Here is a 45,794-nt window from a genome sequence, read left to right as displayed (position 1 = left end):
CGTGGCCGAGATGAAGTTCCTCTTCCAGATCGGCTGCTCGGTCGTCACCGGCAAGGAGATCGGCAAGGACGTGCCCGCCGCCGACCTGCTCAGCGACTTCGACGCCGTGTTCGTCGGCATCGGCCTCTCCGACACCCGCGCGCTCGGCATACCGGGCGAGGACCTGCCCGGCGTCGTCGACGCGCTCTCCTTCATCGAGCGGGTCAAGTCCAAAGGGGGCAAGGGCCTTCCCAAGAGCGCCTGCACCGTCGTCATCGGCGGCGGCAACACCGCCATCGACGGCGCGACCCAGTCGGTGCGCACCGGGGCCGCCAAGGTCGTCATGGCCTACCGCCGCGGCCCCGAGGACCTCTCGGCGTACGATTTCGAGCTCGAGCACGCCCGCAAGGACGGCGTGCAGATCGTCACCAACGCGGTGCCGGTCCGCATACTCGGCAAGAAGAAGGTGTCGGGCGTCGAGTTCAAGGACAAGACCCGCATCGCCTGCGACCGCGTGATCAAAGCCATCGGCCAGACCAAGCACTTCGCCCTCGCCAAGGCCTTCGGCCTCGCCCAGCACGAGGACGGCCGCCTCAAGGTCAACCCCGCCACGCTCGCCACCTCCAAGCACGTCGTCTTCGCGGGCGGCGACGCGATCAACGGCGGCAAGGAGGTCGTCAACGCCGCCGCCGACGGCAAGCGCGCCGCCTGGGGCATCCTGCGCGAGCTGTTCCCGAACACGCCCCCGCCCGCCGGCAACGATTACTGGATCTCCACCATCGACGGACGAAAGGTCGCCCCGATCACGCCCCGGAGCCACTCCTGATGAAGCCCCGACTCAAGCCCGACCTCTCTGTGAACTGCGCCGGCATCAAGTCCCCCAACCCGTTCTGGCTCGCCTCGGCCCCGCCCACGAACTCCGGCGCGCAGATCATGCGCGCCTTCGAGTACGGCTGGGGCGGCGCGGTGTGGAAGACGCTCGGACAGGACCCGCCCGTCGTCAACGTCTCCTCGCGCTACGGCTCCATGGACCTCGGCACACAGAAGCTCGCGGGATTCAACAACATCGAGCTGATCACCGACCGGCCTCTGGAGACCAACCTCAAGGAGATCTACGAGGTCAAGAAGCGCTTCGGAGACCGCGCCGTGATCGCCTCCCTCATGGTCCCCTGCGAGAAGCAGGCCTGGCACGAGATCACGAAGAAGGTCATCGACGCCGGCAGCGACGGCATCGAGCTCAACTTCGGCTGCCCGCACGGGATGTCCGAGCGCGGCATGGGCGCGGCCGTCGGGCAGGTGCCCGAGTACGTGAAGATGGTCACCGAGTTCGTCAAAGAGGTCTCCACCATCCCCGTCCTCGTCAAGCTCACCCCGAACGTCGCCGACGTGCGCTTCGCCGCGCGCGCGGCCAAGCAGGGGGGGGCCGACGGCGTGTCCCTCATCAACACGATCAACTCCATCATGGGCATCGACGTCGAGACCATGATCCCCAAGTTCTCCGTCGAGGGCAAGATTTCCCACGGCGGCTACTGCGGCCCCGCGGTCAAACCCATCGCCTTGAACATGGTCAGCCAGATAGCGACCGATCCTGAGACGGTAGGGCTTCCCATATCCGGCATCGGCGGGATTTCGATCTGGTCGGATGCCGTTGAATTCATGCTCTTAGGGTCTTCATCCCGTACAGCTTTGTACGGCAGTAATGCATCACGGCTACCGCATCGTCGAGGACCTGAACGCCGGCCTCGAGGGCTGGATGCGCCGGCAGAAGTTCGCCAAGACCGCCGACTTCATCGGCAAGACCGCCCCCAGGATCGTGGATTGCAAGAAGCTCAACCTCCACTACATGAGCGTAGCCTCCATCGACCCGGCAACGTGCATCTCCTGCGACGTCTGCTACGTCTCCTGCAACGACACCACGCATCAGTGCATCGACATCGACCGCCGCAAGGGCAACCGCAAGCCCCACGTCCTCCAGGACGACTGCGTCGGCTGCAACCTGTGCTCGCTCGTCTGCCCCGTCGACGGCTGCATCACGATGAAGCCGGTCGACACCGGACTCAAGCCGCTGACGTGGGAGGACTACACGAAGAACGGGATGAAGGGGTACGGCGAAGTCTACCGGCGCCATTAACATGCCTCCCGAAACCGACAACCTGAGACTCGACGAGCTGTTCGCGACCGACCAGAAGGACCGCGAGAAGGTGTACGGCACCGCCGCCGACGTCGACGCCCTCAAGCTCCGGGACGCCGAGCGCCGCCGCGAGCTCGTCTCCATGATCGGCCAGGGCGCGGTCAACACCTCCAACGACCTGTACCACGCCGCGGTCCTCTTCCTGCACGGCACCGAGCCCAAGGAGTTCCTCACGGCGCACCGCCTGGCGACGATCGCGTCGATCAACGGCCACCGCCCGTCGCGCTGGCTCGCCGCGGCGACCCTCGACCGCTTCCTCATGTCCATCGGCCTGCCGCAGACCTACGGCACCCAGTTCGAGCACAGCGAGGAGGACAACACCTACCAGCTGCGCCTACCCATCGACGACAGCACCGTCCTCCACTTCGAGAAGCGCTTCTTCGGCGTGCCGCCCGTCGTCGAGCGCCTCGCCCAGCTCAACCGCCGCATCTCCTCCTAAACGAAGGGCCGCGCCGCCCATTTTTGACGGCTGTGCCGCGGTCATTTTCTGTTAGAATTTCAGTCATCTAGACGTTTCCCGCGGAGGATCATCCCGATGGCTCGAATCGTGAAATGCGCTCTCATCCAGACGAAGTGCGACTGGCTCCCGCCGAAGTACTCCCTTCAGCAGATCAAGTCGAAGATGATCGACAAGCACGTGGCCATGATCGAGGCCGCCGCCAAGAAGGGCGTGCAGATGCTCAGCCTCCAGGAGATCTTCTACGGCCCGTACTTCTGCGCCGAGCAGGACGTCAAGTGGTACGACACCGCCGAGCCCATCACCGGCCCGACGACGAAGCTGATGCAGGACCTGGCCAAGAAGCACCAGATGGTCATCGTCTCCCCGATCTACGAGACCCCGTCGACCGGCACCTATTACAACACCGCGGCGGTCATCGACGCGGACGGCTCGCTCGCCGGCATCTATAGGAAGAACCACATCCCTCACTGCGCCCCCGGCTTCTGGGAGAAGTTCTACTTCAAGCCGGGCAACCTGGGTTATCCGGTGTTCCAGACCCGCTACGCCAAGGTCGGCGTGTACATCTGCTACGACCGGCACTTCCCGGACGGGGCGCGCATCCTCGGGCTGAACGGGGCCGAGATCGTATTCAACCCGTCGGCCACGGTGAAGGGCCTCTCCGAGTACCTCTGGAAGCTCGAGCAGCCCGCGCACGCGGTCGCCAACCAGTACTTCGTCGGCGCCAGCAACCGCGTCGGCAAGGAGGGCCCGTGGAACATCGGCGAGTTCTACGGCCAGTCCTACTTCTGCGACCCCCGCGGCCAGATGCTCAAGGTCGGCCCGCACGACAAGGACGCCACCGTCATCGCCGACCTCGACTTCGACCAGATCCTCGAGGTGCGCAAGGTGTGGCAGTTCTTCCGCGACCGGCGCCCGGAGACCTACGGACCCCTCACCCAGCTGCTGCCGTGAGGGATAAGATCTTCAGGGCGCTGATGGACAAGGAGATCCACGACCACTCCGAGCCCATCGAGAAGTCCCCGTACTGGAACAAGGACATCGCTCCCACGCGCAAGGCGGAGCGCACCTGGGGCACCAAGGACATCGCCGTCCTCTGGATCAGCATGAGCGCGTGCATACCGACGTACATGCTCGCCTCGTCGCTGATCTCGGAGGGGATGAACTGGTGGCAGGCCGTCCTGACCATCTTCCTCGGCAACTGCATCGTGCTGCTGCCGATGGTGCTCAACGCGCACGCGGGCACCAAGTACGGCATCCCGTACCCCGTGTACTGCCGCCCGGCGTTCGGCATACTCGGCGCCAACGTGCCGGCCGTGCTGCGCGCCCTCGTGGCCTGCGGCTGGTTCGGCATCCAGGCCTGGATCGGCGGGGCGGCGATCTACAAGCTCGTGGGCATCTGGCATCCCGCCATGCTGGCCGGCGAGCCGGTGTTACAGGGCTTGAACGTCGGCCAATGGGCCTGCTTCCTCTTCTTCTGGGCGATCAACATGCTCGTCATCTACAAGGGCGTGGAGTCCATCCGCATCCTCCTCAACGTCAAGGCTCCCCTGCTCATCGCCCTCGGCCTGGCGCTCCTCGGCTGGGCCTACGTCCAGGCGGGCGGCTTCGGCCACATGCTCTCCACCCCGTCCGCCTTCGCGCCCGGGCAGCCCAAGGAGGGCCGGTTCTGGCCGTTCTTCTTCCCGGCGCTGACCGCGATGATCGGCTTCTGGGCGACCTTGTCGCTCAACATCCCGGACTTCTCGCGCTACGCGAAGACCCAGAGGGACCAGATGCTGGGCCAGGCCCTGGGCCTGCCGACGACGATGGGCCTGTACTCCTTCATCGGCGTGGCGGTCACCTCGGCCACCGTCGTGATCTACGGCCAGTCCATCTGGGACCCCGTCGACCTCATCGCGAAGTTCCAGAACCCGTTCGTCCTCGCGGTCGCGCTGATCTCCCTGTGCATCGCGACCTTGGCCACCAACATCGCGGCCAACGTCGTCGGCCCCGCCAACGACTTCTCCCACATCTGGCCGGAGAAGATCGACTTCCGCATGGGCGGCTACATCACCGGCGTCATCGGCATCCTCATCCAGCCCTGGAAGCTGATCGCCGACCCGTCGGGCTACATCTTCACCTGGCTCGTCGCCTACTCCTCCCTGCTCGGGTCGATCGGCGGCATCCTCATCTGCGACTACTACGTCCTAAGAGGGGCGCACCTCGACGTGCGCGAGCTGTACGAGAAGCACGGCACCTACTGGTACGCCGGCGGCGTGAACGGCCGCGCGCTCGTGGCCCTCGTCCTGGCCTGCCTGCCGGTCCTGCCCGGCTTCCTCGGCACGGTCAAGCTCGCGACGGTGGCGCCGTTCTGGATCTCGCTGTACCACTACGCCTGGTTCATCAGCTTCGGCCTGTCGTTCGCCGTCTACTGGCTCCTCATGGTGACGGAGAAGGAGAAATCTTATGCCATATGATCTGATCGTCAAGGGCGGCACGCTCGTCTCCGCGTCCGACACCTACATCGCGGATATCGGCGTCGTCGGCGGCAAGGTCGTCTCCGTCGGCAAGATCGCCGAGCCCGCCAAGCGCATGATCGACGCCCGCGGCAAGGTCGTCATCCCCGGCGGCATCGACGCCCACACCCATTTCGACATGCCCTTCATGGGCGCCACCACGATCGACGACTTCACGACCGGCTCGACCTCGGCCGTCTTCGGCGGCACCACCTCCATCGTCGACTTCGCGATCCAGAAGAAGGGGGAGACCTTCCGCCACGCCCTCGACGACTGGCACAAGCGCGCCGACGGCAAGTCCGCCGTCGACTACGGCTTCCACATGATCGTGACGGATTTCCCCGAGAAGCAGCAGAAGGAGATGGACAAGCTCGTCGACGAGGGCGTGTCTTCCTTTAAACTGTTCATGGCGTATCCCGGCATCTTCATGTCGGACGACACCACGATCTTCCGCGCCCTCATGCGCACCCGCGACAACGGCGGGATGATCTGCATGCATGCCGAAAATGGTTCGGTCATCGACGTTCTCATCCAGAAGGCGATCGCCGAAGGTAAAACGGCCCCCGAGTGGCACGCGCTCACGCGCCCCATGACCGCCGAAGCCGAGGCCACCCACCGCGCCATCGCCTTGGCCGAGATGGCGGGCGTTCCGATCTACTTCGTCCATCTCTCCGCCGGCGACGCCATGGAGGAAGTCCGCGCCGCAAGAGCGAGAGGTTTGCCGGTCTACGCCGAGACGTGTCCTCAATACCTGTATCTGTCCGAGGACGACTACCGCCGTCCCGGCTTCGAGGGGGCGAAATTCGTGATGTCTCCGCCTTTGAGGCCCAGCGGAAATTCGGAGCGCTTGTGGAAAGGGCTCGTCCGCAATGATCTCCAAGTCGTTTCCACCGATCACTGCTCCTTCTGCATGAAGGCCAAGACCAATCAGCCCGGCAAGGAGCTCGGCAAGAAGAACTTCGCCAAAATCCCCAACGGCGCCCCCGGCGTCGAATACCGCATGCTCCTCCTGTGGGACGCCGTCCAAAAGGGGAAGATCACCGAGAACCGCTTCGTCGAGATCACCTCGCTCAACCCCTCGAAGCTGTTCGGACTGCACCCGCGCAAAGGCCACCTCAACCCGGGCGCCGACGCCGACATCGTCATCATCGACCCGAACAAGCCCTTCACCTTCTCGCAGAAGAGCCACCACAGCGCCGCCGACTACAACCCCTACGAGGGCGTCACGGTCAAGGGCAGCATCCGCGACGTGTTCTCCCGCGGCGAGGCGATGGTCCTCGACGGCAAGTGGGCAGGATCGACAAAGCACGGCCGCTTCCTGAAGAGGATGCCGCGCGCGTTCAACTGAGAATATGAACCGCTTGCTTGCAGCACTCGTTCTCGCGCTGCCCTTCGCTTCCGGCTGCATCAGCATCCACCAAGCCGGCTACGACGGCAAGAACCGGGACATCCAAGCCGTCCTGGACAAAGGCGTGCCCGTCGATAAACGGAATCTCATTGGGTCCACCGCTCTCATGTTCGCGGCCGAGCAGGGCCATCCGGACACTGTGCGCTTCCTGCTCGATCATGGAGCCGATCCTCGCCTCACGGACAATTCGGGCCGCACCGCTTTGGCGAGGGCTCAGGCGGCGAACCGCGACGCGGCGGTGATCGCGATGCTGGAACGGGCGCTGGGCAAGGCGCCATCGTCCCATGCCGAGGCCCCCGGCCCAGAGCGGCGGGCGCCGTCATCCGACGTGGATTCGCCTTCGCGCCACGGCGCCCCTCGTCCCGACGACTTCGCCCTCGTGATCGGCATAGAGGACTATCAGTCTTTGCCCAAAGCCGACTTCGGCGCGCGCGACGCCGCGACCGTGCGCAGGCACTTCGAGTCCATGGGCGTGCCCGCGCGCAACATCATCAGCCTCGAGGGCTCGCAGGCCACGGGCAGCAAGCTCAAGAACTATCTCCAGCAGTGGCTGCCGCGCAACGTCAAGCCCGAGTCGACGGTGTTCGTGTACTACTCCGGCCACGGCGCCCCCGACCCCGAGAACGGGGACGCCTACCTCGTGCCGTGGGACGCCGATCCCATGTTCCTGACGACCTCCGCCTACCCGCTGAAGCAGTTCTATGCGGAGCTGTCCAAGCTCAAGGCCAAGCGCGTGCTCGTGGCCCTCGACGCCTGCTTCTCCGGCTCCGGGGGCCGCTCGGTGCTGGCCAAGGGCGCCCGCCCGCTCGTCGCGAAGGTGGACGAGAGCGTGCCCGCCGCGGCCAACCTCACCGTGCTCGCCGCCGCCTCCGGCGCGGAGATCACCGGCTCCCTCGACGAGCAGGGCCACGGGATCTTCACCTACCACTTCCTTAAAGCCCTGCAGGGGGGAGCGGCGACGCCCCGCGGCTTGTATGATTACCTGAAGCCCCGCGTGCAGGACGACGCGCGCCGCCAGAACCGGGAGCAGTCCCCGACCTTGGCCGGAAGCGGGGCCGACGCGAAGTTCTAACGGAGATGCCATGAACCGAATCGCTCTGATCCTTCCTCTGGCGGCCTTCCTCGCGACGGGCTGCGCCGGCGACCGCGGGCTGCACCTGGCGGCCAGGACCAACGACGCCTCCGGGATCCGCGCCCTGCTGTCTCAGGGCGCCAAGGTCAACAGCACCGTCGGCCTCGGGAAGCTGACGCCCCTCCATTTCGCCGCGATGAACGGCGCCCAAGCCTCCGCCCAGGCCCTGATCGACGGGGGCGCGGACGTCTTCGCCTCCAGCATCTACGGCACGCCCCGCGAGGCGGCCCTGTCCCACCGGAACATCGGGGGCATCGCCAAGCTGCTCGAGAAGGCGGAGCGCAAGGCGCAGGGCCTGCCCGACGAGGTCCCGGAAGCCCGTCACGCCGCCGCGCCCGCCGCGCCGGCCCCCGAGCCCGCGCCCCGGAAGGCCGAGCCGACCTCCGACATCGACTCGCCCGCGCGCCGCGGCGCCGAGCGCCCGGACGACTTCGCGCTGGTGATCGGCATCGAGGAGTACCAGAGCCTGCCCAAGGCGGATTTCGGCGCGCGCGACGCGAGGACGATGCGCCGCCACCTCGAGGCGCTGGGCTTCCCGGCGCGCAACGTCATCTCGCTCGAAGGCTCCCAGGCGACGGGCAGCAAGCTCAGGAGCTATCTCGAGGAGTGGCTGCCGCTCAACGTGAAGGCGAGCTCGACTTTGTTCGTCTACTACTCCGGCCACGGCGCCCCCGACGCCAAGACGGGGGAGGCGTACCTCGTGCCGTGGGACGGCGACCCCAAGTTCCTGAAGTCCACAGCGCTGCCCTTGAAGACGCTCTACGCGAGCCTGGCGAAGACCAAGGCCAAGCGCGTCATCGTCGCCCTCGACGCCTGCTTCTCGGGGGCGGGGGAACGCTCCGTGCTCGCCCAGGGCGCGCGTCCGCTCGTCGCCAAGGCCGCGGAGCTCGCCCCGTCGGAAGGACGGCTGACCATACTCGCCGCCGCCTCCGGCGACGAGATCACGGGGACGCTCGCGGAGCAGAGCCACGGCCTGTTCACCTATCACCTGCTCAAGGGCCTGTCCGCCGACCCTAGGGCGAGCGCGAAGTCGCTGTTCGACTACCTGAGGCCTCGCGTGCAGGACGACGCGCGAAGGGAGAACCGGGAGCAGACGCCGGTGCTCGCGGGGACCGCGCTGGGCGAGCCGCTGCTCGCGCCGTAGCCCCTACTTCTTCTTGCCCTCGACGAGACGCTCGGCCAGGTCGCCCATGTCGATGCGCTCGGCGCCGGCGGCCTCGAAGACGTCCTCGTGCGACGGCTTGTCGCCGAGCGAGCGCTTCTTCGACTCGAACCGCGACTTGAACGCGTCGCAGGAGCCGTTGAATCTCCACACCTGGGGGCCCATCAGCACGGCCTTGCCGAGGATGTAGGTCTCGTCGCTGTAGACGAGATTGTCGGCGCTCTTGCGCGCCGCCGCGCACTTCTTGTCGGAGCCGCCCCAGCCCGGCCAGGAGTCGGTCAGGAAGGTGCGCTTGTTCTCGTCGGCGCCGTAGCGGTTCTCGTTGGCGGCGGCGTTGAAGACGAGGGCGTTCTCCATCGTGCAGGCCGGCCCCTTCAGGCGCCGGACGACGATCTCGGTGCGGCTGCCGTCGAAGGCGCAGAACTCGGCGGCGGCGGGCAGCGCGGCGAAGGACAGGAAAAGAGCGGCGAGGGGGGCAGTCTTATCCATGCCGCAGTTTAGCCCCGGTTTCCGACGGTTTCAAGGGGGGATTTTTTCGGCTTCCTCATTATTTTTCGCCTCATTCGCCGGGCGGCGGCGGCCGCCGCCCGGACGCCCAGGTCCTTTTTCGCGATGAGGAGACGCAGCGCGTCGCGGAAGATGCCCTCGAGGCTGCCGTCGGGATATTTGTGGCGCATCAGCTGCTGGGCATGCAGGACCAGGCGATGCAGGCCTTCGTCCGCGGTAAAGGCCACTCGCACGAGCCTCGCCCGAACGGGAACCTCCGCCGGCCGCAAAGGCGCGGCGCTCGGCGGGCACAGATCTTCGGGCGGACGGCTCGGCGGAGGATCGGATGCCGCCGGCAACTCGGCGTCCTCGATGGGCGGGGAAGGCGGCTCGGCCACCGCTGCCTGACGCGAGGGAGCGGCGTCCGGCGGATTCGGATGGTCCGGTGGGCGGCTGAGCGAAAGAGCGAGCGCCGGGGGCGGCTCCTCGATCCTGACCGGAGGCGGAGCGGCCCCGACGAACCGTATGGAGTCCCTGACCGGCGGATCGGGGCGCCGGTCGGCGACGAGACGCTCTATGTTCTTCGTGGTCATGCCCACCGCCTTGAGAAGGAGCGCCGGGAAATCGGCGTCCGGGAGGAAAGCGGAAAGGATCACGACCCCCTCGATATGAAGCCGTCCGTCATAGAGCATCTCAAGAATGGCGGGGTAGTCGAGCACGGCCCTCGCGGCTCGCGTTCGGCGGTATGCCGTCGCCTCGCTCCAGCGCAGCGACTGGACGCAATACTCGAACATCGAGCGCCATCCATGATCTTCATGGAGTTTTCGCCGTTGCGTCTCCGCCACGTAAGCCACGGCGTCCGCCGCGAGCACGCGCTCGCGAGCCGCGAGGGCCTTGAGACCGCGCCATAATTCTTCGTCGCTCAGCCGGAAGATATCCACTCTATTCACATTGTTCACTTTCGCCGAAAGTGACCGGCGAAGCCTCCCCTAAACATACGATCGAAGGTCCCAAAAAGTTCCATTTTCGGTCACAAAATGAAGGCGGCCGCTCGTCGAGGAATAGTTATAATACCGTCATGATCCCCACCGCGACCAAGACGACGCCCGAAGTCTCCGTTCTGAAGCAGTACATCGCCGGGAAATGGGTGGAGGGCTCGTCCTCCAAAGAGATCGTCTCGACGAACCCCGCCGACAACCGCCAGGTCCTGGCCAAGCTCAAGGGCGCCGACAAGACCGACGTCCTGCGCGCCATCGACGCGGCTCAGGCGGCGTTCCCGGCGTGGAAGGCGACGACCGCGCCCGCGCGCGGGCGCATCCTGATGAAGGCCGCCCTCATCCTGCGCGAGCGGAAGGAAGAGCTGGCCCGCCTGATGTCGCTCGAGCAGGGCAAGATCCTGCCCGAGGCGCTCGGCGAGATGGAGAAGGGCATCACCCTCATCGAATGGTTCGCCGGCGAGGGCCTGCGCATGGGCGGCGTCACGCAGCCCTCCGAGCTCGCCAAGAACCTCCTCTATACCACCCGCCACCCGCGCGGCGTCGTCTCCATCATCACGCCCTGGAACTTCCCGTTCGCGATCCCGGCGTGGAAGATCGCCCCGGCCCTGATCTCCGGCTGCACCGTCGTCTTCAAGCCCGCCTCGCTCGTGCCCGCGCTGGCCGTGGGCATCGTCAAGGCGTTCGAGGACGCCGGCCTGCCGCCGGGCGTGCTCAACCTCGTGATGGGCGCGGGCTCGGCCATGGGCGACGTCCTCGTCGAGGAGCCGCGCATCAAGGCCGTGTCGTTCACCGGCTCCAACGAGATCGGCAAGCGCGTCCACACGATCGCGGGCGCGCGCGGCATCCCCGTCGTCTGCGAGATGGGCGGCAAGAACCCGGCCGTCATCTGGGACGACGCCGACCTCGAGCTGGCGCTCGCGGGCGTCATGAAGGGCGCGTTCGGCTCCACCGGCCAGCGCTGCACGGCCACCTCGCGGCTGATCCTTCATACGAAGATCGCCGATCAGTTCCTGAAGATGCTGCTCGCCGAGGTGGCCAAGATCAAGGTCGGCCCCGGCCTCGACAAGACCAGCGGCATGGGCCCGGCCGTCGACGAGAGCCAGATGAAGACGGACCTGGAATACATCGAGATCGGCAAAAAAGAAGGGGCGACCCTGCTGTGCGGCGGGAACCGGATCACGACCGGCGACTTCGCCCACGGCTGGTTCGTCGAGCCCACCGTCTTCGACGGCGTGAGCCCGAAGTCGCGCCTGTGGCAGGAAGAGGTGTTCGGCCCGGTGCTGGCCGTCACGCGCACCGACGACTTCGACAAGGCCGTCGAGCTGGCCAACGACTGCCCGTTCGGCCTGACCTGCGCGTTCTACTCCCAGGATCTGACCCTCGCGATGCGTTTCACGGAAGAGATCGAGGCGGGGATGGTGCATCTCAACAGCCCCACCATCGGCGGCGAGGCCCAGGTGCCCTTCGGCGGCGTGAAGGGCTCCGGCGTCGGCGAGCGCGAGATGGCGAAGGAAGGCATGCACTTCTTCACCGAGCAGAAGACGGTGTTCCTCGATTACACCGGCGCCCGCCGCGCCTCGAACCTGTACTAAAAAGTGGAAACCGGGCTTCAGGACGTTCATTAGCATGACGCCCTTCTCGGCGTTGGTGGGGGGCGGCGCCGCCGGATTCCTCGGCGCGGCCCTCGCGCACGTCCTGAGCACGCTCGCCGACCGCGCCGGCGGAGAGGGCTTCCTGCGCGGGCCGTACGGGCCGCAGTTCTTCCTGATCGCCCTGTATACCGGGGTGTTCTACGCCGCCATCGGCGCCGCGGCGGGGCGGCGCGCCGCGACGGCGCTCGTCGGGCTGCTCGGCCCGATGCTCGGCATCGCCGCGGTCATGGCGGGGCTGACGCGCTACTCCGGCTGGGGCATGCCGCGCGGCCTGCCGGGGACCTTCCAGTGGCAGCTGGCCGTCGCCTCGGTCTACACCGTCGCGATCTGGGGCACGATCGCGGCCATGGGCGCGATGAGCGCCTCGACCGCGAAATGGCGCGGCGCTCTCGCGGCGACCCTCGGCTCCCTGAGCGCCTACGGCGTCCTCTCGTTCTTCCTGTGGGCCGTGCCCTCCTACGCCAAGCTGCGCTGGAGCCCGGTCTCCTTTCTCCCGTCGCCGGTGAATCTCATGGACGGCTTGCTGTCCGGGGCCGGCATCTGCCTGGCCCTGTCTCTCGACGCCAAAATCCGGAGGAATACCGCATGAGCCCCAAGACCGCCGCCCCCAAAGCCGCCAAGCCCGCCGCGTCGACAACCGACGTCGCCGCGCTGAGAGCCGCCCACCTCATGCCGCTCCCCGGGCCGATGTTCGCCAAGCCGGTGCAGATCATCTCCGGCAGGATGCAGTTCCTCTACGACGAGAACGGCAAGGAGTACCTCGACGGCTTCGCGGGCGTCGCCACCGTGTCGATCGGCCACTCGCACCCGCACTTCGTCTCCAAGCTCAAGGCCCAGATCGACGAGCTCCAGCACGAGCCGCCGCTGTACCTGCATCCCGCCGTCGGCGCGTTCGCCAAGCGCCTCGCCGACAAGGCCAAGACCGTCAACCCGGACATGGACGTGTGCTTCTTCACGAACTCCGGCTCCGAGGCCAACGAGATGGCCGCGTTCGTCGCGAAGACCTTCACCGGCCGCCACGAGTTCGTCGCGGTCCAGCGCTCGTATCACGGCCGCACCTTGCTGACGACGGCGCTGACCGGGCAGAACAACTGGCGCAACCAGGCGCCCTACCCCGCCGGCGTGGCCTTCGCCCCGACGGACTACGCGTACCGCTTCGACGGGACGCCGGAGCAGTCGACCGCGGCCGCGATCAAGGGCCTCGAGCAGACGCTCAAGACGTCCGCGTCGGGGGGGAAGATCGCCGCGCTGTACGCCGAGACGATCATGGGCGTCGGCGGCCTGATCACGCCCGGGCGCGAGTACTTCAAAGCCGCGGCCGACCTCGTGCACAAGGCCGGCGGCCTGTTCATCTGCGACGAGGTGCAGGCCGGCGTCGGCCGCACCGGCGAGCATTACTTCGGCATCAAGCACTGGGGCGCCAAGCCGGACATCATCGTCATGGCCAAGGGCCTCGGCAACGGCTACCCGATCGGCGCGATCGTCACGACCAAGGCCATCGCGGACTCCATGAAGGGCCTGCTCCACTACAACACGTTCGGCGGCGGCCCCATGGCGATCGCCGCGGCGGACGCGGTGATGGACGTCGTCGAGAAGGACGACCTCGCCGGAAACTCCAAGCTCGTCGGCGACCGCCTGATCGGAGGCTTGCGGAAGCTCCAGTTGCGCGACGAGCGGGTCGGCGACGTGCGCGGCATGGGCCTCATGGTCGGCGTCGAGCTCGTCAAGGACCGCAAGTCCAAGGAGTTCGCGCCCGACCTCACCATCCGCGTCGTCGAGTCCATGAAGGACCAGGGCGTGCTCGTCGGCAAGGGCGGCCTGGAGGGGAACACTCTGCGCATCCAGCCGCCCCTGTGCTGGACCGTCGCGGACGCCGACCGCACCGTGGCGGCGCTCGAGCAGGCCCTCAAGGATGCCTGAGCTAAATCCGCGCCGCGTCGCGCCGACCAAGGCCCGCTTCGCCCAGGTCGCCGCGGCCGTCCTGGCTGGGATGGCGGCCATGTTCTGCATCCAGAACGTGATCGAGTTCCGGCGCGAGGCGGCGCGGCCCGCGCCGATCGCCGCGGCGGCTCCGGACAAGCCGCAGCCCGTCCTCGACGTGCCCCTGCCGCAGGGCGTGCGCCGCCAGGCCGGTCCCGTGCCCTCGAGCATGATGCTCAAGCCCGAGCCGGGGCTCAGCAAGGCGGGCGTGGCCGTCGTCGGCGTCTCGGGCGAGGAGGCCCCGCCCAAGTACGAACCGCCGCCGCCGCCGCCCGAGCCGAAGGCGAGGAAGAAGGAGATGCCGCGCCTCCAGGACCGCACGATGGAGTCGCGCTTCGCCTCGAGCGCGGTGCGCAACGACGGGCGCTTCTCACGGATCAAGCGCCGCGAGGCGGCCGAGGAGGCCCCTCGGGCCGCCGCTCCGGCCCCGCAGCCAGCCGCGCCCGTCGCCGGCGCGTCGGGGATCGCCTTGATCGAGAGACCCGCGGCCGAGGCGGAGCACCTGAAGCCCGCCCCGATCGCCCAGATCACCGCCCCCGAGGTCGTGTTCTGGACCAAGGAGCGCAAGCTCCAGGTCGGCGCCGCCCTCGTCGTGATGGTCCTCGGGATCCTCTACCTGTTCTACGCCACCGGCATCAAGGACGCGCCCGTCCGGGCCGAGGGAGAGCTGTGAGCCCCGCGGAGCAGCGCAGCCGCTTAGGCCTCCTGTGCGCGGGCTTCGGCGTCCTCTCGCTGGCGCCCTTGGCGATGACCTGGCTCTCGGCCTACGGCCCCAACCCCGTCGCGCTCGGCGCCCCGGCCTGGAGCCGCCTCTACTACGCCCAGTTCGTGGCCCTCGTCGTCAGCGGCTACGGCTTCATCTTCTTCTCGACGGCGAAAGGCCGCGTGTTCCACGGCGGCCCGATGCTCGACTTCACCATCGGCCTGGGCCTGCTCGTCATCGCCTCGAGCCTCGGCCGGGCCTGGATCCCGGGCGCGTTCCTGATCGCCTTCGGCCTGCGCCTCGCCGGCGGCCGTCCCCTTCTCGCATGACCACCAAAACCGACGCCGTCATCGCGCTTGTCGACAAGTTCGGCGCGCACAACTACCATCCTCTTCCCGTCGCCATCGCGCGCGCCAAGGGGCCTTTCGTCTGGGACGTGGAGGGGAAGAAGTACTTCGATTTCCTGTCCGCCTACTCCGCCCTCAACCAGGGCCACAACCACCCGAAGATCGTCGCCGCGGCGAAGCGGCAGCTGGGGCTCGTGGCGCTGACCTCCCGCGCCTTCCACAACGAGCGCCTCGGGCCCTTCCTGGAGCTGCTGTGCCGGATCACGGGCAAGGACCGCGCCCTGCCGATGAACTCCGGTGCGGAGGCGGTCGAGACCGCGATCAAGGCGATGCGCCTGTGGGGCTACCGCCGCAAGGGCGTCGCCGAGGACAAGGCCGAGATCATCGTCTGCGCCGACAACTTCCACGGCCGCACGACGACCATCGTGGGCTTCTCGAGCGACGGCGGCTCGCGGGAGGGGTTCGGCCCCGCGACGCCGGGTTTCAAGATCATCCCCTACGGCGACGCCGCCGCCCTCGACCGCGCGATCACGCAGAACACCGTCGGCTTCCTCTTCGAGCCGATCCAGGGAGAGGCCGGCGTCATCATCCCGCCCGAGGGCTGGCTCGCGGCCGTGCGCGAGATCTGCTCCGAGCGCCGCGTGCTGATGTGCGCCGACGAGATCCAGACCGGCCTCGGCCGCACCGGGAAGATGTTCGCCTGCGAGCACGAGTCGGTGACGCCCGACCTCTACGTCCTGGGCAAGGCCTTGTCGGGCGGCCTCTATCCCGTCTCGGCCGTCTGCGCCGACGACGAGGTCCTGGGCCTGTTCACGCCCGGAACCCACGGCTCGACCTTCGGCGGCAGCCCGCTCGCCTGCGCCGTCGGCCTCGCGGCCGTGAAGGTCGTCCTCGACGAGCGCCTGCCGCAGAAGTCGGCCAAGACCGGCGCGCTGTTCAAGCGGATGCTCGAGACCCTCGAGCATCCGCACCTGAAGGACGTCCGCGGGCGGGGCCTGATGCTCGCCCTCGAGTTCAAGACCCGCGTGCGCCCCCTCGTCGAGAGCCTCGCCAAGCTCGGCCTGCTCGCCAAGGACACCCACGAGAACACCATCCGCTTCGCCCCGCCGCTGAACCTCACCGAGGCGCAGGCGAAGCAGTCCTTCGCGCTGATCAAGAAGGCCGTCGCGGCCTTCCCCGCGTAGTATAATCAATGACCGTGTCCGACGACGCCCTGCTGGAAGTCTCCTCGCTGAACAAGGCCTTCGGGACCTCGACCGTCCTGCACGACGTCTCCCTGACCGTGCGCAAGGGGGAGTTCATGACCTTGCTCGGCCCCTCCGGCTGCGGCAAGACCACGACCTTGCGCATCATCGCCGGCTTCGAGTCGCCTGACGGCGGCCGCGTGCGCCTGAGCGGCGCGGACGTCACCGACACGCCGGCCTACGACCGCGACGTCCACACCGTCTTCCAGCACTACGCGCTGTTCCCGCACCTCTCGGTGGCCGACAACATCGCCTTCGGCATGCGCATGGACAAGGTCGCCGAGGACGAGATCAAGAGGCGCGTGCCCGAGGCGCTGGCCATGGTCAAGCTCTCCGGCTTCGAGGCGCGCCGCATCCAATCGATGTCCGGCGGCCAGATGCAGCGCGTGGCGCTCGCCCGCGCCATCGCCGGGCGCCCCGCGGTGCTGCTGCTCGACGAGCCCCTCGGCGCCCTCGACCTCAAGCTGCGCAAGGAGATGCAGCTCGAGCTCAAGAACCTGCAGCGCAAGCTCGGCATCGCCTTCATCTACGTCACGCACGACCAGGAGGAGGCGATGACGATGTCCGACCGCATCGCCGTCTTCAATCACGGGCGCATCGAGCAAGTCGGCACGCCCGGGGAGATCTACGAGACGCCCAAGACCTCCTTCGTCGCCGACTTCATCGGCGGCGCCAACATCTTCTCCGCCAAGGTCCTGCGCGGGGAGCCCGGCCGCGCCCACCTGCTGCTCGAGGACGAGCACGAGCTCAACGTCCCCCTGGACGCCAACGAGTCCCTGCCGGGGATCGGCGCGCGCGTGAAGGTCGCCATCCGCCCGGAGCGCGTGAAGGTCTTCTACAAGGACGAGCTGCCCTTCGGCCTGCTCCGCTTCGACGCGATCCTCAAGGACACCGTGTTCCTGGGCGACGCCTGCCAGATCTACCTGCAGATGTTCAAGAAGAACCCCGAGCGCCTGACCATCGCCTGGGCCGGCGGCGACCGCTACGCCGTCCACGACGACATGGACGTGCCGGTCATCGCGGCCGTCGACCCCGAGGACGTGTACATCCTCGAGCGGGACAATGCCTGAGACCGTTTCCCGCCGCTCGTTCCTGAAGGCCGCCGTCCTGGCGCCCCTCATGCCGGCCCTGCTGGCCGCCTGCCGCCGCGCCGACGACAAGCGCGTCGTCAACTTCTTCAACTGGTCGAACTACATCGGCAAGGACACCTTGCCGGATTTCAGCAAGCGTACCGGTGTGGAAGTCCGCTATGACCTGTTCGCGGACGAAGACGAGATGTTCACCAAGCTGCGCGCCGGCGCCCGCGGCTACGACCTGATCGTCGTCGGCGACTACTTAATACCGCGCTTCAAGTCGATGAACCTCATCGAGCCCGTGCCCGCCGGCACGCTCAAGAACCTGGGCAACTTAGCGCCCCGCTTCCGCCGCCCGGTCTACGATCCCGACGAGACGACGGTCCCCTACCTGTGGGGCACGACCGGCATCGCCTACAACAAGAAGAAGATCAGGAAGGCGCCGACCTCCTGGTGGGACCTGTGGGACCCGCAGTACAAGGACCGGGTCTCCATGCTCGACAACGTGCGCGACTGCATCTCGGTGGCGATGCAACTTCTCGGGATCCCGCAAACGACCAGGGATCCCGAAGATTTCCGTAAAATACGCGAGCTGCTCGTCAAGCAGAAGCCCCTGGTCAAGCAGTACTCGAGCGCCTCCTACCTGAACTCCCTCGTGGCGGGGGAGATCGACCTGGCGATGACCTGGTCCGGCGACCTGTTCCAGACCGCGCGCGAGAACCCAGACCTCGACTACGTCATCCCCAAGGAAGGCACCTACATGTGGGTGGACTGCCTGGCGATGATGCGCGGCGCCCGCCACCGCGAGGACACCCTGCGCCTGATCGACTACCTGCTCGAGCCCGCCGTCGCGGCCGGCATCGCCAACTCGGTGCGCTACGCCACGCCCAACCTGGCCGCCCAGAAAGAGGTCGACAAGGTCCTCCTCAAGGACCCGCGCGTGTACCCCACGCCCGCCCTCATGAAGCAGCTCCAACTGCACCACGTCCTCGACAGCGAGCAGAGCGAGCTGTGGAGCCAGACCTGGGCCGACGTGAAGGTCGCATGAGCCCCGCGATCGGAGCCGCTTAAGTGGGCAAGGCTCTTTCCTGGCTCCTCGGCGGCCGCCGGCCTCTCGCCAGCCACCTCCTGCTCGCCCCGGCCTCGCTGTGGCTGATCTTCCTCCTGATCATCCCGGCGGGGGGCCTCATCCTCCTCTCCTTCGCCAAGAACGGGCCGTACGGCGCCATCGTCTGGGAGTTCGGCCTCCACAACTACGCCCGGGCCTTCGACCCCAAGTACCTGCCCGTCCTGTTCCGGACCTTCGCCTTCGCCGCGGCCACGACCATCGTCTGCCTCGTCCTGGGCTACCCGCTCGCCTACTACCTCACCTTCCGCGCCGGCCGCTGGCGCAACGCGCTGCTCGTCGGCCTGATGGTGCCGTTCTGGAGCTCCTGCCTCGTCGCCTACTACTCCTGGATGATCGTGCTGGGCAAGGAGGGCCTGCTCAACACCGCCCTGATCCGCTTCGGCTTCCTCTCCGAGCCCATCGGCTTCCTGTACACGCCCTTCGCCATCCTCCTCGGCCTGGTCTACTTCTACCTGCCGTTCACCGTGCTCCCGCTGTACGCCTCCCTGGACAAGGTGCCCCGCTCCGTCGTGGAGGCCGCCTACGACCTCGGCGCCGGGCGCTGGACGGCCTTCTGGAAGGTCACCTTCCCGCTCTCCCTGCCCGGCGTCGTCGCCGGCTGCGTGCTCACCTTCATCCCCTGCCTGGGCGACTTCCTGACCGTCGAGATCCTCGGCGGCCCGCGCTACTACCTGCTCGGCAACCTGATCTCCAACCAGTTCATGATGGCCCAGGACTGGCCTTTCGGCTCCGCCCTGACCTCCTTGCTGCTCGCCGGCCTCGTCGGCGGCCTGTGGCTGTATCAGGCGTGGGAGAAGGCGTGAGCAGGAAAAGCGGAGGGATGGCCGCCTACGTCGCCGCGCTGTTCGGCTTCCTCTACCTGCCGCTCGGCGTGATGTTCGTCTTCTCCTTCAACGACGCCCGGCGCAACGTCGTCTGGCGCGGCTTCACGCTCAAGTGGTACAAGGCCCTGTTCCACGACGCGGAACTGATGAGCGCGATGCTGACCTCGCTCGAGCTGGCGCTCGCCGCCGCCGGCATCGCCGCGGTCCTCGGAATGCTCGCCTCCTACGCGATGGTCAAGCACAAGGCCTTCCGCGGGCGGGGGGCCTACGACGCCTTGCTCAACGTCCCGCTGATGATGCCGGAGGTGGCCTTGGGCGTCGGCATCCTCACCTTCCTCGTCCGGGCGGGCTACGAGCTGGACTTCATGGCCCTGGCCAGCTCCCACGCCCTGATCTGCCTGCCCTACACGGTCGCGGCCGTGCGCGCCCGCCTGATTTCCTTGCAGGAATCATCTTTAGAGGACGCGGCCATGGACCTGGGCGCCACCGAGTGGCAGGCCTTCGTGAAGGTGACCTTGCCGCTGGCCATGCCCGCCATCATCTCCGGGGCTCTGCTCTCCTTCACGGTGAGCTTCCAGGACTTCGTGACCTCGTTCTTCGTCGCGGGCATCGGCATCGTCACGATGCCCATCAAGATCTACTCGATGATGAAGTTCGGCGTGACCCCGGAGATCAACGCGCTCTCGGTGTGCCTGCTGCTCGCCACCTTCCTGCTGATCGGCCTCAACGCCGCGTTCGCCGTGCGCCCCGACGAAGCCTCACGCCACTAGGGCTTCGGCCTCGAGGGTGATGGCGTCGAGCGAGCGCTTGAGCTCCGCCGCCTTGAGCTTCAGGTCGTCGAGCGGCCCGACGGAGATCGGCTCGCCGTAGACCACGACCGAGCGCCCGAACGGCATCGGGATCTGGAACTGGTCCCAGGTGCCCCTGAGGATCAGGCGGTTCGACTGGGCGTTGGTGATCGGCAGGATGGGTACGCCCAGCTTCTGGGCGAGGTACATGACGCCTTCCTTGATCTCCTCCTTGGGGCCTTTGGGGCCGTCGGGCGTGATGCCGATATCGAGGCCGGAGCGCAATGCCTTGATGAGCCCGCGCACGGCGTCGGACGCGCCGCGCGACGAGGAGCCGCGCACCGAGGACACGCCGCAGCAGCGCCGGATCGTCTCGGCGATCATCTCGCCGTCCACCGACTTGCTGATGAGCATGGACATCGCGTCGCCGCGGTGCGAGACGGTGAAGAACACCTGGCGCTGGTGCCAGAAGGCGTAGATGAAGCGCCGGTCGTCGGCGCGCAGCTTGTCGCGGATCGCGCCGCGGACGGTGGTCAGGCTCGTCGTGAGCTTGATGAAGGTCGAGAACAGATACCCGAGGTAGGGGACGAGGAAGCGGATCGCGGGCATCACTCAGTGTACCAGTTAACCGGACGCCGCCCCGGGCTCAACGGGCGATTTCGGGCGCTATTTTCTCGTCGCGTGGAGAGTAGCGAGGTTATAACCGGTCGAAACTGTCGTTGACAACAGTTTTTGCCGCCGCGTCGGTGAATCGCGGGGGTTACTTCGCGGGGACGGGCGCGGCCTTGGCGGCCTCGTCGGCGGCCTGGTGCGCGGCGGCGCGCTGGATGAAGCCGCAGCACGCGTCGGTCTTCACGACCGGGCAATTCAGGCGGTGCAGGCCGAAGCCGGCGGCGGCGAGAAGGGCGATGGCGCCGAGGCGCCCGAGGATGTTCCCGTCGCTGTTGAGCTGGCTCATGGTTTGATTGTACCGTAAGCGGCCTTGCGGTTCAAGGACGCCACGTCCTTGCGGATCTGATTCCTCAGGGCGTCCAACGAGGGGAAGCGGCGCTCGGAGCGGATCTTGGAGAGGAAGCGCAAGGTCAAGGTGCGGCCGTACAGGTTCCCGCGGAAGCCGGGGATATGCACCTCAACGACGAGGCGCAGCCCGCCGAGGGTGGGGCGGACGCCGACGTTGCAGGCGCCGAGACGCTCGCCGATCGTCGTGCCGCGAACCGAAACCCTCCAGACGCCGCGCGGTGGGCGGGCCGAGGCGGGGACCTTGACGTTGGCCGTCGGAAAGCCGAGCTTGCGGCCGACGCGCTCGCCGCGGACCACGCGGCCGCGAACGGTGGTCATGGCTTGTCTTTGAGGGCCTTCTCGAGGACCGGGAGCGACGCCGCCAGGCGCTGGGCGAGCTCGACGGCGGGCATGGCGCGGATCGCGTCGAGCGGCTGGGCGTCGGCGAGGAGGAACGGGCCCACGGACTCGCGGCGGAGCGTCGAGACGGTCCCGCCGCAGCCCAGTCTCGCCCCGAGGACTTCGGCGAGGGTCCTGACGTACGTCCCGCTCTCGCAGCTCAGGCGGTGGGTCAGCTCGGGGGCCTCCCAGGACAGGGCCTCCCAGGAATGCAGCACGGACTGGCGGGCCTTCACCGGGACCTCGAGGCCTTTGCGGGCGTACTCGTACAGCGGGCGCCCCTGGTGCTTGACCGCCGAGTAGGCGGGGGCGGGCGCGTCCACGGTGCCGATGAGCGCGGAGCACTCGGCCTTGAGCCGGGCGAGGTCCAGGGAAGGCAGCGGCTTCTCCTCGATGACCTTGCCGGTGACGTCTCCCGTCTCGGTCTTCACCCCGAGGCGGATCGTGCCCGAGTAGGTCTTGTCCATGCCCTGCAGGCGGGCCTGGAGCTTGGTGCACGGGCCGATCAGCGCCACCAGCAGGCCCGTGGCGAGGGGGTCGAGCGTGCCCGTGTGGCCGACCTTGGTGCCGCGGGGGAAGAGCTTGCGCAGGACGGCGACGCAGTCGTGCGAGGTCCACCCCGCGGGCTTGTCGATGAGGAGCATCCCCGCCGCAGGGAAGCCCGCGCCCGTCACTGGTTCTTTTCCTTCTCGAGCTTGTTGAGGAGCTCGTCGATGCGCGACGCCTTCTTCGGCGTGATGTCGTAGGTGAAGACCAGGTTCGGGATGGTCTTCACCGAGACCTTCTTCTTGATGAGCTCGCGCAGGTACGGGGCGGCCCGCTCCAGGGCGGCGGCGGCGCGCTCGCGCTCGGCGTCGGTGCCCAGGATCGAATAGAAGACCTTGAGCGTCTTGCGGTCGTGGGACAGGTCCACGTCGGTGACCGTGATGAAGCCGACGAGCCCGGGGTCCTTGACCTCGCGCAGGTGCGTGGAGACGAGCTCTTTATAAAGCTCGCGAAGCCGGTCGTTGCGCTCGAACATGATGCGTCTGTCCTCTACCGAGGCGACTGGGACAGACGCCGCGTGCGCGATTCCTTGACGAAGAACTCGAGCAGGTCGCCGACCGCGAAGTCGTTGAAGCCCTCGGTGCCGATGCCGCACTCCTGGCCCTTCTCGATCTCCTTGACGTCGTCCTTGAAGTGGCGCAGCGTGGTGACCTTGCCGGTGTGGAGCGTCTTGCCGTCGCGGAGCACGCGGATATGCCCGCCGCGGGTGGCCTTGCCGTCGCGGATCGCGGAGCCGGCGATGACGCCGGTCTTGACCTTGAACAGCGCCTTGACCTCGCCCTTGCCGACGACGACGTCGACGATCTCGGGCGCGAGCAGGCCCTCGAGGGCCGCCTTCACGTCCTCGATGAGGTCGTAGATGACCGCGTACTTGCGGACCTCGACGCCCTCGCGCTCGGCGAGCTCGGCCGCGCGCGGCTCGACCTCGGCGTTGAAGAGCAAGGTGACGGCGTCGGAGGCGGAGGCGAGCAGGATGTCGGACTCGTTGGCGTTGCCGATGGCGCCGTGGATGATGCGCACGCGGCACTCGGTCGTGGAGAGGCCCTCGAGCGAGTCGCGCAGCGCCTGCAGGGAGCCCTGCACGTCGGCCTTGAGGAGGATGTTGAGGTCCTTGGCCTTCGACGCGCCGGTGCTCATCGCGGAGCGCAGGCCCACGAGCGTCATGTGCTTCTGGTGGGCCATCGTCTGCTCGCGGTGGATCAGGCGGCGCTTCTCGGCGATGTCGCGCGCGGCCTTCTCGTTCTCGACGACGGTGAACGCGTCGCCGGCCTGCGGCGTGCCCATGATGCCGAGGATCTCGACGGGGGTCGCGGGGCCGGCGGACTCGATGCGCCTGCCGTTGTCGTCGACGAGGGCCTTGATCTTGCCGTGCGCCAGGCCCGCGACGAACGCGTCGCCGAGCTTGAGCGTGCCGGCCTGGACGAGCACGGTAGAGACGGCGCCGCGCTTCGGGTCCATCTTGGCCTCGAGGACCGTGCCGTAGGCGGGGCGGTCCGGGTTGGCCTTGAGCTCGAGGATTTCCGCTTGAAGAGCCAAGCTTTCCAACAACTTGTCGAGGTTGAGGCGCTTCTTCGCGGAGACGTCGACGAAGATGTTCTTGCCGCCCCACTCCTCGGGCTGCAGGCCGTGGCCGGAGAGGTCCTGGCGGATCTTCTGCGGGTTGGCGCCGGGGAGGTCGATCTTGTTGACCGCGACGACGATCGGCACGCCGGCCGCCTTCGCGTGGTCGATGGCCTCGATCGTCTGCGGCATGATGCCGTCGGTGGCCGAGACGACGATGACGACGATGTCGGTGACCTTGGCGCCGCGCGCGCGCATGGCGGTGAAGGCCTCGTGGCCGGGCGTGTCGAGGAAGACGATGTCGCCCTTGTCGATGTGGACCTTATAGGCGCCGATGTGCTGCGTGATGCCGCCGGACTCGCCCTCGGCGACCTTCGCCGAGCGGATCGCGTCGAGCAGCGAAGTCTTGCCGTGGTCGACGTGGCCCATGATGGTGATCACGGGGGGGCGGCTCTTGAGCTTGGCGGGGTCTTCCTTCTCGGCCTTGACGACCGCGAGCTCCTCTTCTTTGTACATCGCGACGACCTCGAGCTCGTAGCCGAAGTCGGAGGCGACGACCTGCGCGGCCTCGGTGTCGAGACGCTGGTTGATCGTGGCGAAGATGCCCAGGCCCATCAGCTTCTTGATGACGTCGTTCGTCTTGATCTCCATCTTCTCGGAGAGCTCGCGGACGGTGATCATGGAGGACACCTTGATCTTCTTGAGCGCGGGCTTCTGGCCGGGCTCGAGGGGCTTCACCGAGGGCGCGGCAGGCCGGTTCTGCTGCTGGGGGCGGTGACCGCCTCCCTGGCCCGGGCGGTGCTGGCCGGGGCGCTGGCCGGGCATCGGAGGGCGCGGGGCGCCGGGACGCGGCGTCATCTGCGGGCGGATCGTGATTGCGCCGGGGCGCAGGATGACCGGCTTCTGCGGACCGGAGGTGCCGGGCTTCGGCGGCATGGGCGGGAGCGCGCCGGTCGTCGGCGGCTTCTGCGCGGGCGGCACGGGAGCCCCGGGAACGGCGGGCTTGGGCGCGACGGGCGCGGCCGGAGCGCCGGCGGCGGGCTGGACCGGCTTCGGCGGCAAGGCGCCGGGGACGGCGGGCTGCTTGATCGTGACCGGGGCGCCGGGAACCGGCGGCTTCGCGACGGGCGCGGTCGGGATCGAGGGCGGCGCAGCGGGGGCCGGAGCCGCCGCCGCGGCGGCGGGCGCGGGCGGAACGACCGGCTTCGGAGCGGGCGGCTTCGGAAGCGCGGCGCCGGCGGCGAGGCGCGTCACCGTCGGTCCGGCGGTGGAGACGTTGCGCTTCTTGAACATCGCGAACGCGGAGACCAGGTTGGCGGTGGGAGGCGCGATCGAGCCCTCTTCCTGCGTCGTGCGGACTTCGGCGGCCGTGCCCTTGGCGGCGGCTTTCTTCGGGGCGGCCTTGGCCTTGGCGGCCGCGGGCTTCGCGGCGGCGGGCTTTTTCGCCGGAGTCTTTTTCGTGGTCTTCTTTTCCATTACCGGACGATTATAGCAAATTGGCGGGGACCTAGGCAGGACCTAGGAGACTGAGCAATTAATGGCGTAGCCCTCGGTCGAACGGGTTTGGCTGCTGGCTAGGCGCGACGAGCGAGGATAGCTGTAGCTATCTGAGCGAGGAGCAACAACGCCATCGGTCAATTGCAAGCCTCCGAGGGCCACGCCATTAATTGCTCAGTCTCCTCGGTCTACGCCTTCTCGAGCGCCGCCTTGGCGTTCGCGATGATCTTGGCCGCGGTCTTCTCGCCGATGCCGGCCGTTTTCAGGTCCTCGGCCGAGGCCGCGGCGAGCTTCGCCGCGTCGGTGATGCCGGCCTTGACCAGGATCTCGAGCGTCTTGGGGCCGACGCCCTCGAGCGTGGCCAGGGACGCATCAGCACCTTCGCTGCTGATGCGTTTAGAGGGCTTCGCCGGCTCGGCCTTGACCTCGAGGGTCCAGCCGGTGAGCTTCTGCGCGAGGCGCACGTTCTGCCCGTCCTTGCCGATGGCCAGGGCGAGCTGCTCCTCGGCGACGAGGACCTCGGCGATGCGGTTCTCGGGATCCATGACCTGCACCGACGAGACCTTGGCCGGGGCCAGGGCCGCGGCGAGGGACTCCTCGACGCCCTCGGCGAAGGCGATCAGGTCGATGCGCTCGCCGGCGACCTCGTTCATGATCGAGCGGATGCGCGAGCCGCGCAGACCGACGCACGAGCCGATCGCGTCCACGCGAGGGTCGTTGGACTTCACGATCACCTTGGCGCGGAAGCCGGGGTCGCGCACGATGCGCACGATCTCGACGGTCTTGTCCGCGATCTCGGGGACTTCCATCTCCATCAGCCTCTGGAGGAAAAGATCGGCGGCGCGGGAGAGGACGACCGCGGGGCCGCGCTGGGACTTGTCCACGCGCAGGATGACGGCGCGCACGTTGCCGCCGATGTTGTAGCGCTCGCGGCGGATCTGCTCGCGCGGGGGCAAAACGCCCTCGGTCTTGCCGAGGTCGACGATGATGCTGCGCTCGACGAAGCGGTGGACGGAGCCGGAGACGACCTCGCCCTCCTTCGGCTTGAACTCCTCGTACAGCTTGTCGCGCTCGACCTCGCGCACGCGCTGCGTCAGAACCTGCTTGGCGGTCTGCGCGGCGATGCGGGCGAAGTCGGCGGCGGGAGCGGGATAGATCAGCTCGTCGCCGACCTTGGCGCCCTTCTTGATCTTCTGGGCGTCGGCCTCGGTGAGCTCGAGCTCCGGGTCCGCGACCTCGTCGACGACCTTCTTCGCCACGACGGCGGAGAAGACGCCGCTCTCGCGGTCGATGGAGGCGCGGATGTCGGCGTTCTTGCCGACGTGCTTGCGCAGGGAGGACACGACGGCGCCCTCGATCATGGACAGGATCTCGTCCACGGGGATGTTCTTTTCACGCGCGATCTGCTCCAACGCCGTCATCAGCTCGGATTTGCTCATAAGATCAATCCTCCGAAAAATCAACCGCCGCGGAGTCGTCGAGACGCAGCTCGTCGATGTTCTCGCGCGCGAACGCCTTGAGGTCCTTCTCCACCTGGACGGAGACCTTGCCCTCGTTCAGGCCCTTCAAGACCCCGGTGAACCGGCGCTGGCCGTTCTCCGGGAGCTTCAGACGCAGCTTCACGGGTTTGCCCGCGAAGCGCTCGAAATCCTTGTCCTTCTTGATCACGCGGTCGAGGCCGGGAGACGACACCTCGAGCACGTAGGAGCGCGCGATCTTGTCGCCCTCGTCGAGCGTCGCCCCGACCCGGTCCGAGAAGTACGCGCAGTCGTCGAGCGTGATCCCGTTCGGCTTGTCCAGGAACAGACGCAGGACCCACTGCGGACCTTCCATGCGCCACTGCAGGTCCACCAATTCACCGCCTTCCTGCTCGATGAGGGGGGTCAGAAGCGCTTCGATCTCTTTGGCGTCCATGGTCTTAATCCAATAAAACTCAATAAAAAAAGTGGCTCATAACGGCAGCCACTCCTTAAGAAAGCGCGCCCCCCAAGACGTTGGGAGGCGAACAAAGGCATGATAGCACGAATCGGGCGGCGATGTCAAGGACTTGCGCCTTACAATTACACGGGTTATACTGCGCCCATGAACATAATCGCCCGCTTCAAGAACGGCTTCCTCCTCCTCGGCAATTCGTTCTCGGTGATGCGGGCCAACCCCCGCCTGCTCCTGTTCCCGGTCGCCACGGCGGCGCTCACCTGCGTCATCGGCGGCCTGTTCCTGACCCCGATCGTGTTCCAGCCGTCCCAGCACGGCTACAAGACGGCGGAACACTGGGCCGAGGTCGGCTCCCGCCTGGTCGTCGCCAGCGAGCCCGACGCGATCGACCTGATGAAAGGCCGCAAACAGCATTACGCCCTGTCCAAGCAGGCGCTCGCCTACTTCGCCCTGGCCTACTTCCTGTCCATGTTCCTCGCCACTTTCTTCAACGTGGCCTTCGTCCACGAGATCTTCGACGCGCTCGACGGCAACCCCGTCTCGGTCACCGAGGGGATCCAGTTCGCCCTCACGAAGCTGAAACCCATCCTCATGTGGACCTTGTTCGCGGGCGTCGTCGGCCTGATGATCAAGGCGCTCGAGGAGCGCTTCGGCTTCTTCGGGCGCTGGGTGATCCGTTTCGTCGGCGCGGCCTGGAGCGTGGCGAGCGTGTTCGTCATCCCCGTGCTCGTGCTCGACGAGCGCGCGGAGAACCCGATCGAGGCCGTCAAGCTCTCCGCCGGCGTGATCCGCAAGGCGTGGGGGGAGGCCCTGGCCGGCTACGCGGGCCTGCAGATCGGCGGGGTGATCGTCGTGGCGAGCCTGTTCGTCGTCGGCGGCCTCGCCGGCTGGGCGGGCTGGGCGTCGCAGTCCTTCGCGCCCTTCGTCGCCGGGCTGCTGTTCTGGCTCGCCTTCGCGTTCGCCTTCACCTACGCGCTCGGCGTCGCGGGGCAGATCTACCTGTGCGTGCTCTACCGCTACGCGACCTCGGGCACGGTGCCTCCCGGCTACACGCCGGAGATGCTCGGCTCGGCCTGGACGCCGAAGAAGGCGTGAGGCGCCTCTCCGCGGTCCTCGTCCTCGCGCTCGCAGCGCCGCCCGCCCGCGCGGCCCTGCTCGACGTCCTCTTCCCGAAGCCCAAGGCCGAGGCCGTCGACCCGGCCGCCTACCGCGGGCTGACCCATCTCGTCGTCGTCGCCGGGAGCACGCAGCACTCCGCCGCCCAGGAGATGCTCCTCGGCAACATCGAGCAGCGCCTGCGCGAGAGCGGGTGCTGGCAGGTGATGGGCCACGCCGAGGCGCGGGAGAAGCTGCCCCACGCCCTGCTGTCGCCGCCGTCTCCGCGCAAATGGGCCAACGGAGGCGAGGTGACCTCCGGACTGCTCTCCCGCATGCCGCGCCGGGACGCCCGGATCGGAGTGCTCGTCTTCTGGGTGAAGGACTGGCGCGGCGAGAAGTACTCCCGGGGGACCGGCGGCGAGGCGCTCGGAGATTTCCTGTCGGACCGGCTGAAGTCCCCCGGCACGCCGAACGCGACGAGAGCGCTCTACGAGCGGGACGCCGTCGCCCAGCTCTTCGACAGCGCCGGCGGCGCGCAGATCTGGCGAGGCCACATGTTCCTGGGCCCCGGCACGGACGTCGACGCGGACGGCCGTCTCCCCTACGCAGACCAGGAGACGCGCGACCAGAACGCCTCCGCCGAGTACGAGTCGTTCATCTCCTTCTTCTCGGCGAATCTGAAGCACCCCCCGAACATGGAGAACGGCTGCACCGTACGGCCCGCCCCGCGGCCCGTCGCCGCCGCCGCGGCCGCCCCGCCGCCGGACCCCGACGCGGAGGCGTTCGCCGCCCTCGCCGGCGCCGATCCCGCGGCCCGCGCGCGGGCGGCGCTGAGCCTCGGCCGCGCGGACAACGAGCGGGCCGTCGACCCGCTGATCAAGGCCCTCGGGGATCCCGACCAGAAGGCGCGAGGCAGCGCCATCGAGGCCCTCGGCCTGATCGGCAGCCCCAAGGCCGTCGACGCCCTCGTCCCGGCGCTCTCCGACGAGAGCAAGCTCGCCCGCGCCCTCGCGGCGCGCGCGCTCGGGAGGATCGGCAGCGACCGCGCCAAGCCCGCCCTGCTCAAGCTCGCCGCGAGCGAGAAGGAGGAGCTCGTGCGCAGGGAGGCCGCGGCCGCCCTGAAGTCCATCGACGATCCTCTCAACATGAAGATGGACGCCGGCGCGCTGCCGGACTGAGCGGGGGCGGCTCGCCTCAGCGCTCGCCGGGCGCCCGGAGATCGACCGACCGCCGGAACTCCGCGCCTTCCGGAGAGTGGAGCGCGAGCTCCATCCCCACGAAGAGCAGCGCGGCGAAGGAGAGGGAGGCCACCAGCAGGTTCCGGCGCTTCTCCGAGGGCGTGACGACGACGCAGCCGTTCTTCGCCTCCAGGGCGCGCCGGGCGCGGTGCTCGCGCGCGGCGAGAGTCAGGCTGGCCGCGGCGGCGGCCGCGGCCGCGATGAGCAAGGGCACGCGGAAGGGCGAATGATCCAGCCAAAGGGCGAAGGCGAGGAGCGCGGAGCCCGAGCCGGCGCCCAGCGAGAGCGCCAACGACCCCAGGAACACCTTGCCGAGGCAGCCCCCGCCGGCCAGCGCCAGGAGGAAGCCGCCCCAGGTCAGCGCGGGTCCCGACGGCGCGGGCGCGGACGCGGCGGCCTCGCCCCCCGTGCCGTCGGCCTTGAGCCGGTACGCGGGGCTGGCCTCACGGAAGCCCTTGAGCACGAGGTCCTCGCGCGCGACGCCCGGGTAGCGCCCGGCGACGCGCGCGTAGACGTTCTCGGCGACGAGGATCTCGCCGGCGCGCGCCTGCGCCTGGAGCCGCGCCGCCTGGTTGACCACGTCGCCGATGGCGGTGTAGTCCTTCACGTCGTCGGAGCCCAGCCGCCCGACGCGCGCGTAGCCCGTCGCGATGCCGATCGAGGCGCGCAGGTCGTGCCCCAGCTCCTTCGACAGCGCCGGGAGCCGGAGCTGCAGCTCGCGCGCCGCGTCGACGGCGGCCGCGGCGTGGTCCGCCCGCTTGACGGGGACGTTGAAGAAGGCCATGACGCAGTCCCCGATGTACTTGTCGATGAAGGCCCCGTGGGCGGTCAGCACGCCGGCGGCCTCGCGCAGGTACTTGTCCACGACGCCGTAGGTGCCCTCCGCGCCCAGGCGCGCCGTGAGCTCCGTGAACGACGACAGGTCGGCGAACACCATCGTCAGCTCGACGAGCCGCCCTTCCTCGATGTGCACGTTGCAGCGCGTGCAGCAGTTGGGGTTGCGCGAGCTGCGCTTGACGCCCGCCAGGGACAGCGCCGCCGCCAGCGCGCCCGAGAGCGGCAGGCCGCAGACGAGGCAGGCCCGCGAGAGGCGCTCGGGGGTCAACGCGCGCTAGGAGACGGCGACCGCGCCCTTGAGCGCGTCGGCGAGCTTGTCGGCCGCCTCGTCGAGGCTCCAGTTCGAGGCGGACGCCTCCCCGCGCTTCTTGTACTCGACGTGGCCGGCGTCGAGCATGCGCTTGGAGATCACGAAGCGGTGCGGGATGCCGATCAGGTCGATGTCCTTGAACTTCACGCCGGGCTTGCCGTCGCGGTCGTCCTCGAGGACGTCGAGGCCCTTCGCCTCGAGCTCCTTGACGAGCTTGTCCACGGCGGGGCGCACGCGCGCGTCGTCGTTCTCGTCGATGACGACGACGGCGCACTGGAAGGGGGCGATCTCGGAGGGCCAGACGATGCCGTCCTTGTCGTGGCCTTGCTCGATGGCCGCCGCCACCACCCGCGAAACGCCGATGCCGTAGCAGCCCATCACCATGACCTGGGGCTTCTGCGCCTTGTCCAGGTACTCGGCCTTCATCGACTTCGAGTACTTCGTGCCGAGCTTGAAGGTGTGGCCGACCTCGATGCCCTTGAAGAACTCGGTCTTGGAACCGCAACTCGGGCACGGATCCTCCAAAGTGGCGGTTCGCAGGTCGAAGAAGCCCTTGATGTCCGGCAGCTCGCGCGCGATGTTGAAGTTGTCGGTGTGCAGGCCGTCCTTGTTCGCGCCGCTCACGCCGTTGAGCACGGCCCTCGTCGAGAAATCGGCGTAGACGGCCACGCCGGGGTGGCCCTGCGGGCCGCCGTAGCCGACCTTGCAGCCCATGACCTGCTCGTACTGCGCGGCGTTGGCGCGGAACAGGTTCGGCGCGCCGACGGCCGCGGCGAGCTTGGCCTCGTGCAGCTCGTGGTCGCCGCGCATGAGAGCGATCACGGGCGTCTTGCCGTCGATCATGTATAGCTGGGTTTTCAAGAACTCGGTCAACGGGCGCTTTATGAGCGCCGCCACGTCGGCCACGGTGGTCTTGCCCTGCGTGTCGAACTCGGTCAGGAGCTTGAAGGCGGAGGCATCGGGAGCCTTGAACGCGTCCTTGATCTCCGACCTCTCGATGTTGGCGCCGTAATCGCACTTCGTGCACGACACGATGGTCTCCTCGCCGGTCTCGGCGAGCACCATGAACTCGTGGGAGAACGAGCCGCCGATCGCCCCGGCCTGCGCCAGGACGGGCTTGAACTTCAGGCCGCAGCGGACGAACACGCGCTTGTAGGCCTCGTAGATGGTCTTGTAGTACGCGTTCGCGTCCGCCTCGTCGGCGTGGAAGGAGTACGCGTCCTTCATGATGAACTCGCGCGCGCGCATCACGCCGAAGCGGGGGCGGATCTCGTCGCGGAACTTCCGGCCGATCTGGTAGAGCATCACCGGCAGCTGGCGCCAGGAGCGGACCTCGCGGCGCACGAGGTCGGTGACGACCTCCTCGGCCGTCGGGGCGAAGCAGAACTCGGCGTCCTTGCGGTCCTTGATGCGCAGCAATTCCTTGCCGTAAACGGGCCAGCGGCCGGTCTCCTCCCAAAGCGCCTTCGGCTGGATCACGGGCAGATCGACCTCCATCCCGCCGATCCCGTCCATCTCCGCGCGCACGATGCGCTCCACCTTGCGCAGCACGCGCAGCCCCAGCGGCAGCCAGTCGTAGATGCCCGAGGCGACCTTGCGGATCATGCCCGCGCGCTGCATCAGCTGCGCCGACACGTTGTCCGCGTCCGACGGCGCCTCACGAAGGGTGGGAAGGAGGTATTTCGATAATTTCATGGTTTTTTTGGTGTCAGGCTCGCAAATTCGTCGATTACTTCCAGAGAATTCAACGAATTTGCGAGCCTGACACCGAGTCCTATTTCTTGAGCTCGACGGCCTTATCGGCCTTGTTGGCGCGTTCGGTGCGGATGCGGAGGACGTCGTTATAGGTGGCGAACACGAGGAGGCTCATCAGGAAGGCGATGCCGATCGTGTTGGCCTTCTCCATCACGGCGACCGAGGCGCGCTTGCCGCGCAGCCCCTCCCACCAGTAGAACATGGCGTGGCCGCCGTCGAGCAGCGGCAGGGGGAGGAGGTTGAAGAAGCCGATGGCCACCGAGATGAAGCCGATCAGGAACACGAACTCCTCCCAGCCCGCGCGGGAGGCTCTGGAGACCATCTGGAAGATGCCGACCGGCCCGGCGAGGTCGGGGCGCTCGCGCTTCCAGAGCTTGCCGGCGATGACCGTCACCGTCTGCTTGCTCTGCGTCCAGCACAATCTCAAGGCTTCGCGGCCCGCCGCGAAGGGACCGACGGGCTTGTACTCGGCCTTGGGCATGATGCCGATCACGCCGCGCGTGCCGGTCTCGTCCTTCTTGGGCACGACCTTGATCTCGAGCGGCCGGCCGTCGCGCACGACGGACAGGGATATCTCCTTCTCGGCCGAGCGGTGGATCGAGCTCGCCAGGTCCTCCCAGCCGGTCAGGGCGCGGCCGCCGAAGGCGGTGATCTTGTCGCCGATCAGGATCCCGGCCTTGTCCGCCGGGAAGCCGACCATCATGTTGCCGATGACCGGCTCCTTCGAGGCCTCGGGCATGCCCTTGCCCCAGATGAGGCCGGTGTACAGCGCGAAGGCGAGGACGTAGTTCATCGCGGGGCCCGCGTAGACGATGACCAGGCGCCGGGCCCAGTTCTGGCCGAAGTACTCGTCGCTCTTAGGCTCCGCGGCGCCAGCCGCGGAGGGGTCCTCGCCCGCGGGCTTGACGAAGCCGCCGAAGGGGATCGCGCAAAGGGAGAAGCGGGTGCCGACTCTGTCCGTGAAGCCGAGCAGTTCGGGGCCGAAGCCGAAAGCGAACTTCTCGACGCGGACGCCGAGGCGGCGGCAGGCGAAGAAGTGGCCGGACTCGTGCAGGACGATGACGAGGCCGAGCGCGAAGGCGTTCGCGCCGACGGTGTAGAGTATCGACAGGAGTGAGTTCATTTGCAGTGTTCCTCGGCCTTGGCTCGCGCCCAGGCATCGACTTCGACGATCTCTTGAAAGCCCGGCAGGCCCCCGTCCGGGGTGTACGCGGCCATGGTCTTCTCGATGACGCGGGGGATGTCGGTGAACTTGATCCGGCCGGAGATGAAAGCTTCGACGGCGATCTCGTCGGCGGCGTTGAGCACGGCCGGCATGCCGCCGCCCTTCTGCGCCGCCTCGCGCGCGAGGGCCAGGCAGGGGAAGCGGGAGAAATCGGGAGCGCGGAACTCGAGCGTGCCGGCCTTGACCAGGTCGAGCGGCTCGACGACGCGGACGCCGCGCTCGGGGTAGGTCATGCCGTACTGGATCGGGAGCTTCATGTCGGGCACGCCCATCTGGGCCAGCACCGAGCCGTCGGAGAACTCCACGCCGGAGTGGAAGATGGACTGCGGGTGGATGACGATCTCCACCTGGTCGCGGCGCAGGCCGAACAGGTTCATGATCTCGATCATCTCGAAGCCCTTGTTCATGAGGGTGGCGCAGTCGATCGTGATCTTCTTGCCCATCTTCCAGGTCGGGTGCTTGAGCGCCATGGCCGGCGAGACCGCGGAGAGGTCGCCCGTGTACTTGGCGAACGCCCCGCCGGACGCGGTGAGGATGACGCGTTTGATGGTCTTGAGCGGGGCGGCCGCGCGCGGGTCGGGGTTGAGACCCTGGACGCACTGGAAGATCGCCGAGGGCTCCGAGTCGACGGGCACGATCTTGGCGTTCCAGCGCTCGGCCTCGAGCATGAACTGGGCGCCCGCCATCACCATCGGCTCCTTGTTGGCGAGCGCGATGATCTTGCCCGCGCGGATGGCCGCGAGCAGGGGGGCGAAGCCGACGCCGCCGACGACGGAGGTGAGCACCACGTCGACGTCGGGGTGGGAGGCGAGGTCGCACAGGCCCTCGACGCCCGGGGCGAGGTGCTTGGCCTTGCCGTTGAGGCGGGTCTTGAGGTCGGCGCCCGCCTTTGGGTCGAACATCGACACGGCGGAGGCGCCGAACTCCCTGGCCTGCTCGGCCACGAGCGCGGAGTTGGAGTGCGCGGTCAGGCCGAAGACGGAGAGCGCGTCGGGCATCTCGCGGATCACGTTGAGGGCGTTGACTCCTATCGAGCCGGTGGAGCCGAGGATCGCTATGCGTTTCATCGCAGGGTCAGCGCGTAATAGACCGCGGGGGCGCAGAGGATGTAGGAGTCGAAGCGGTCGAACACGCCGCCGTGGCCGGGAAGCAGGGCGCCGGAGTCCTTGACGCCCGCCTCGCGCTTGACCATCGACTCGGCGAGGTCGGAGAGCTGTCCCATCGTGCCGATCAGCACGCCGACGGCGACGGCCATGGCGGGGGACACCGACTCGTGGAGCATGGTCTTCTGGAAGGCGAGGCTGACGGCGATCGCCGCGGCGAAGCCCGCGGCCGCGCCCTCCCAGGTCTTCTTGGGGGAGAGCGTCGGGGCCAGGGCATGGCGGCCGAAGCCGCGGCCCGCGGCGTAGGCGGCCGTGTCCATCGCCCAGACGGCGGCGAAGGTCAGAAAGGCGAAGGCCTCCCCGTGCGGGCGCAGGCCGCGGATCAGGGCGAGATGGGCGGGCATCCAGCCCGCGAACAGGGCGCCGAACAAGGTCAAGGCCGCCCGGTCGAGGGAGTGCGTCTTGGCGGACATCTCGAGGAGGACGACGAGGGCCGCGCCCCCGGCGAGCACGACGTGCAGCGGCCCGCCGAGCGCGGCGCACGCGGACAGGGCCGCGCCGAGGACCACCGTGAGGACGAACTGGACCGGGCGCCCGCCGACCCGCAGCATGAGGGCGTACTCGTAGCAGCACAAGGTCGAGATCGCGACGACGAAAAGCCCGTACGCCGCGCCGCCGGCGTGGACGAGGTACAGCATCAGGGGGATCCCGACGAGGGCCGTCAGGACGCGCGGAAGAAGCATCCATTGATTCTACAAAATTGGACGCGCGCGCCGGAGCGCCTATCCTCAGGGTTTCTTGGCGGTGAGCCCGCCGAAGCGGCGGTCGCGCTTCTGGTAGTCCTCGAGGGCGGCGACCAGGTGCTCCTTGCGGAAGTCGGGCCACAGGACGGGCGTCACGTGCAGTTCGGCGTAGGCGGCCTGCCACAGCAGGAAGTTGGAGATGCGCATCTCGCCGGACGTGCGGATCATCAGGTCGAGCTCGGGGAGGCCGGCGGTGTAGAGGTTCTCCGCGATGTCGTCCTCGTCCAGGGCCTTGGCGCCGGCCGCGAGCGCCCGGTTCGCCGCGTCGAGGATCTCCTGGCGGCCGCCGTAGTTGAGGGCGAGGACGAGGTTGAGGCCGTCGTTGTGCTGGAGGCGGACGATGGCGCCCTCGAGCTCCTTGCGCACCGACATGGGCAGCGCCTCGAGGCGGCCGATGGCGGAGAGGCGGACGTTGTTCTTGTCGAGCTCGAGCGTCTCTTTATTGAGGGCCCAGGACAGGAGCTTCATCAGCTCCCCGACCTCTTCCTTGGGGCGCAGCCAGTTCTCCGTCGAGAAGGAGTAGAGGGTCAACGCCTCGATCCCCAATTCGCCCGCGGCGCGCACGATCGCGCGGACCGAGTCCACGCCGGCCTTGTGGCCCGCGACCCGCGGCAGGCCCCTCTTCGCCGCCCAGCGGCCGTTGCCGTCCATGATGACGGCGACGTGGCGGGGGAGCTTCGCGGGATCCAGGGCCATGCGCCTAGATCGTGGTGATTTCCTTCTCCTTCATGACGACGGAGTCGTCGATCTGCTTGGTGAAGGAGTCGGTGAGCTTCTGGACGCGGGCCTCGAGGCCGCGGAGAACGTCCTCCGTGATCTCCTTGGACTGGAAGGACTTCTTGAGCTTGTTGAGGCCGTCCTGGCGGTCGTTGCGCACGCCGACCTTGAACTCCTCGCCGAGCTTCTTGACCATCTTGACGAGGTCCTTGCGGCGGTCCTCGGTCATCATCGGCAGCGAGATGCGGAGCATCTTTCCGTCGTTCTGGGGCATGGCCCCGACCTCGGCTTTCTGCAGGGCTTTCTCGATGTCTTGGAGCGTCGAGGGATCCCACGGGCGGATCTCGAGGGTGCGCGCCTCGGGGACGGAGACGGCGGCGACCTGCTTGAGGGGGACGAGGGACCCGTAGGCCTCGACCTTGACCGACTCGAGCATCATCGGGTTGGCGCGGCCGGTGCGCATGACCGACATCTCCTTCTGCATGCGGGCCATGCGGTCCTTCATCGCGGCTTCCATCTGGGTGAGCACGGCGGCGGCGGCTTCGGTGGCCATATCTTACTCCGTGGTGATGAGAGTGCCGACCTTCTGGCCGGCGACCGCGCGGGCGATGTTCCCTTTCACCGCGAGGTCGAAAACGACGACGGGCATCTGGTTCTCCATGCAGAGCGTCAGGGCCGTGGTGTCCATGACCTTCAGGCGCTGCTTGATGCTGTCCATGAAGGTGAGCTTGTCGAACTTCTTGGCGTTCTTGTCCTTCTTCGGGTCGGCGGTGTAGACGCCGTCGACCTTCGTCGCCTTGAGGACGACCTCGGCCTCGATCTCGACGGCGCGCAGCGCCGCGGCGGTGTCCGTCGTGAAATACGGGTTGCCGGTGCCGCCCGCGAAGATGACGACGCGGCCCTTCTCGAAGTGGCGGATCGCCTTGCGGCGGATGTAGGGCTCGGAGAGCTTGTTGATCTCGACGGCGCTCTGCACGCGGGTCGGCACGCCGACCTTCTCGAGCGCGTCCTGCAGGGCCAGCGCGTTCATGAGCGTGGCGAGCATGCCCATGTAGTCGGCGGTCACGCGGGAGATCGCCTCGCCGCGGTCCTGCTCGCCGCGCCAGATGTTGCCGCCGCCGACGACGACGCCGATCTGCAGGCCCTGCGCGTGGGCGAGCTTGATCTCGGCGCAGATCGACGTCAGGGCTTCCGGCCTGACGCCGTGGGCGCTCTCGCCGCACAGCGACTCGCCGGAGAGCTTGAGGAGGACTCGCTTGTACTTCCTGGTCGAGGGCATCCTCGAGGGGCTACTCGCCGAGCTGGTAGCGGACGAAGCGGACGACCTTGATCTCGCCGCCGACCTTCGCGCCGGCCGCCTTGATCAAAGCCGTGATGCTCGTCTTCGGGTCGCGGATCGAGGGCTGCTCGAGCAGGCAGTAGGCCTGGTAGAACAGCTTGTTGATCTTGCCCTCGAGGATCTTCGGGATCTGCTCGTCCTTCTTGCCCTCTTTGCGCAGGATCTCGGTCTGGATCTCCTTCTCCTTCTCGATGTCGGCGGAGGGGATCTCCTCGCGCGAGAGGTACTTCGCGGAGGGGATGTTGCCGACGACCTGGAGCAGGAGCTCCTTGGCGAGCTCGGCGAGCTCGGGGGACTTGGCGGCCGCGTCCGACGGGGCGGAGAGCTCGATCAAGGCGCCCTTCTTGGCGGGCACCGCCGGATCGGTCTGGTGGGCGTAGCCGGCGATGAGGCCCGGGCCCTTGAGCTCGAAGCGCGTGAAGCGGCGCAGCGCCATGTTCTCGCCGAGCTTGCCGACCATCGGCTTGACGAACTCGTCGTTGCCGGCCTCGACGGAGGCGAGGCTGCCCGCGGCGGCCCGGTCGACGACGGTCTTGACCATCGCCTGGAAGTCCGCGCCCTTGGCGACGAAGTCGGTCTCGGAGTTGATCTCGACGATCGCGCCCGCCTTGCCCTCGATCTTGAAGGCCACGGCGCCTTCCTTCGTCACGCGCGCGGCCTTCTTCGCGGCGTCGGAGAGGCCCTTCTTGCGGAGGATCGTCATCGCCTCCTCGAAATTGCCCTTCGCCTCGTCGAGAGCGCGCTTGCAGTCCATCATGCCCGCGCCGGTCTTCTCGCGCAGGTCCTTGATCAAAGAGGTGGAGTCGGCGATCGCCATGGGACTAGGCCTCCTGGGTGGTCGTCTCTTCGGCGGCGTACACGACGTCCGCGGTCTGGGCGACCTCGGCCGTCTCGGCGGCGGCGGCGGCGAGCATCTGCTGCTCGGCGGCGGCGACGGACTCGGCGTTCTGCGCGGCCTCGAGGATGCCCTTCCCTTCGAGGACGGCGTCGGCGACGAGCTGGCAGAAGAGCTTGATCGAGCGCGCGGCGTCGTCGTTGCCCGGGATCGGGTGGTCGATCAGGTCGGGATCGCAGTCGGTGTCGCAGACGGCGACGATCGGAATGCCCAGCTTGCGGGCTTCCTGCACCGAGAGGTCCTCTTCCACGGGGTCGACGACGAACACGATGTCGGGGAGCGTGTTCAAGCCGCGCAGGCCGGAGAGGTTGCGCTTGAGCTTGTTCATCTCCTTATTGAGGCGGGAGACCTCCTTCTTCGGAAGGACCGCGAAGATGCCCTCGGTCTGCCACTTCTCGATCTCCTCGAGGCGCTTGACGGACTTGCGCAAGGTCGCGAAGTTGGTCAGCGTGCCGCCGAGCCACTTCTCGGAGACGTAGGACGCGCCGCAGCGCTCGGCCTCGGCCTTGAGGATGTCCTGGGCCTGCTTCTTCGTGCCGACGAAGAGGAACTTCTTGCCGGCCGCGGCCTGGTCGGAGACCCACTGCGCGACCTTCTTGATCTCCTTGGCCGTCTTCTGGAGGTCGATGATGTGGATGGCGTTGCGCTCGCCGAAGATAAAGCGGGACATCTTAGGATTCCAGCGGCGGGTCTGATGACCGAAGTGCACGCCGGCTTCCAACATGGCTTTCATAGAGACGTTGATCATGAGCGGGTTTTAATCCTCCGGGAATGGACGAGGGAAAATGCTAGCAAATCCTGGCTGCTATAGCCACTCCTCCGTCGCATCCGTGCCGGGCCGCTCGCGGCCCGGCCCCGATTCAAGGCTTCACCTTGGCGGCCGGGTCGGGCAAGGTGCGGGCGTAGGTCCGCCACTCCGGCTCCATCGCGAGCATCCGCTTCAGGCCCTCGGCGACGCCCACGGGGGGACATCCCGGGAGGAGGCGCCGGACCTTCTCCGTCATGAGGCTGCTCTGCTTCGGGCGGGGGGTGGGCGATTTGAACTCGGAGGCGGGCACGGTCCGGATCAGGCCGGCGTCGAGGCCGAAGGCGCGGGCCGCGCGGCGGGCGAACTCGTCGCGGGATATCTCGTCGGCGCCGACGGCGTGGAAGATTCCGCCCGCGCCGGCCGCGACGAGGGCGGCGGTGATCTCCGCCAGGTTCTCGACATAGGTCGGATTGTAGCGCACGTCGGACACGCGCATCGGCTTTCCTTGGGACAGGTTCGCCCGGACCTGCAGGACGAAGTTCTTCGGCTCCCATTGCCAGCCGTACGCGCCGGAGGTCCTCAGGACCAGGTTCCGGGGGTCGCAGGCGAGGACTCCGCGCTCGGCTTCGGCCTTCTGCCGGCCGTATTCGTTGATGGGGCACGGAACGTCTTCCTCTGTATAGGTTCCCTTGAGGCCGTCGAAGACGTAGTCGGAGGAGTAGAAGATCATCCGGGCGCCCAGGTCCCCGCAGGCCCGGGCCACGTTGAGGGTGCCGTCCACGTTCACGCGGCGGGTCTCCTCCGGGTGCAACTCGCAGTAGTCGACGAAGGGGTTGGCGGCGGGGACGGCGACCACGGCGGGGCGATGGGCCTTCAGCAGGGCCCGGACCTGGGCCTCGTCCTGCATGTCCAGCTGCAGGAAGCCCCCGGAGGCGTGGCAATGATAGGTGGCGGCCGCCACCTCGGCCCCCTGGGCGGTCCAGGTCCGGAGGAGAGCGTTGCCCACCAGACCGGTCCCGCCGATGACCATGATCTTGCCGTCCATGACGGAACTGTACCAAATTCGCATATATTGCGTCTTTGGCCCCTCGGGGCCCCCCGGAGGAGGGCCCTTGGGCCCAGGCGCTTTCAGAGGGCGATGTTATACTTGATGATCGACATTAAAACGCTTCGCCGGACCGGAACCACGACCGCCTGGGGGCTGCTGCTGGCCGCGGCTCCCTCGGCCGCACAGGAACCCCATTCCCGCCGCGCTCCTGCGATGGGCGACGCCCATATGGCGGTCGCCTACCAGGGGGGGGCGGCGATGGCCCCCGGCCAGCTGAACCTGATGTTCGACGCCGCCAAGGCCCGCCCCGCCGGGGTCGTGGCCCCGGATTTCGGGCGTCTGGAAGAAGCGGGCTCGCCGAACAAGCGGCTCGAAACCCTTTATAAGCGCCCCGCGCCCCACAGCCTGCATCAGGAGCTCGTGGTCCCCGTTCCCAAGGAGACCCCTTCCTACCGGCGCACCTTCAAGATCATGCTGGCCAACCCGGACAAGACCGACCGCTGGGACGAGCAGATCCTGCGCTACGCGAAGATCTACAAGCTCGACAGCCGCCTCCTCAAGTCCATCATGGCCGCGGAATCCGAGTTCAAGACGGAGGCCGTCTCGCCCGCCGGCGCGCGCGGCCTCATGCAGGTCATGCCCGCCACCTCGGAGGGGATGGGCGTCCCCGCCGCCAAGCTCCACGACCCTGCCTTCGGCGTGAAGGCCGGCGCGGCCTACATCCAGCTCCTGTTCCGCGCGGCGTGGCGGATCTTCAACCTCAAGGGCGTGCGCTACACCGACGCTCCGATGTGGGTGGTGCAGCGCGTGATCGCCGCCTACCACGCGGGCCCCAAGTTCCTGACCCGCCAGAGGCTCTACCCGTCGACGCGCGCCTACGTCCGCAAGGTCGTCCTCTTCTACCACTCGAAAGTCACCGACCTCCGCCGGCCTTCCGCGCCCCGCGCGGAAGGCTTTCCGTCATATGAGTCCGTGACCCCGAGCGGCACGATGTACTAAGATAGTCGGGATGCGCCGCGCCCTTCTCGCCGCCCTCGTTCTTCTCGCCGCCTGCGCCGGGCCCAAGCCCTGCACGCGCTCGCTGTGCGTGACCAGGCTCGACGGCACGATGGAGCTCGCCGGCTGGAACGACGTCGTGCGCGCGACCTCGGAGTCCCCGAAGCCGCCCGTCCTGTCCGACGCGACGGTGACGATGGTCTACGGCGCCGCGGAGTTCCGCCACGGCAAGACCCGCGTGACCGCGGCCGAGGGCTCCTCGTTCAAGTTCACCGTCTCCACCCGCGCGGTCTCCTCGATCGAGGTCTCCTCCGGCTCGGTCACGGTCCTGCTCTCGACCGGCGCCCCCGTGGCGCTCGTCCCCGGAACGCCCTACGACCTCCCCAAGGCGCGCTGACCTCGGCGGGCTCGCCCCGGCGCGAGTCCGACAACGACTGTTTCCGGAAACAGTCCGGCGTTTGCTTAAATAGACGCCATGAAGAAAGCGCTCATCACGGGCATCACCGGCCAGGACGGCTCGTATCTCGCCGAGTTCCTGCTCAAGAAGGGCTACGAGGTGCACGGCATCAAGCGCCGCGCCTCGCTCTTCAACACCGACCGCATCGACCACCTTTTCCAGGACCCGCACGAGAAGGGGCTGCGATTCCTCCTGCACTACGGGGACATGACCGACACGTCGAGCCTGCTGCGCGTGCTGCAGATAGTCAAGCCCGACGAGATCTACAACCTCGCCGCGCAGAGCCACGTGGCCGTCAGCTTCCAGGAGCCCGAGTACACCGCGAACGTGGACGCGCTCGGGACCCTGCGCCTGCTCGAGGCGATCCGCACGCTCGGATGGTCGAAGAAGACCAGGTTCTACCAGGCCTCGACCTCCGAGCTGTTCGGCAAGGTCCAGGAGACGCCGCAGAAGGAGACGACGCCCTTCTATCCGCGCTCGCCCTACGGCGCGGCCAAGCTGTACGCGTACTGGATCACGGTGAACTACCGCGAGGCGTACGGCATCTACGCGTGCAACGGCATCCTCTTCAACCACGAGAGCCCGCGCCGCGGAGAGACCTTCGTGACGCGCAAGATCACGCGCGGCCTGGCGCGCATCAAGCTCGGCCTCGACGAGAGGATCTGGCTCGGGAACCTCGACGCCAAGCGCGACTGGGGCCACGCGCGGGACTTCGTCGAGATGATGTGGCTGATGCTGCAGAAGCCGCAGCCGCGCGACTACGTCGCCGCGACGGGCCGCCAGAACTCCGTGCGCCAGTTCGTCGAGGCCGCGTCCTCCGAGCTCGGCTTCGACCTCGCGTGGAAGGGGAAGGGCCGCGCCGAGCACGGCGTGGACCGCAGGACCGGCAAGACCATCGTGGCGCTCGACCCGCGCTACCTGCGCCCGACCGAGGTGGACACCTTGCTCGGCGACGCGAAGAAGGCCCGCAAGGAGCTGGGCTGGAAGCCGCGCGTCAGCTTCGACGAGCTCGTCCGCGAGATGGCGCGCGAGGACCTGGCCGTGGCCGAGCGCGAGGCGCTCGTCAAGAAGGCGGGCTACCACAGCCCGCCGCGCGCCGCCGACTAGCCCTGGAAGAGGACGACGCCGGCGACGACCGCGGCGATGAGCGACACGCCGATCGCCGCGTACAGGAGGAAGCGCATCTCCTCGTCCCAGTGGAACGGTGGTGAGGGCGGGACGCGCACCGGCGGATCGGTCCGCGGAACGGACGAGGCCGCGGAGGGCGGGGGGGTCGGCATGGCCCTCGGCGGCGGGGTGAGGTAGCCCTCGACCTCCCTCGCGATCTCCCGACGGCGCGCCTCGCCGAGCTCGCGGGTCCTCTGGGACTGGTCCTCGGGCGGCGGCGCCGCGGCCCGCTTGCCGCGCGCCTCGCGCTCGGCCTCGACGTCGGCGTACAGGCGCGCGCGCTCCTCGTCGAGGGCGAGGCGCATCTCGGCGATCTCCCGGTCGGCGCGGGCGCGCAGCTCGGCCTTGAGCTTCTCGGCCTTCGCCTTCACCTGCTCGGACTCGGCCGTGAGGCGGCGCATGCCCGCGGCGAGCTCCTTCTGGACGCGCTCCGCCTCGAGGTCCTGGCGGAGCTGCGCCTCGTGCGCCTTCTCGAAGGCCTCGACGCCCTCGCGGCGGATCTCCTCGGCGGCCTCGACGGCCTTGCGAGACTTCTCCTCCTCGGCGGCCACGCGCGCGTCGAAGGTCTTCTGCAGCCCGTCGATGACGGCCTGCAGGCGGCGGGCGTCGTCCTCCCCGCGGCGGGTCAGCAGGCGCGACTGCTCCAGGGCGTCCTGCGAGGCGGACAACCCGCGGGTGAGCTCCTCGACGCGCGCGCGCGCGGAGAGCAGCTCGGACTCGTTCTTGTCCACGCGGGCGGACATCGCCTCGTAGGCGGCGCGGGCCTCGGCGGTGGAGGAGACGAACGCCGCGGCGTCGGAGCGGGCCTTCTCGAGCTCCGCTCGAAGGGAGGCCTGCGCGGCCTCGAGCTCGACGCGGCGGCGCGCGGCGGACTCGAGCTCGGAGCGCTGGCGCCTGCCTTCGTCCTCGAGGACGCGCGCCGCGGCGGCCGACTTCTCCAAGAGCGCCTGGCCGGCGGCGACGTCGCGGCTCAGGGCCTCGACCCGGTCGCGCGCGGCGGAGAGCGACGACTCGGCGTCGGCGAGCCGGGCCGAGGTCGATTCGAGCGCGGTCTTCAGCTCGACGGCGGAGGCGTCGGCGTGCTCGCGCGCGGCGACCGCCTGGTCGAGGTCGGCGCGCAGCGACTCGATGTGAGCCTCGTGCCCGGCCGTCTTCTGGCGGAGCAAAGTGAGGTTGCGGCGCGCGACGACGAGCTCCTCGTCGCGCTTGCGCAGCTCCGCGGCCTGGGCCTCGGTCCGCAAGGACAGGTCGCGCGACTCCGCGCGCGCGCGGGAGAGGTCCGCCTCGGCCCGGGCGAGGCTCTCCTCCGCGGAGCCGGCGCGGGCGACGAGCGCCGCGCGCTCGGCGTCGATGCGCTTCAGGTCGCCCTCGAGCTCGGAGACGCGGGCGGAGAGGGAGCCCCCGGTCGCCGACAGCTCGGCCTCGACCTCGAAGCGGCGGCCGCGCTCGGCCTCGAGGGCGGCGCCGAGCTGGGCGCGGGCCTCGGCGGCGACCTTCAGCGTCTCGTCGAGCTCGCGGGCCAGCGAGGTCGCGGACGCGGCCTCGCGGTGCAGCGCGGAGGCGGTGTCCTGCAGCTCGTCGACGCGCGAGGTCAGCTCGCGCACGCGCTCGCGCAGGCGCTCCTTGCTCTTGAGCTCGGTCTCGAGCTCGATCGAGCGGGCGCGCAGGCGGCGCTCGAACTCCTCGAGGCGGACCTCGAGGCGGACGGCGTCGAGCGCGTCCTCCGCCTCGACGGGAGGCGGGGGGGGCGCGGGCGCGTCGACGGGGGGCTTAGGCTCCGGGGCTTCCACGTTCCATGTCCTTGCGCAGCCGGTCGAGCGCCTCGGTCTGCTCCTTCCAGCGCTCGCGCAGGGCGCGGCGCTCGGCGTCCATCTCGTCCTCGAGCTTGGCGCGCGTGTCCTCGAACCCGGAGCGGAGGATCGCGCGCTCCTCCTCGAGGGCGGCGTCGCGGCGGGCGAGCTCGGCGGCCAGCCGCGCCGCGGACTGCGCCTCGGAGCGGCGGGCGGCGGCGACGGCGGCGTCGGCGCGCTCGCGCTCGTCCTTCGTCGCGGCGGCGAGGCGCGCGACCTCGGCCTGCATCCGGTCGCGGTACTCGCCGAGCGCGGCGATCGCCATGCGGGCCTTCTCGGAGGCGGCGGCCTCGGCGCGGCGCGAGGCCTCGAGGGCGCGCTCCGCGTGATCGGCGTGGGCCTGCGCGACGCTCAGGCCCTGGGCGTAGGCGGCCTGGCCCTGCTCGCGGGCGTCGCGCATCGCGGCGGAGCGGGCCTCGTCGAGCAGTATCTCCGTATCTGCCACGCGCTGCGCCGCGGCGCGGCGCGCCTCGCGGGCGGCCTGCATCTCGGCGTCGGCGGCCTCGCGCTCGGCGGCGAGGCGGTCGCGCTCCTCCCGGAGGGCCGCCTCCAGGCGGACCGGGAGCTCGGCCTCGAGCCGGCGGGCACGCTCGGGCGCGCGTTCGCCCTCGGCGCGGAGCGCCTCGGCGCGCTCCAGCGTCGCGGCGCTCTCCGATTGGACGCGGGCGCGCTCGGAGGCGAGCGCCTGAGCGGAGGCCTGCTCGCGGGCCGAGGCGCCGGCGGCGTCCGCGCGGGCCTTGATGCTCTCCTCCGACAGGCGGCGGGCCTCGCGCTCGTGCGCGGCGGCGGCCGCCTCGATCGTGCGCATCTCCGCCTCGAGCGCCGAAAGGCGGGCCAGAGCGAGGCGCTCGGAGGACTCGGCGCGGACCGTGCGTCCGGCCGCGGCCTCCGCCTGGCGCTGGGCCTCGGCGCGCTCGAGCTCCAGGCGCGAGGCGAGGGACTCCCGCGAGGCGGACTCCGCGCGCGCCGCGGCGAACTCCGACTCTCCGGCCAGGGCGCGGGCGACCGCGGCGTCGAGGCGCGCCCGCAGGGCGCCCGCCTCGGCGTCCTTCGCGTCGGAATCGATCGTCGCCCGGTCGAGCGACGCCTGCAGCTCGCGGGCCGTGAGCAGGCGCGACATCGCGTCGCGCTCCCATTCCTCGGCGCGGGCGGAGGCGTGCGCCGCTTCGAGGCGCGCCGCGCCGAGCGCCGCGGCCGCCTCGGCGGCCTCGCGCCGGGCCT

At 68.5% G+C, this 45,794-nt stretch carries 45 protein-coding genes and 1 pseudogene; 23 read left to right on the top strand and 23 right to left on the bottom strand.

Annotation, left to right across the window (positions count from 1 at the left end):
* Nucleotides 1-10 precede the first annotated feature (10 nt).
* The 8 genes and pseudogenes from HYV14_06670 (at nt 11) to HYV14_06635 (ending at nt 8,809) form a co-directional block, all read left to right on the top strand.
* A complete protein-coding gene (locus HYV14_06670) occupies nt 11-805 on the top strand; it encodes an FAD-dependent oxidoreductase (GenBank protein MBI2385680.1) in 795 nt (264 codons plus the stop codon).
* Nucleotides 805-2,110: pseudogene (gene preA / locus HYV14_06665) on the top strand (NAD-dependent dihydropyrimidine dehydrogenase subunit PreA). The gene HYV14_06670 and the pseudogene preA overlap by 1 nt, the downstream one beginning before the upstream one ends.
* Nucleotide 2,111: 1 nt before the next feature.
* On the top strand, nt 2,112-2,609 hold the full coding sequence (locus HYV14_06660) for a hypothetical protein (GenBank protein MBI2385679.1): 498 nt from the start codon (nt 2,112-2,114) through the stop codon (nt 2,607-2,609).
* A 96-nt stretch (nt 2,610-2,705) separates the two neighbouring features.
* Nucleotides 2,706-3,581 carry an acyltransferase gene (locus HYV14_06655; GenBank protein ID MBI2385678.1) on the top strand — a complete coding sequence of 292 codons (876 nt, stop codon included), beginning with the start codon at nt 2,706-2,708 and terminating at the stop codon, nt 3,579-3,581.
* Between the two features lie 23 nt (nt 3,582-3,604).
* Nucleotides 3,605-5,086, top strand: a complete 1,482-nt coding sequence (locus HYV14_06650) for an NCS1 family nucleobase:cation symporter-1 (protein MBI2385677.1) — start codon at nt 3,605-3,607, stop codon at nt 5,084-5,086.
* The gene (gene hydA, locus HYV14_06645; protein MBI2385676.1) at nt 5,076-6,473 is read left to right on the top strand and encodes a dihydropyrimidinase; all 1,398 of its coding nucleotides are present in this window, start codon (nt 5,076-5,078) and stop codon (nt 6,471-6,473) included. The genes HYV14_06650 and hydA overlap by 11 nt, the downstream gene beginning before the upstream one ends.
* Nucleotides 6,474-6,477: 4 nt before the next feature.
* The gene (locus HYV14_06640) at nt 6,478-7,605 is read left to right on the top strand and encodes a caspase family protein (protein ID MBI2385675.1); all 1,128 of its coding nucleotides are present in this window, start codon (nt 6,478-6,480) and stop codon (nt 7,603-7,605) included.
* A 10-nt stretch (nt 7,606-7,615) separates the two neighbouring features.
* Nucleotides 7,616-8,809 (top strand): caspase family protein, encoded by a 1,194-nt coding sequence (locus HYV14_06635; GenBank protein ID MBI2385674.1) that lies wholly within the window; start codon nt 7,616-7,618, stop codon nt 8,807-8,809.
* Nucleotides 8,810-8,812: 3 nt separating this feature from the next.
* Here HYV14_06635 and HYV14_06630 read toward each other — a convergent pair whose 3' ends face one another.
* Nucleotides 8,813-9,316 (bottom strand): hypothetical protein, encoded by a 504-nt coding sequence (locus HYV14_06630; GenBank protein MBI2385673.1) that lies wholly within the window; start codon nt 9,314-9,316, stop codon nt 8,813-8,815.
* Nucleotides 9,317-9,324: 8 nt separating this feature from the next.
* Nucleotides 9,325-10,254, bottom strand: coding sequence for a hypothetical protein (locus HYV14_06625; GenBank protein MBI2385672.1), 930 nt, complete (start codon nt 10,252-10,254; stop codon nt 9,325-9,327).
* A 137-nt stretch (nt 10,255-10,391) separates the two neighbouring features.
* Between HYV14_06625 and HYV14_06620 the strand changes: the two genes are divergently transcribed.
* Genes HYV14_06620 through HYV14_06575 form a run of 10 tightly spaced genes read left to right on the top strand, consistent with a single transcriptional unit; the run spans nt 10,392 to nt 20,033 of the window.
* Nucleotides 10,392-11,903, top strand: coding sequence for an aldehyde dehydrogenase family protein (locus HYV14_06620; GenBank protein ID MBI2385671.1), 1,512 nt, complete (start codon nt 10,392-10,394; stop codon nt 11,901-11,903).
* A gap of 34 nt (nt 11,904-11,937) precedes the next feature.
* Complete coding sequence (locus HYV14_06615) at nt 11,938-12,552, top strand: hypothetical protein (protein ID MBI2385670.1); 615 nt, start codon at nt 11,938-11,940, stop codon at nt 12,550-12,552.
* On the top strand, nt 12,549-13,883 hold the full coding sequence (locus tag HYV14_06610) for an aspartate aminotransferase family protein (protein MBI2385669.1): 1,335 nt from the start codon (nt 12,549-12,551) through the stop codon (nt 13,881-13,883). The genes HYV14_06615 and HYV14_06610 overlap by 4 nt, the downstream gene beginning before the upstream one ends.
* A complete protein-coding gene (locus HYV14_06605) occupies nt 13,876-14,616 on the top strand; it encodes a hypothetical protein (GenBank protein ID MBI2385668.1) in 741 nt (246 codons plus the stop codon). The genes HYV14_06610 and HYV14_06605 overlap by 8 nt, the downstream gene beginning before the upstream one ends.
* Nucleotides 14,613-14,975, top strand: coding sequence for a hypothetical protein (locus tag HYV14_06600; protein ID MBI2385667.1), 363 nt, complete (start codon nt 14,613-14,615; stop codon nt 14,973-14,975). Before HYV14_06605 ends, HYV14_06600 begins: the two co-directional genes overlap by 4 nt.
* Complete coding sequence (rocD, locus tag HYV14_06595; protein ID MBI2385666.1) at nt 14,972-16,177, top strand: ornithine--oxo-acid transaminase; 1,206 nt, start codon at nt 14,972-14,974, stop codon at nt 16,175-16,177. Before HYV14_06600 ends, rocD begins: the two co-directional genes overlap by 4 nt.
* 8 nt (nt 16,178-16,185) lie before the next feature.
* Entirely contained in the window at nt 16,186-17,307 is a 1,122-nt protein-coding gene (locus HYV14_06590) for an ABC transporter ATP-binding protein (GenBank protein ID MBI2385665.1), read from the top strand.
* Nucleotides 17,300-18,358, top strand: a complete 1,059-nt coding sequence (locus tag HYV14_06585; GenBank protein MBI2385664.1) for a spermidine/putrescine ABC transporter substrate-binding protein — start codon at nt 17,300-17,302, stop codon at nt 18,356-18,358. The genes HYV14_06590 and HYV14_06585 overlap by 8 nt, the downstream gene beginning before the upstream one ends.
* Nucleotides 18,359-18,381: 23 nt before the next feature.
* The gene (locus HYV14_06580) at nt 18,382-19,242 is read left to right on the top strand and encodes an ABC transporter permease (protein MBI2385663.1); all 861 of its coding nucleotides are present in this window, start codon (nt 18,382-18,384) and stop codon (nt 19,240-19,242) included.
* On the top strand, nt 19,239-20,033 hold the full coding sequence (locus tag HYV14_06575) for an ABC transporter permease (protein ID MBI2385662.1): 795 nt from the start codon (nt 19,239-19,241) through the stop codon (nt 20,031-20,033). Before HYV14_06580 ends, HYV14_06575 begins: the two co-directional genes overlap by 4 nt.
* Here the strand turns inward: HYV14_06575 and HYV14_06570 are convergent.
* From HYV14_06570 to HYV14_06535, 8 genes are all read right to left on the bottom strand, one after another.
* The gene (locus HYV14_06570; protein MBI2385661.1) at nt 20,022-20,660 is read right to left on the bottom strand and encodes a DUF374 domain-containing protein; all 639 of its coding nucleotides are present in this window, start codon (nt 20,658-20,660) and stop codon (nt 20,022-20,024) included. The two genes, HYV14_06575 and HYV14_06570, sit on opposite strands and share 12 nt — an antisense overlap.
* A gap of 151 nt (nt 20,661-20,811) precedes the next feature.
* Complete coding sequence (locus HYV14_06565; protein ID MBI2385660.1) at nt 20,812-21,009, bottom strand: hypothetical protein; 198 nt, start codon at nt 21,007-21,009, stop codon at nt 20,812-20,814.
* The gene (locus HYV14_06560) at nt 21,006-21,389 is read right to left on the bottom strand and encodes a riboflavin kinase (protein ID MBI2385659.1); all 384 of its coding nucleotides are present in this window, start codon (nt 21,387-21,389) and stop codon (nt 21,006-21,008) included. Before HYV14_06560 ends, HYV14_06565 begins: the two co-directional genes overlap by 4 nt.
* Nucleotides 21,386-22,123: a tRNA pseudouridine(55) synthase TruB gene (gene truB / locus HYV14_06555; protein ID MBI2385658.1), complete on the bottom strand. Its 738-nt coding sequence runs from the start codon at nt 22,121-22,123 to the stop codon at nt 21,386-21,388. Before truB ends, HYV14_06560 begins: the two co-directional genes overlap by 4 nt.
* Complete coding sequence (rbfA, locus tag HYV14_06550; protein MBI2385657.1) at nt 22,120-22,470, bottom strand: 30S ribosome-binding factor RbfA; 351 nt, start codon at nt 22,468-22,470, stop codon at nt 22,120-22,122. Before rbfA ends, truB begins: the two co-directional genes overlap by 4 nt.
* A gap of 14 nt (nt 22,471-22,484) precedes the next feature.
* The gene (infB, locus tag HYV14_06545) at nt 22,485-25,031 is read right to left on the bottom strand and encodes a translation initiation factor IF-2 (GenBank protein MBI2385656.1); all 2,547 of its coding nucleotides are present in this window, start codon (nt 25,029-25,031) and stop codon (nt 22,485-22,487) included.
* A gap of 209 nt (nt 25,032-25,240) precedes the next feature.
* Entirely contained in the window at nt 25,241-26,491 is a 1,251-nt protein-coding gene (nusA, locus tag HYV14_06540) for a transcription termination factor NusA (GenBank protein MBI2385655.1), read from the bottom strand.
* Nucleotides 26,492-26,495: 4 nt separating this feature from the next.
* Nucleotides 26,496-26,966: a ribosome maturation factor RimP gene (locus tag HYV14_06535; GenBank protein ID MBI2385654.1), complete on the bottom strand. Its 471-nt coding sequence runs from the start codon at nt 26,964-26,966 to the stop codon at nt 26,496-26,498.
* A 168-nt stretch (nt 26,967-27,134) separates the two neighbouring features.
* Here HYV14_06535 and HYV14_06530 point away from each other — a divergent pair, with 168 nt between their 5' ends.
* Together HYV14_06530 and HYV14_06525 are read left to right on the top strand one after the other, a co-directional pair.
* The gene (locus HYV14_06530) at nt 27,135-28,082 is read left to right on the top strand and encodes a hypothetical protein (GenBank protein MBI2385653.1); all 948 of its coding nucleotides are present in this window, start codon (nt 27,135-27,137) and stop codon (nt 28,080-28,082) included.
* Nucleotides 28,079-29,263: a HEAT repeat domain-containing protein gene (locus HYV14_06525; GenBank protein ID MBI2385652.1), complete on the top strand. Its 1,185-nt coding sequence runs from the start codon at nt 28,079-28,081 to the stop codon at nt 29,261-29,263. Before HYV14_06530 ends, HYV14_06525 begins: the two co-directional genes overlap by 4 nt.
* Before the next feature lie 16 nt (nt 29,264-29,279).
* On the opposite strand, the gene HYV14_06520 is transcribed toward HYV14_06525, so the two are convergent.
* The 11 genes from HYV14_06520 to HYV14_06470 form a co-directional block, all read right to left on the bottom strand.
* Complete coding sequence (locus tag HYV14_06520; GenBank protein ID MBI2385651.1) at nt 29,280-30,428, bottom strand: adenylate/guanylate cyclase domain-containing protein; 1,149 nt, start codon at nt 30,426-30,428, stop codon at nt 29,280-29,282.
* A gap of 6 nt (nt 30,429-30,434) precedes the next feature.
* Entirely contained in the window at nt 30,435-32,165 is a 1,731-nt protein-coding gene (locus tag HYV14_06515) for a proline--tRNA ligase (protein ID MBI2385650.1), read from the bottom strand.
* 79 nt (nt 32,166-32,244) lie between these two features.
* A complete protein-coding gene (locus HYV14_06510) occupies nt 32,245-33,348 on the bottom strand; it encodes a site-2 protease family protein (protein MBI2385649.1) in 1,104 nt (367 codons plus the stop codon).
* Nucleotides 33,345-34,517: a 1-deoxy-D-xylulose-5-phosphate reductoisomerase gene (locus HYV14_06505; GenBank protein ID MBI2385648.1), complete on the bottom strand. Its 1,173-nt coding sequence runs from the start codon at nt 34,515-34,517 to the stop codon at nt 33,345-33,347. Before HYV14_06505 ends, HYV14_06510 begins: the two co-directional genes overlap by 4 nt.
* Nucleotides 34,514-35,296, bottom strand: a complete 783-nt coding sequence (locus HYV14_06500) for a phosphatidate cytidylyltransferase (GenBank protein MBI2385647.1) — start codon at nt 35,294-35,296, stop codon at nt 34,514-34,516. Before HYV14_06500 ends, HYV14_06505 begins: the two co-directional genes overlap by 4 nt.
* 45 nt (nt 35,297-35,341) lie before the next feature.
* Entirely contained in the window at nt 35,342-36,052 is a 711-nt protein-coding gene (locus HYV14_06495) for an isoprenyl transferase (protein ID MBI2385646.1), read from the bottom strand.
* Nucleotides 36,053-36,056: 4 nt separating this feature from the next.
* Complete coding sequence (gene frr, locus HYV14_06490) at nt 36,057-36,590, bottom strand: ribosome recycling factor (GenBank protein ID MBI2385645.1); 534 nt, start codon at nt 36,588-36,590, stop codon at nt 36,057-36,059.
* A gap of 39 nt (nt 36,591-36,629) precedes the next feature.
* Entirely contained in the window at nt 36,630-37,352 is a 723-nt protein-coding gene (locus HYV14_06485) for a UMP kinase (protein ID MBI2385644.1), read from the bottom strand.
* A 10-nt stretch (nt 37,353-37,362) separates the two neighbouring features.
* Complete coding sequence (gene tsf, locus HYV14_06480) at nt 37,363-38,229, bottom strand: translation elongation factor Ts (protein ID MBI2385643.1); 867 nt, start codon at nt 38,227-38,229, stop codon at nt 37,363-37,365.
* Between the two features lie 4 nt (nt 38,230-38,233).
* Nucleotides 38,234-39,055: a 30S ribosomal protein S2 gene (gene rpsB / locus HYV14_06475; protein MBI2385642.1), complete on the bottom strand. Its 822-nt coding sequence runs from the start codon at nt 39,053-39,055 to the stop codon at nt 38,234-38,236.
* Nucleotides 39,056-39,167: 112 nt separating this feature from the next.
* Nucleotides 39,168-40,100, bottom strand: a complete 933-nt coding sequence (locus tag HYV14_06470; protein MBI2385641.1) for an SDR family oxidoreductase — start codon at nt 40,098-40,100, stop codon at nt 39,168-39,170.
* 105 nt (nt 40,101-40,205) lie between these two features.
* On the opposite strand from HYV14_06470, the gene HYV14_06465 reads away from it, so the two are divergent.
* The 3 genes from HYV14_06465 (at nt 40,206) to gmd (ending at nt 42,663) form a co-directional block, all read left to right on the top strand.
* Nucleotides 40,206-41,102 carry a transglycosylase SLT domain-containing protein gene (locus HYV14_06465; GenBank protein MBI2385640.1) on the top strand — a complete coding sequence of 299 codons (897 nt, stop codon included), beginning with the start codon at nt 40,206-40,208 and terminating at the stop codon, nt 41,100-41,102.
* A 10-nt stretch (nt 41,103-41,112) separates the two neighbouring features.
* Entirely contained in the window at nt 41,113-41,496 is a 384-nt protein-coding gene (locus HYV14_06460; protein MBI2385639.1) for a hypothetical protein, read from the top strand.
* A 78-nt stretch (nt 41,497-41,574) separates the two neighbouring features.
* On the top strand, nt 41,575-42,663 hold the full coding sequence (gmd, locus tag HYV14_06455) for a GDP-mannose 4,6-dehydratase (protein MBI2385638.1): 1,089 nt from the start codon (nt 41,575-41,577) through the stop codon (nt 42,661-42,663).
* Here gmd and HYV14_06450 read toward each other — a convergent pair.
* Both HYV14_06450 and HYV14_06445 read right to left on the bottom strand, forming a co-directional pair.
* Nucleotides 42,660-44,513 (bottom strand): hypothetical protein, encoded by a 1,854-nt coding sequence (locus HYV14_06450; GenBank protein ID MBI2385637.1) that lies wholly within the window; start codon nt 44,511-44,513, stop codon nt 42,660-42,662. The two genes, gmd and HYV14_06450, sit on opposite strands and share 4 nt — an antisense overlap.
* A partial coding sequence (locus tag HYV14_06445; GenBank protein ID MBI2385636.1) for a hypothetical protein occupies nt 44,494-45,794 on the bottom strand: 1,301 nt, incomplete at its 5' end. The genes HYV14_06445 and HYV14_06450, both read right to left, overlap by 20 nt.

This window comes from Elusimicrobiota bacterium (genome assembly GCA_016182905.1).
Classification (GTDB): Bacteria; Elusimicrobiota; Elusimicrobia; order UBA1565; family UBA9628; genus GWA2-66-18.
This window is presented reverse-complemented; position numbering and strand designations above follow the sequence as displayed.

Excerpts from the sequence above, each read along its gene's own strand:
- HYV14_06670 (MBI2385680.1), top strand. The coding sequence starts at position 11 with ATGAAGTTCCTCTTCCAGATCGGCTGCTCGGTCGTCACCGGCAAGGAG.
- HYV14_06660 (MBI2385679.1), top strand. The coding sequence starts at position 2,112 with ATGCCTCCCGAAACCGACAACCTGAGACTCGACGAGCTGTTCGCGACC.
- HYV14_06655 (MBI2385678.1), top strand. The coding sequence starts at position 2,706 with ATGGCTCGAATCGTGAAATGCGCTCTCATCCAGACGAAGTGCGACTGG.
- HYV14_06650 (MBI2385677.1), top strand. The coding sequence starts at position 3,605 with ATGGACAAGGAGATCCACGACCACTCCGAGCCCATCGAGAAGTCCCCG.
- hydA (MBI2385676.1), top strand. The coding sequence starts at position 5,076 with ATGCCATATGATCTGATCGTCAAGGGCGGCACGCTCGTCTCCGCGTCC.
- HYV14_06640 (MBI2385675.1), top strand. The coding sequence starts at position 6,478 with ATGAACCGCTTGCTTGCAGCACTCGTTCTCGCGCTGCCCTTCGCTTCC.
- HYV14_06635 (MBI2385674.1), top strand. The coding sequence starts at position 7,616 with ATGAACCGAATCGCTCTGATCCTTCCTCTGGCGGCCTTCCTCGCGACG.
- HYV14_06630 (MBI2385673.1), bottom strand. The coding sequence starts at position 9,316 with ATGGATAAGACTGCCCCCCTCGCCGCTCTTTTCCTGTCCTTCGCCGCG.
- HYV14_06620 (MBI2385671.1), top strand. The coding sequence starts at position 10,392 with ATGATCCCCACCGCGACCAAGACGACGCCCGAAGTCTCCGTTCTGAAG.
- HYV14_06615 (MBI2385670.1), top strand. The coding sequence starts at position 11,938 with ATGACGCCCTTCTCGGCGTTGGTGGGGGGCGGCGCCGCCGGATTCCTC.
- HYV14_06610 (MBI2385669.1), top strand. The coding sequence starts at position 12,549 with ATGAGCCCCAAGACCGCCGCCCCCAAAGCCGCCAAGCCCGCCGCGTCG.
- HYV14_06605 (MBI2385668.1), top strand. The coding sequence starts at position 13,876 with ATGCCTGAGCTAAATCCGCGCCGCGTCGCGCCGACCAAGGCCCGCTTC.
- rocD (MBI2385666.1), top strand. The coding sequence starts at position 14,972 with ATGACCACCAAAACCGACGCCGTCATCGCGCTTGTCGACAAGTTCGGC.
- HYV14_06590 (MBI2385665.1), top strand. The coding sequence starts at position 16,186 with ATGACCGTGTCCGACGACGCCCTGCTGGAAGTCTCCTCGCTGAACAAG.
- HYV14_06585 (MBI2385664.1), top strand. The coding sequence starts at position 17,300 with ATGCCTGAGACCGTTTCCCGCCGCTCGTTCCTGAAGGCCGCCGTCCTG.
- HYV14_06570 (MBI2385661.1), bottom strand. The coding sequence starts at position 20,660 with ATGCCCGCGATCCGCTTCCTCGTCCCCTACCTCGGGTATCTGTTCTCG.
- HYV14_06565 (MBI2385660.1), bottom strand. The coding sequence starts at position 21,009 with ATGAGCCAGCTCAACAGCGACGGGAACATCCTCGGGCGCCTCGGCGCC.
- HYV14_06560 (MBI2385659.1), bottom strand. The coding sequence starts at position 21,389 with ATGACCACCGTTCGCGGCCGCGTGGTCCGCGGCGAGCGCGTCGGCCGC.
- rbfA (MBI2385657.1), bottom strand. The coding sequence starts at position 22,470 with ATGTTCGAGCGCAACGACCGGCTTCGCGAGCTTTATAAAGAGCTCGTC.
- infB (MBI2385656.1), bottom strand. The coding sequence starts at position 25,031 with ATGGAAAAGAAGACCACGAAAAAGACTCCGGCGAAAAAGCCCGCCGCC.
- nusA (MBI2385655.1), bottom strand. The coding sequence starts at position 26,491 with ATGAGCAAATCCGAGCTGATGACGGCGTTGGAGCAGATCGCGCGTGAA.
- HYV14_06535 (MBI2385654.1), bottom strand. The coding sequence starts at position 26,966 with ATGGACGCCAAAGAGATCGAAGCGCTTCTGACCCCCCTCATCGAGCAG.
- HYV14_06530 (MBI2385653.1), top strand. The coding sequence starts at position 27,135 with ATGAACATAATCGCCCGCTTCAAGAACGGCTTCCTCCTCCTCGGCAAT.
- HYV14_06515 (MBI2385650.1), bottom strand. The coding sequence starts at position 32,165 with ATGAAATTATCGAAATACCTCCTTCCCACCCTTCGTGAGGCGCCGTCG.
- HYV14_06510 (MBI2385649.1), bottom strand. The coding sequence starts at position 33,348 with ATGAACTCACTCCTGTCGATACTCTACACCGTCGGCGCGAACGCCTTC.
- HYV14_06505 (MBI2385648.1), bottom strand. The coding sequence starts at position 34,517 with ATGAAACGCATAGCGATCCTCGGCTCCACCGGCTCGATAGGAGTCAAC.
- HYV14_06500 (MBI2385647.1), bottom strand. The coding sequence starts at position 35,296 with ATGCTTCTTCCGCGCGTCCTGACGGCCCTCGTCGGGATCCCCCTGATG.
- HYV14_06495 (MBI2385646.1), bottom strand. The coding sequence starts at position 36,052 with ATGGCCCTGGATCCCGCGAAGCTCCCCCGCCACGTCGCCGTCATCATG.
- frr (MBI2385645.1), bottom strand. The coding sequence starts at position 36,590 with ATGGAAGCCGCGATGAAGGACCGCATGGCCCGCATGCAGAAGGAGATG.
- HYV14_06485 (MBI2385644.1), bottom strand. The coding sequence starts at position 37,352 with ATGCCCTCGACCAGGAAGTACAAGCGAGTCCTCCTCAAGCTCTCCGGC.
- tsf (MBI2385643.1), bottom strand. The coding sequence starts at position 38,229 with ATGGCGATCGCCGACTCCACCTCTTTGATCAAGGACCTGCGCGAGAAG.
- rpsB (MBI2385642.1), bottom strand. The coding sequence starts at position 39,055 with ATGATCAACGTCTCTATGAAAGCCATGTTGGAAGCCGGCGTGCACTTC.
- HYV14_06470 (MBI2385641.1), bottom strand. The coding sequence starts at position 40,100 with ATGGACGGCAAGATCATGGTCATCGGCGGGACCGGTCTGGTGGGCAAC.
- HYV14_06465 (MBI2385640.1), top strand. The coding sequence starts at position 40,206 with ATGATCGACATTAAAACGCTTCGCCGGACCGGAACCACGACCGCCTGG.
- HYV14_06460 (MBI2385639.1), top strand. The coding sequence starts at position 41,113 with ATGCGCCGCGCCCTTCTCGCCGCCCTCGTTCTTCTCGCCGCCTGCGCC.
- gmd (MBI2385638.1), top strand. The coding sequence starts at position 41,575 with ATGAAGAAAGCGCTCATCACGGGCATCACCGGCCAGGACGGCTCGTAT.